Consider the following 57,671-nt stretch of genomic DNA (forward strand, 5'->3'; position numbering starts at 1 on the left):
CCAGTGCGGGAGCGGGCACGCCTGCCAGCGTCAGTTCCCAGGACAGCACCTCGTTGTAACCCGTGAGATGGGTAGAAAACTGTTCCAGCGTTTTTTCATAAACCGTTTCCGCTGCCTGACCGGGTTCCGTCGGGGTGCGGTTCACCACCAGGTTAGTGGTTTCATCCGGCAGGACAAAAACGTGCAGGGATTCATCACGCCACTGCGCAGGAATAGCCAGCGTGCCTTCGTTCATCTGGTACATGTTCACGTGTCCTTGTTCTTGTTGTTCAGTTCAGGTCGATTTGCTGGCCATTGATGACAATGTGAGTGCCCTTGATGTTGATGACCCCGTCTGCACCGATACCAATAAAGCCCTTGTCCGTCGCTATCAGGATGCCCCCCTTCTGCGACTGGATGGCAATGTTGTTTTTCACCTGTAGGCTGTCGTGCGCCTCATCTTGTGCTTCCGTGTCACCAATGACCGTGCTGCGACCGCCGCTGATGGCGATGCCCTGTTGCCCCTGGATTTCGGTGGACTGGTCTTTCACCACCGACACCGCCTGATTACCGCCCACGCTTTCCTCATGGTCAGCCGTGATGGTGGTCTTACGGTTGTTCAGCACTACTGTGTTCATGTCTTTCTGAGCATGGATGAACACTTCTTCCTGCCCGGCCTGGTCTTCAAAGCGCAGTTCGTTGAACCCGGCCCCCTTGTGCGTTGAAGTGCGCAGTGAGGTGCGCGTCTTGTTGGCGGGCAGCGGGTACGGCGACGGATTGGTGGCGTGGAAGGTTCTGCCGGTGACAATCGGCTGGTCCGGGTCACCTTCGAGGAAGCTGACAATCACCTCGTGGCCGATACGCGGGATGGCTATCAGCCCGTACTGACCACCTGCCCAGCCCTGACTGACGCGTACCCAGCAGGAGCTCTGGTCGTCGCTGGCGCCGTAGCGATCCCACGGAAATTGCAGTTTGATGCGGCCGTATTCGTCACAGTAGATTTCTTCCCCCGCCGGGCCGACCACGGTGGCAATCTGCGGGCCATCGACCATCGGTTTGTACGGCAGGTCGGCGCGCCAGGTCGATTTGGCACTGATAACCTCAAAGCTGTTGCTGTAGGTGGTGGGTTCGCCGCCGCTTTCCTCTTCCAGCGCCTGCGGTTGCTGCCCGCTGTGGGTAATGGCAACCAGTTGCCAGCCACTATTCAGCGTCGGGTTAGGATGCTCCGTCAGGGTAAAACTGCTGCCCGGCATCAGCATCGCGGCATTCGATTCGCCAGAGCCGGTCATCGCTCCTGCTCTTAACGCATCCAGCCGGTAGCCGGTAAAGGCCTTGCCGCTTGGGTCCTGTTTGAAGCGGCCGGGGTAGTCGAAGTGCTGATAACTTTCGCGCTGGTGTTCTAGCTCGCTGCCCATCTTGCTGTGCAGCAGACCATAGGTGGGGGTTTTGAAGCTGTAATCCTTGAGCGCGACTTCGGCGGTACTGACGGCCTCGGCATAGCGGAAACGACGTACATAGTCGCCTTCGCTCAGGCCCTGTGTCGCAAGGTTGAAGAACAGTTCCGGGCCTTTGCTGAGTGCGCCTGCATCATCCGCAAAAACGACGCGGTGTTTACTCTCTTCAAACTCATGGAAGAAATACAGCCCTTCCTCTGCCGCCAGTCGGGTGACAAACGCCAAATCGCTTTCCCGATACTGCACGCAGTATTCGCGCGGGGCGTGGTCGTGACGCAGTGCAAAGGCATAATCGGTAATGCCGGACTCTTCCAGCAATGTACCGATAATCGCCTCCGGCTTTTGCGCCTGAAAAATACGGGCGTTGGTACGCAGCCCCAGCCGCCACAGCGCGGGACGTACTTCTGCCTGATAGCGGGTGCGACGAAAGCCGGTGTCGCCCTGGGCAAAGGCGCTGACCATGCCGCTGACCCGGCGCTTCAGTTCGCCTTCGTACCACACCAGCAGCTCACAGGGCTGGTCGAGTACTGCACCAAAGTCGATGCTGGGCAACGGGCTGGCCAGATTCAGCGACAGGGCAAACGGCTGGTTCAGTGCCTCGCTGAGCTGAAAATCCACCACGGCAAAGGTCGAGGCAGGCAGGGCGCCGACCGTTACCGTGAACTGTAATCCTGTACTGTTTGCCACGTTGATTCCCTCGCTTTGAACATCGTGTTGTCTGCACTCAGGTCTGGAGAATCAGACCTCAGGACAGTACACGCAGAAAACCCGGGACAAGCCCGGGTTGAATACAACAGGATTACGCTTCGACCGGCGCACGCCAGTCATCAGAACCGGAAGTGCCGGCAACGGTGTGTTCCCAGTCGATTTTGCGGTAAGCCAGCGACACTTCGATTAACTGGGTGTAGTCCAGTTTGGACGGGTCCTGACAGTGTGGCATCTGGCAGTTGATGTCCACGATGGTGGCGTCGGTCAGCACGGTAGAGAAGAAGTGCTCCTGCTTGCCTTCCACGGAGGTGCGATACCACTTCAGGGTCACAGTGGGCAGCATTTCACCGGTAGACAGCGCGTTATACAGCAGCGGAACGGCTTTGTTCAGCGCCACGGTGAACTTGAACGGTTTATGCACACGCTGGCCGGATGGCTGACCGGACTGCGGGTCGGTTGGTACGGTGACGACGTGTTTGAATTCCTGTACCAGCATTTCATCTTCGTGGCCCTGCACGTAGATGTTGCCGACGGAATCAGAGGTGAACGCCCCTGCGGTGATGTTGCCCTGGGTTTTCCCTTCGATGCTGATATAGCATGGAGTTGGCATAGTAATGCTCCTTGTTGTTGAACGGACTGTGTTGTTAAACGGATTGAATAACTTCACACTCCGTATAGCAATTCCCATGCCAATTTTTATCTAATTGTTTTTACTATGAATTTATTTAACTCAAATTTTTACTAAGCCAAATTTGAGCAAGAAGTTGCGCGGACTTCGCGAATCGTTTGCAAACATTGCGCAAAAAGTGATTTACACCAGAAAGTGAGCAAGAAGTTGCGCAGAATGTGCAGTTATGCTGAAAATTTGAGTTAGGGGCATGAGATGGCCGTCTATTTGAAAGGTATGAGCGATTAATGGAGAGAATATCCTCATAAATTTATCAATATAAAGCAGGGTAATAATCTCTCCAGTCACCAAAGCAGGCGAAGAAAACGTATTTCTCAATCATCGCCCAAAGGGTTGGCTGAGTCTTCAGATGGATGTTAGTCCATACCTGAACCTGTCTGTCGGTTTTATCTGCCAATGATGGCCATTCCCGGAAAGACAGGCCGTCAAGTAACTCGGATCAGCACAGCAGCGTCAGCATTTCCCGAATGCCGGGGTCGTTTTCCCGATCAAATAAACGCTGAAGGCTGTCACTCAATACCTCCAGATGCAGTCGGTCACATTCGCTGATCAGAATCCCGCTCAGCATAGGATACCGGCGAAGATGGCGGGTAGCCTTCGCTGGCAGAATGGCTTTGTTTCCAGCTCCAATGCGTGATACCCCTGATTGCTGCATTAGCCTCGCGGGAATAATCAGATGCGCTTTACGCCGGTCTGGCAGAGACACTGTCGTCAGACTCAACTGATGGAAGGTATGAATCTTTCTCGTGCAGATACCCCGATGGATGGCATGCGTTGTACTGTCATCAAGATGACTCTGGTACTTATCCAGCAATGTAGATAGCGTCGTGTGGTAATCCCCCCCAAAATCGGTAATGGGAAAATTATTCTATATTTATCAATAGATAACTTGTCAAAAAAGTACTGTTGCATCATCGGTGTATCGTCTGCTCTCCCCCACCTATCAGAAGGGGAGTTTATATATATAACTTTTAAAAATAATAAATTTTTGAAAGAAAAGACATTGCGATAGCTTCATATCATTGTTTTTGTTGGTAGTGCCTTCCGAGTGATAATTTTTATACAGACAGTCTAGTCTTTCCCAAAAAACGAACGTCAAAATATTTTTAACTGTGGTTGTCTGTTTTTTGTGATGGCGCATTACAGCCACAAAAATTGGATATTTTGAAGAAATTTACACCCCGATTGTGACCATTTTCTCATAAGCTAAAAAACATAACAGAGATGTGAATTTATAGAATTGTCGCATTTGTTGCTGAATTTATAATTAACTGACCCTATAACTTAACCTAAAAATTAAGTCAGTGAAAACTCCATCAAAGTGAGCGGAAAATGGAAAAGATAGAAAAATTACCTGTGTTAGTAGGACTGGGGCTATGTTTTGGTGTGTTAATGTGGCTAGCACCATACATCGGTATGGTCTCAGTACTACTGCCTGCGAAAGTGGCTGTTCTTGATCCTCAAAATAAAGCTTCAATTATTGCATTAAATGCGTCTATATCAATGGTGATTGCAACACTTTCCAATATTATCATCGGGGCTATGTCTGACTTGACTCGTTCAAGGTTTGGTCGAAGGACGCCATGGATAATTTTAGGGGCAATTGGGTCATTTATATCTATTTTTTGTATTCATTCTTCTACTAGCGTTTCTACACTTATCTTATCATGGGCAATATATCAGGTTTTTCTGAATGCTATTGTTGCTCCACTTATCGCGGTGATTTCGGATGCTGTTACGGATAAATACAGAGGGCGAATTTCTTCTTTTTATGCTGTAGGGATGGGGGCTGGTGGGTATATTGGTCAAATGATAGGAGCTAAATTCCTGATAAATTATGAAGTAGGAATTATAGTCATGGCCTGCATTACACTTGCTTCTGGGTTTGTATCTACATTGCTTATTCGCGAAAAATCTAATGTGCATATTGAAAGAAAAGAATTTTCTAAAGATATGCTAATCAGTAATTTTTCCATCCCTTTAAAAAATTGTCGGGACTACTATTTGGCCCTTTTTGGAAAGATGATGATTATCATTGCTAAATATATTCCTCAGGGGTTTATGCTTTATTTATTTACTGACTTTTTGCTGGTGTCGGATAAATCTGTTATTTCATCCTATATTTTAAAAATGTCGATGATTACGCTTATCTTAAGTATGGCACTTGCCGCAATTTCTGGATATGTGGCAGATAAAATCAAGCGTTTTAAAATACCTGTCGTTATTAGTTGTATTATCGTCGCTATCGGCTTGTTTATTCCTCAATATTTCGCGACACCAGATTCTTTAATTGTATACTCTGTATTCCTTGGCTTGGGAGTTGGAGTGTTTAACTCTGTTGATCAAGCGCTTAACGTAGAAGTTCTTCCGAATAAAGAAACGGCCGCTAAGGATATGGGTATTTTAAATTTATCCAATACTGGTGGGCAAATATTAGGCCCTGTCGCCGCTGCCGCAATAATCAACGCGTTCGGCTATCACTATCTCTTTATGCTGGCGGCTGTGTCAGCATTATTAGGAGGGGCAATAATTTTATTCATTCGCTCTGTGAAATGAATAAAAAACCTGGGTCATATATCAATTATATGACCCAGGGTAAAGTGAAACGATAATATTCTAGGTTATTTAAATTATTTTATAACTTAGATAATCAAAATCCGCATGGCAACCAATACGACTAAGATCACTACAGAATATGCCTATCATGGCTCCGGTAAAAAATCCTCTTCCTCCCACATAGTCATCTGACAATTTCCAGCTATCCAATTTCACATCAACTGATTGCCACGCTATACCATCAAAGGAATAACTATAGTGGTATTGTAGCCCGCTGATCGTTGCCCTAAAGTAGATATAAAGAGTATCGGCAGGTATTCTGATGGGATCATCCCATATATGATATACAGGAGTGTTATGATCAAACTGAACGAGGCGTATGATTTTACCGTGTGTTGAATCATAGCTTACGGAAATTTCGCTAAAGTTTTCTGTATTATAAAAGCAAGTCAGTCCTGCATTTTGCTGAAAATTAGTCGGCTCAAAAGCTAACTTGGTTTCACACTGAAAGTTGTCATGTTGCCACCTTCGTGCAACCAAAGACTGGGTGTGCATGGAAACAAGATAATCTTTTCCGTAAAGTCGGATAAAACTTTGTTGCGCAGTCAGACTGCCAATTTCATCTGAAAAGGGAATGCGTAAAGTCTGGTAATGATGTGACAGTGATTGACACGTAAAGTCATCGAATTGAAGTTCATCGCGTTCCCATTTAGTCTGTGTTAATTTGGGAGCGATAACTTCGACTGAGGGAACTTTCCCGCCTTCAACATAAGGCCATTCGTTTTGCCAGAATATTTTTACTATAGAAGTTTCTCTGCCTAAAGGACAGTATCCCCTGACACCACCAGTCAAAAGTGCAGAGTCTGGGAGGCGCATGGCCCGTGAGGACAGAAAGGCCATATACCATTCATCTTCACCGACCTTGACAAGTGACCCATGTCCGGCTTTTTGAATGGTTGCACGGGGATCACTCCAGGATGAAAGTATCGTTTCATCAGGGTGAAGTTCGTAGGGACCAAAAATATTACCAGATCTTGCTACTGTGACGGCATGCTCGTAACGTGTTCCTCCTTCCGCGGTTATTAAATAATAATTGCCGATATGATAAATATGTGGTGCCTCAGTGTATTTTAGCTCAGTGCCATAAAAAATAGGGATGATTTTTTCAGACATGCGCATTTCATCAATAAGCAATTCTTGAATCACAATAGTATTGAATGGATCTGCATTATTACGCTGTCCTCCAATTCGATAAGAAACGTATTTTTTACCATTTTCATCATGATAAAGGGAAGGATCAAAGCCGCCTACCGCTAGCTTGACTGGTTCACTCCAGGGACCCTCGATATTGTCTGCTGTGATAAGGTAAGTATCATAAATCTTCACCGGTGAAAATACAGATAGTGTATTTGTGTAGACAATCCAAAACTTATTATCATGCCACGTCATATCCGGAGCCCATACTCCCCCCGAGTTAGGGATGCCTTTCATATCAAGCTGAGACTTTCTGGTGGCAGCATGACCTACACATTGCCAGTTGACCAAATCTTTAGAATGGAAAAGTCTGATGCCTGGAAACCACTCAAAAGTCGAGGTGGCGATATAATAGTTATCGTCTTTTCTGCAAATACAGGGATCCGGATGAAAGCCTGGCAATATAGGGTTTAAAATGTTGGGCATATCTTCTCCTTGTTAGTAACACAGTATCTCTATAGTATCAAGCTAATAACCTTACTACCCGTAGAGTAATCCACAATTATGTTTTTTAATATATGATTAATGAAATTTGTTTTTTGAGAGGTAGTGTCTAATTACATATAACAAAAAGAACAAGGGCGAGATGTATGTTTAATATTTTTTTGAAAGAATAGTGTAAATAAATTATATATTCGACGTGCTTCAATTTGAATGCTCTTTGATTGTAGCTTAGCTACCAGAATCGCTTATCGGCCAACTACCAGTCGGTAAGATTCAGGTGGTTTCGTGTACCGACCTAATGAGTTGTAGTGGCACAGTAAATTTAGCCACCTGAATATGGGTGATATTTTTACCTCAACATAAAGCAGGTGACTTCATGAATAAGAAAACTAAGCGTACCTTCTCCCCCGAGTTCAGGCTGGATGTCATCGCGCTTGATGGCAGTAACATTCGAACTCTGAAAGCCGCTGCTGGGGCGGAAAAAACATCCCGATGAATTCGAGGACCATGGGCTGGGTGGCTCTCGCGGCGGCTTTGGCACCAAAATCCATCTGGCGACAGATGGCACAGGATTACCGCTGAGTTTTTGCCTGAAGCCACGCACAAAAGCCGTACTGGCGGATAAAGGGTATTCAGGGAGGGGGCGTTATTATTTGAAAGTAAAAGGAATTAATGCAGTTATTCCTTTTGGATTGAATGAAAAATCCCGTAAGGATGGACGCTGAAAACTGAATTTTCGGTTGTACAAAAAACGCAATGTCGTGGAGCGTTGTTTTGCGAGACTAAAAGAAAATCGCCGTATTGCTACACGCACAGAAAAAACGGCAAGAAACTACATTAGCATGCTAAAACTGGGGGGCAATCAGGTTATTTTTGAAGCAGTTGTTAAGTTAAGGGACACACCCCAATGATCATTATGCAGTGTCAATTTCTATATTGAGGGGATTTATTACGTAGCATCTTGTCTTGAAGGAGTCAGTCAGAGTTTTTTGCTAAAAAATTTGAAGCAGAGAGATAAATTTCATTTGGTTATTCTTTTATTTAAGTATAAGGAGGGATTTTTATAACGCCACTTCTTCCACTCCTCCTTGGTCTCTGAGTCTTTCCACGGCAGTTGACTCGCTTTACGACTAACGTGACAGAACGAGAGCGCTTTAGCATTCCTGGTGCTGCGATTATGCCTCCAGTCGGTGGTTGTTATTGACAAATGAGCCTATTCTGCGTATAAGAATCGCCTTTGAACCAATCCTATGGATGACTTGCATTTATGCGGTTGTCAGCGTAGTATTTGCCACGTTTTCGGACGCGGGGTGGAGCAGCTTGGTAGCTCGTCGGGCTCATAACCCGAAGGTCGTCGGTTCAAATCCGGCCCCCGCAACCACTTACTTCCAGTAAAGTGTTTTTTCAAATACGTTCTTCACTCAATTTCTATCTCTTTTTGCAGTGATTTTTGAAAAAATCCTTCACCGAAAGTTATGCCGTGCTGATTCGCGGTATTAGGGTCCAGTTGCATAAAGCCCCGATTTTTCGGGGTTTTTTGTTATTTGGCAACAAACAACTGGGCTATTAGGCCCTTTTTTTATGTCTTGGGGGTGGACTTGTCCACATTAGAGCAAAAATTAACAGAGATGATTTCAGCGCCCGTGGCCGCATTAGGCTACGAATTAGTTGGGATTGAGTTCATCCGTAGTCGCCAATCGACGCTGCGTATCTATATTGATAGTGAAGATGGGATCACTGTTGATGATTGTGCTGATGTCAGCCACCAGGTTAGCGCGGTATTGGATGTAGAAGACCCAATCACTGTTGCTTATAACCTGGAAGTTTCGTCTCCAGGGCTCGAACGTCCCTTATTCACAGCAGAACACTATCTGCATTTCATCGGTGAAGAGGTGACAGTGGTGCTGCGTATGGCAGTCCAGAATCGCCGTAAATGGTTGGGTGTGATCAACGCTGTTGACGGCGAAATGATCACCATAACAGTGGAAGGCAAAGATGAAGTATTCGCGCTGAGCAACATTCAGAAAGCGAATCTTGTACCCCACTTTTAAAGTTTGGATGAGGCAACTAGGATGAACAAAGAGATTCTGGCTGTTGTTGAAGCAGTTTCCAATGAGAAAGCCCTTCCGCGCGAGAAGATTTTTGAAGCGTTGGAAACCGCACTGGCGACAGCGACCAAGAAAAAATACGAACAGGAAATTGATGTTCGCGTCAGTATCGATCGCAAAACGGGCGATTTTGATACCTTCCGTCGTTGGTTAGTGGTGAATGAAGTCACTCAGCCAACTCGCGAAATTACGCTTGATGCCGCGCAGTTTGAAGATCCTTCTCTCGATGTTGGTGGCTACGTTGAAGATCAAATCGAATCCGTAACCTTTGACCGCATTACGACGCAAACGGCAAAACAAGTTATCGTACAGAAAGTTCGTGAAGCTGAACGTGCGATGGTTGTTGATCAGTTCCGTGAACAAGAAGGCGAGATTATCACCGGTGTCGTGAAGAAGGTGAACCGTGATAACATTTCGCTTGAAGTCAGACCAATGGATGGCTCTAACACCAGTGCGGAAGCCGTCATTGGCCGTGAAGACATGCTACCTCGCGAAAATTTCCGTCCTGGCGACCGTATTCGTGGCGTACTGTACTCTGTTCGTCCAGAAGCTCGCGGTGCTCAATTGTTTGTCAGCCGTTCCCGTCCGGAAATGCTGGTTGAACTCTTCCGCATTGAAGTGCCAGAAATCGGTGAAGAAGTTATCGAGATTAAGGCTGCGGCTCGCGATCCGGGTTCACGTGCGAAGATTGCCGTGAAGACGAATGACAAGCGCATCGATCCCGTTGGTGCTTGTGTTGGTATGCGTGGTGCACGTGTGCAGGCTGTTTCCAGTGAACTGGGCGGCGAGCGGATTGATATCATTCTGTGGGATGACAATCCTGCACAGTTTGTGATCAATGCCATGGCACCTGCTGATGTGGTATCGATCGTCGTTGATGAAGATACCTGCACGATGGATATTGCCGTTGAATCGAGTAATTTGGCTCAGGCGATTGGTCGCAACGGGCAGAATGTCCGTCTGGCTTCCCAACTGTTGAAACAGCATCGTTCAGACGATCGTTGGGAACTGAACGTGATGACAGTGGAAGATCTTCAAGCCAAGCATCAGGCTGAAGCACATGCTGCAATCGACGTTTTTACCAAGCATCTTGATATTGATGAAGAGTTTGCCACTGTGCTGGTTGAAGAGGGTTTCTCTTCACTTGAAGAACTGGCCTACGTGCCAATCAAGGAGCTGTTGGCTATTGAAGGCCTTGATGAAGAAACCGTTGAAGCATTGCGCGAGCGTGCTAAAGCTGCATTAACAACGCTGGCACTGGCGCATGAAGAAAGCCTTGGTGATGGTCAACCTGCTGAAGACTTGCTTAGCTTGCCTGGGCTGTCGCGTGAGTTGGCGTTCAAACTTGCTGCGATCGGTGTTTGTACGCTGGAAGATCTTGCTGAACAGGGTGTCGACGACCTGACAGATATTGAAGAGCTCAATGATGAGCAAGCGGGCGAATTGATTATGGCCGCGCGTAATATCTGTTGGTTTGGCGACGACAACGAATAACGAACTGTAGCAGGAAAGGAACAGCATGACAGATGTAACCGTAAAATCGCTGGCCGCAGAGATTCAAACTCCGGTGGACCGCCTGGTACAGCAGTTTGCTGATGCGGGAATGACCAAGTCTGAATCGGACTCTGTGACCCAGCATGAAAAAGAAACGTTATTAGCGCATCTGAACCGCGACCGCGGTAATGCGCCGAGCAAATTAACGCTGCAACGTAAAACGCGTAGCACGTTAAATGTCCCTAGCACCGGCGGTAAAAGCAAGTCGGTGCAGATCGAAGTCCGCAAGACACGCACTTATGTAAAACGCGATCCGATTGATGCCCAACGGGCTGAAGAGGAAGAGCAGGCACGGCGTGAAGCGGAAGAACAGGCACAACGTGCCGCTGAAGAGCAGGCTAAACGCGAGGCCGATCTGCGCGAAGCTGCTGAGAAAGCGAAGCGTGCTGCCGACGAGCAAGCCAAACGTGAAGCCGCTGAAAAAGCTAAGCGTGATGTAGCGGAAAAAGAAAAAGTGACGAACCAACAAAACGAAAATATGACCAAGCCGGCTCAATCTGAGAAAGCGAAACGTGAAGCGGAAGCTGCCGAACTTAAGCGTAAAGCAGAAGAAACTGCGCGTCTTAAAGTTGAAGAGGAAGCGCGTCGCATTGCTGAAGAAGCTCGCCGCATGGCTGAAGAAAATGCCGGACGTTGGGAAGCGGAAAGCGCTAAACCTGAAGAATCTGCTGATTATCATGTGACAACGTCTCATCATGCGCGTGAAGCGGAAGATGAAAACGACCGTCAGGTTGAAGGTGAGCGCCGTACCCGTACTCGCGCTGCCAAAGTGACCAAGCAGAAGAAAGGTAATCGTCAGTCTGAGTCCAAGGCTGACCGTGAAGAAGCGCGTGCTGTTACCCGTGGCGGTAAAGGTAAGCGTAAGCCAAGTACACTGCAGCAGAGCTTCAATAAGCCTGCTCAGGCGGTTAACCGTGATGTGGTAATCGGTGAAACGGTTACTGTTGCTGAACTGGCTAACAAGATGGCAGTTAAAGGTTCTCAGGTCATCAAAACGATGATGAAACTGGGCGCAATGGCAACCATCAACCAGGTCATCGACCAGGAAACCGCGCAACTGGTTGCGGAAGAGATGGGTCATAAAGTCATCCTGCGTCGTGAGAACGAGCTAGAAGAAGCGGTAATGAGCGACCGTGATATGGGTGTTGCGGCAGAATCCCGCGCGCCGGTCGTGACCATCATGGGTCATGTTGACCACGGTAAAACCTCTCTGCTTGACTATATCCGTTCAACCAAGGTAGCCGCAGGCGAAGCGGGTGGCATTACTCAGCACATCGGTGCTTACCACGTTGAAACCGACAACGGTATGATTACGTTCCTGGATACACCGGGACACGCCGCGTTTACCGCAATGCGTGCTCGTGGTGCTCAGGCTACGGATATCGTGGTACTGGTTGTGGCGGCAGATGATGGCGTGATGCCTCAGACAATCGAAGCTATCCAGCACGCGAAAGCCGCTAAGGTTCCGGTCGTTGTCGCCGTAAACAAAATTGATAAACCTGATGCCGACCCAGATCGTGTGAAAACTGAGCTGTCTCAGTACGGGATTATGCCAGAAGAGTGGGGCGGTGAATCTCAGTTCGTCCACGTATCAGCTAAAGCGGGTACGGGTATCGACGAACTGCTGGATGCGATTCTGTTGCAAGCCGAAGTTCTGGAACTTAAAGCGGTCCGTAGCGGCATGGCAAACGGTGTAGTGATCGAATCCTTCTTGGATAAAGGTCGTGGCCCGGTTGCAACCGTACTGGTTCGTGAAGGTACGTTGAATAAAGGCGACATCGTTCTGTGCGGCTTTGAATATGGCCGAGTTCGTGCGATGCGTGATGAGTTAGGCCGTGAAATTGCGTCAGCGGGTCCTTCTATTCCTGTAGAAATTCTCGGTATGTCCGGTGTGCCTGCCGCAGGTGACGAAGCTACGGTTGTTCGTGACGAAAAGAAAGCGCGTGAAGTTGCCTTGTATCGTCAGGGTAAATTCCGCGAAGTCAAACTGGCTCGTCAGCAGAAATCTAAACTGGAAAACATGTTTGCGAACATGACTGAAGGTGAAGTTTCTGAACTGAACATCGTTCTGAAATCTGACGTACAGGGTTCTTGTGAAGCGATTTCCGATTCACTGCAAAAACTGTCTACTGACGAAGTGAAAGTGAAGATTGTCGGTTCCGGTGTGGGCGGTATCACAGAAACGGACGCCACGCTGGCAGCGGCATCGAATGCGATTATCCTTGGCTTTAACGTGCGTGCAGATGCATCAGCTCGCCGCGTAGTTGAAGCAGAAAGTCTGGATCTGCGTTATTACTCCGTCATCTATGATTTGATTGACGAAGTGAAACAAGCGATGAGCGGTATGCTGGCGCCGGAATACAAGCAAGAGATCATCGGTCTGGCCGAAGTGCGTGACGTCTTTAAATCACCGAAATTTGGCGCTATCGCTGGCTGTATGGTGACGGAAGGTATCGTTAAGCGTCACAACAAAATCCGTGTACTGCGTGACAACGTGGTTATCTATGAAGGCGAACTGGAATCTCTGCGCCGCTTCAAAGATGACGTTAACGAAGTCCGTAACGGCATGGAATGTGGTATCGGCGTGAAGAACTACAACGACGTTCGCCCAGGCGATATGATCGAAGTCTTTGAAACGATTGAGATCAAACGTACGATCGCCTAATTCGTTTCAGCGACGACGTAAGTAATTTGTAAGGGGGGCCTAGTGCCCCCCGATTTTTACTGGAGGATTTATCATGGCAAAAGAATTCAGCCGCACCCAGCGCGTTGCGCAGGAAATGCAAAAAGAAATCGCCATTATCATTCAACGTGAAGTGAAAGATCCGCGTATCGGTATGGCGACCGTCTCCGGTGTAGAAGTGTCTCGCGATCTGGCGTATGCCAAGGTTTTTGTGACCTTCCTGAATGATAATGAGCCAGAGCAAGTTAAAATAGCGGTGAAAGCACTGCAAGATGCGTCTGGCTTCATCCGTATGATGATTGGCAAGGCAATGCGCCTGCGTGTTGTTCCTGAATTGACCTTCTCCTATGACAACTCATTGGTTGAAGGGATGAGAATGTCTAATCTGGTGACCAATGTGGTCCGAAATGATACGGAACGTCGTTCTGTTACGGGCGAAGACCAGGAGGATTAATGAGCCGTCCTCGTCGCCGTGGCCGTGATGTACACGGCGTATTGTTATTAGATAAACCGCAGGGCGTGTCGTCTAATGATGTGCTGCAGAAAGTAAAACGGATTTTCAACGCTAACCGAGCGGGCCATACGGGGGCGTTGGACCCATTAGCAACCGGTATGCTGCCGATTTGTCTTGGGGAAGCGACGAAATTTTCCCAGTATCTGCTGGATTCTGATAAACGCTACCGTGTTATTGCTCGCCTTGGGCAACGGACCGACACCTCTGATGCCGACGGCAACGTGATTGAAGAACGTGCGATTGGTTTTTCTGCTACCGATCTGGAGCAGGCGCTGGAGGGCTTTCGTGGCACCACGCAGCAAGTTCCATCCATGTACTCGGCGCTGAAGTATCAGGGACGTAAGCTATATGAGTATGCGCGTCAGGGGCTGACGGTTCCGCGTGAAGCGCGTGAAATCACCGTTTACGAACTTCAGTTTATTCGCTGGGAAGGTGATGAACTGGAGCTGGAGATTCATTGCTCGAAAGGCACGTACATCCGTACCATTATTGACGATCTGGGTGAAAAGCTAGGCTGTGGCGCACATGTGATTTACCTGCGTCGTTTACAGGTTGCCACGTACCCTACCGAAAGAATGGTGACGCTGGAGCAGCTAGCGGCTTTGGCCGAGCAGGCTCAGACGCAAGAACACGCACTTTCTCTGACTCTCGATCCGCTACTTATGCCGATGGAAAGCCCGGTCATTGATTTCCCTGAAGTGAATTTGCCGTCCGTTGTTGCAGGTTATTTGAAGCTGGGACAAGCGGTTCAGGCAGCGAATGCACCGTTGAACGGTATGGTGAGAATCACCGAGGGCGACACGCACAAATTTATCGGAATGGGTGAAATTGACGACGATGGTCGCGTTGCGCCACGGCGTTTGGTTGTTGAGTTTCCAGTGTAAACCCGCCCGTTGCTGCCTTGCTATCACAGAACGCTGAGGGTAGAATAGCGCGGCTTGACTATTGGGTGGCTGAATTAGAGATCGGCGCCTGTTTTTTTATCTATAATGTTTGGAGTATTACAATGTCTCTAAGTGTTGAAGCTAAAGCTAAAATCGTAGCAGACTTCGGTCGTGGCACTAACGATAGTGGTTCTACTGAAGTTCAGGTTGCTTTGCTGACTGCGCAGATCAACCATCTGCAAGGCCACTTTTCTGAGCACAAAAAAGATCACCACAGCCGTCGTGGTCTGCTGCGTATGGTTTCTCAGCGTCGTAAGCTGCTGGACTACCTGAAGCGTAAAGATGTAGCACGTTACACCAGTCTGATCGAGCGTCTGGGTCTGCGTCGCTAAGTCTTCTGAGTTTCAGTGGGAAGGGGCCTCTTTTGGCCCCTTTCTTCTAGGAAGCATTAGCAAAACAGAGTAGTGTATTGTTGTTAAATATGATCTTTCATTACAGAGGTTCGCGCGGCTAATGAGAGGCTTTATCTGCATAAGCAAGATAAGGGTTGTCATTAGTCGTGAGGATGTAGTGTAAAGGTCGGGAGTTCATTGGTGCGTTTATCTAGAATACGTGTAACGCGCCCCAGCTAAGGATATTATTTTGCTGAATCCGATCGTTCGTAAGTTTCAATATGGTCAGCATACCGTCACGTTAGAGACCGGTATGATGGCACGCCAGGCTACCGCCGCAGTAATGGTAAGCATGGATGACACCGCGGTATTTGTTACCGTTGTCGGCGCTAAAAACGCTAAACCCGGCCAAAGTTTCTTCCCGTTGACGGTTAACTACCAAGAGCGTACCTACGCTGCTGGACGTTTCCCTGGTGGTTTCTTCCGCCGTGAAGGTCGCCCAAGTGAAGGCGAAACGCTAATTTCTCGTCTGATTGACCGTCCGATTCGCCCTCTGTTCCCAGAAGGCTTCCTGAATGAAGTTCAGGTGATTGCGACTGTCGTTTCCGTTAACCCACAGGTTAACCCTGACATCGTTGCCATGATTGGTGCCTCTGCGGCACTGAGCCTGTCCGGTATCCCGTTCAGCGGCCCTATCGGTGCGGCGCGCGTCGGCTACCTGAACGACCAGTATGTCCTGAATCCAACCACAGATGAGCTGAAAGAAAGCCGTTTAGATCTGGTTGTTGCAGGTACGCAAGGCGCGGTTCTGATGGTGGAATCTGAAGCTGAAGTACTCAGTGAAGATCAGATGCTGGGTGCGGTAGTGTTTGGTCATGACCAACAGCAGATCGTGATCGAAAACATTAATTCTCTGGTTGCTGAAGCTGGCAAACCGAAGTGGGAATGGCATGCGCCAGAAGTTAATGTTTCTTTAGAGCAGCGCGTACAGGCTCTGTCTGAAGCACGTTTAGGTGACGCTTACCGCATTACCGAAAAACAAGAGCGCTATGCACAAGTTAATGTCATCAAAGCTGATGTTGTTGCTGCGCTGCAAGCGGAAGATGAAACGCTGAATGCGGGTGAGATCCAGGAAATCCTGGGCAACATTGAAAAAAATGTTGTGCGTAGCCGCGTACTGGCTGGCGAACCGCGTATCGATGGCCGTGAAAAAGACATGATTCGTGGTCTGGATGTACGTACTGGCGTACTGCCGCGTACCCACGGTTCCGCGCTGTTCACCCGTGGTGAAACGCAGGCTCTAGTCACTGCAACATTGGGTACTGAGCGTGACGCGCAGACTATCGATGAACTGACTGGTGAACGTACCGATCGCTTCCTGCTGCACTATAACTTCCCTCCGTACTCTGTCGGTGAAACCGGTATGGTTGGCTCGCCTAAGCGTCGTGAAATTGGTCACGGACGTTTGGCCAAGCGCGGCGTACTGGCAGTTATGCCGAAGGCGAACGAGTTCCCGTACACCGTACGTGTGGTATCTGAAATCACAGAATCTAACGGTTCTTCTTCCATGGCGTCTGTCTGCGGTGCTTCTCTGGCATTGATGGATGCTGGTGTACCGATCAAATCAGCTGTTGCGGGTATCGCGATGGGTCTGGTGAAGGAAGGCGACAACTTTGTTGTTCTGTCCGACATCCTAGGTGACGAAGACCACCTGGGTGATATGGACTTCAAAGTTGCTGGTAGCCGTGAAGGTATCACCGCGCTGCAAATGGATATCAAGATCGAAGGGATTACCCGTGAGATCATGCAGGTTGCTTTGAATCAAGCCAAAGGTGCGCGTTTGCACATTCTGGGTGTGATGGAGCAGGCAATCAGCACGCCGCGTGGCGATATCTCCGAATTCGCACCGCGTATTCATACCATCAAAATCAGCACCGATAAGATCAAAGATGTGATCGGTAAAGGTGGTTCAGTGATCCGTGCTCTGACCGAAGAAACAGGCACGACGATCGAAATCGAAGACGATGGTACAGTGAAGATCGCTTCAACTGACGGCGAAAAAGCAAAACATGCGATTCGTCGTATTGAAGAAATCACTGCCGAGATCGAAGTTGGCCGCGTGTATCAGGGTAAAGTTACCCGTATCGTTGATTTTGGTGCTTTCGTCGCTATTGGCGGCGGTAAAGAAGGCCTGGTGCATATTTCTCAGATCGCCGACAAGCGTGTAGAGAAAGTGACTGACTACCTGCAAATGGGGCAGGAAGTGCCAGTCAAGGTTCTGGAAGTTGATCGTCAGGGCCGCGTGCGCTTGAGCATCAAAGAAGCCAATGCGCCAACTCAGGAAGCGGCAGCCCCGTCTTCTGAGGAATAACGACTGTTAGAAAACAGTCCTATGGCACCTTGCCTGATTATGGCAAGGTGTTGCGTATATCGTAAGGGCATGGATGTCCTTGCGTTGAGCAGTCCGGGACAGGATGTTCATCCAATGTTTGTCTTCGGGAGTGGGAAATGAAGCCTTTCTTGCGCTGGTGTTATGTTGCAACAGCACTCATGCTGGCAGGATGCAGCAACACGGATTGGCGTAAAGACGCAGTATTGGCGATTCCGTTACAGCCGACTTTGCAGCAGGAAGTGATTCTGGCACGCATGGAACAAATCCTTGCAAGCCGGGCATTAACCGATGATGAGCGAGCACAGCTATTATATGAGCGCGGAGTGCTGTATGATAGCCTCGGGTTACGGGCATTGGCGCGGAATGATTTTTCACAAGCGCTGACGATCCGCCCTGATATTCCAGAAGTTTTTAACTATTTGGGTATCTATTTAACGCAGGCAGGCAATTTTGATGCTGCCTATGAAGCGTTTGATTCTGTACTAGAGCTTGATCCAACTTACAATTACGCGCGTTTAAACCGTGGCATCGCTTTGTATTATGGCGGTCGCTATCTGTTAGCGCAGGATGATCTGCTGGCGTTTTATCGAGACGATCCGAATGATCCTTTCCGTTCGTTATGGCTGTATCTTGTGGAGCGAGAAATCAATCCAGAGACGGCCAAAATTGCGTTGAAGAAACGCTATGACGACGCCAAGAAAGGGCCTTGGGGATGGAATATTGTCGAATTCTACCTGGGCAGTATTAGTGAAAAAACACTGATGCAGCGTTTACAGGAAGAAGCTACGGATAACACTTCGCTCGCTGAGCATCTCAGTGAAACTGACTTCTATTTAGGTAAGCACTACCTAAGTCTGGGGGACAAGAACACCGCTTTGGCGCTGTTCAAGCTGACGGTTGCTAACAACGTCCATAACTTTGTTGAGCACCGCTATGCATTGTTGGAATTGGCGCTATTAGGCCAAGAGCAAGACGACCTATCAGGATCGGACCAGCAATAGCTGACGAACACGTAATCAGCCTGAAAAACTTCGGTTATCACCTTCACGGGTGAGGGCTTTTTTGTTCGCTTTTTAATCCAATTTGAGCCGGTTCACACTTTTCAATGAAAATGACTGAAAATTTTCACGACGAGTTATGTAGACTGGCCGCCATGTTTAATGAGGCACGTGTACATGACTGATTTATTTACTTCTTTTTCCGATTTGGGGCTGTCTGCTCCTATTATTAATGCCCTGACCGATCTGGGCTATGAAAAACCATCGCCGATTCAGGCTGAATGTATTCCTCACTTGCTGAACGGTCGTGATGTGCTGGGTATGGCACAGACCGGTAGCGGTAAAACTGCGGCTTTTGCTCTGCCATTACTCAATAATTTAAAACCTGAGTTAAAAGCACCGCAGATGCTGGTGCTGGCTCCAACCCGCGAGTTAGCTGTTCAGGTTGCTGAAGCCTGTAATGATTTTGCCAAGCATATGCACGGCGTTAATGTTGTTGCCCTGTACGGCGGCCAGCGTTATGACGTTCAACTGCGCGCTTTGCGTGGGGGAGCACAGATCGTTGTGGGTACTCCTGGTCGTCTGCTGGACCACCTTAAACGCGGTACGCTGGATCTGTCCAACCTGAGTGGTTTGGTGCTGGATGAAGCGGATGAAATGCTGCGTATGGGCTTCATCGAAGATGTTGAAAACATCATGGCTCAGATCCCTGCTGAACATCAGACTGCGCTGTTCTCTGCAACCATGCCGGAAGCGATTCGCCGCATTACGCGTCGTTTCATGAAAGATCCGCAGGAAGTTCGCATTCAATCAAGCGTGACTACGCGTCCAGACATCAGCCAGAGCTACTGGACGGTGCAGGGTATGCGTAAAAATGAAGCGTTGGTGCGTTTCCTGGAAGCGGAAGATTTTGATGCGGCGATTATTTTCGTTCGTACCAAGAATGCGACGCTGGAAGTGGCCGAAGCCTTGGAGCGTAGCGGTTACAACAGCGCCGCGCTGAATGGTGACATGAATCAGGCGTTGCGTGAGCAAACGTTGGAGCGTCTGAAAGATGGCCGTCTTGATATCCTGATCGCAACCGACGTTGCGGCGCGTGGTCTGGACGTTGAGCGTATCAGCCTGGTAGTGAACTACGATATCCCGATGGATTCCGAGTCTTACGTTCACCGTATTGGCCGTACCGGTCGTGCAGGTCGTGCGGGCCGTGCTCTGCTGTTCGTCGAAAACCGTGAACGTCGCCTGCTGCGCAACGTTGAGCGCACAATGAAGCTGACAATTCCAGAAGTGGAATTGCCAAATGCAGAATTGCTGGGTCAACGCCGTCTGGCTAAATTTGCAGCTAAAGTACAGCAACAGCTGGAAAGCAGCGATCTGGACATGTACCGCGCACTGTTGACGAAACTGCAACCGCAGGAAGAGTTGGACATCGAAACACTGGCTGCCGCGTTGCTGAAAATGGCACAGGGCGAACGTCCTCTGATTCTGCCGCCAGATCCGGCATTTCGCCCTCGTCGTGAATTCCGCGATCGTGATGAGTCTCGTGGTGATTCACGTGGCGATCGTCGCCGCGATCCGCGTGATTCCCGTGAACCGCGTGAAGGTGATCGTCCGCAGCGTCGTGAGCGTCGCGATGCGGGTGAGATGGAGCTGTATCGTATCGAAGTGGGTCGTGATGACGGTGTTGAAGTTCGCCATATTGTTGGTGCTATCGCCAACGAAGGGGATATCAGCAGCCGTTACATCGGTAACATTAAGCTGTTCGGGTCACACTCAACGATCGAACTGCCGAAAGGTATGCCGGGCGATCTGTTATCACATTTCACCCGCACGCGTATTCTGAACAAACCAATGAATATGCAATTGCTGGGTGATGCAGTCGCTCAGCCAGAACGTCGTGGCGGCGGCCGGCCTGGTGGCGAACGTCGTGATGGCGCAGCGCCACGTCGTTCTTTCGGCGGTGGTGAACGCCGTGAAGGTAACGCTAACGGCGGTGAGCGTCGCGAACGTTCTTTCAATCGTGATGCCGCTGCACCGCGTGCTCCACGTCGTCGCCCTGCTGACGCGTAACAATATTACAACAGAAAATAAAGTATCTTTGCAGAGATATGTAGTGTGTTGATTTTTTCTGTTATAAAAAACCCGCTTCGGCGGGTTTTTTCAAAATAAAAAACGATTTCTCTTTAAATTTTCTTTAGTTACTCAGATCTATTACAGATTAATCGTTGCTTAATGACAGTCACTGTACCTACAGGAAGTTAGTCATGAAGGTTTTCATGATCTTTCTGAATAATTAATGATTTTATTTTTTATTAAATTATGAATCGGGAATGAAATAAATGGCTGAGTTATTTAAAGAAAAATCCTTTAGCTGGTACTCTCTCGTTTTATTGTTATTATTTTTATGGTTTTTTTCCTGTGCACTGCAATTGTGGATTGTATTAAGTGGGCACAGTGGCACAACAGGGTTACGTGACTCCTTGATTTACAGTTTTTTTTGGTTGATTCCCTTACTTTCATTCCCTCGCTACACACATAAAATTACTGCGATTTTAGGGGGCGTATTGTGGATACCTTCAGCAATTGCGATTTGTTATTACTCAATCTATAAACAGGAGTTTTCACAAAGTGTTTTGTTCGTTATGTTTGAATCAAATACGACAGAAGCAACAGAGTATTTGAGTCAATATTTCAGCTTTAAAATTATTTTCGTCCTATTTGTCTATACCTCGATTGTTTTTTTTCTATGGAGAAAATTACGCCCTGTTTATGTCACGACAACGGTTAAAATAGTAACATCATTACTGATTTTTTCTGTATTGTTTGCTGTTCCTGCATATAAAAAATTAGTGAATCAGAAAATCTCTCTTGAGAATACGGCAGGTTATATCGCGGGTCGAATGGCGACCACCTCTCCTTGGCAATTCCTATCCAGTTATATTGAGTATCGGCAACAATTATCAAGTATGACGGATATGCTACAGCAGAATGCGGCACTTCCCCCTTTGGAGAATCTGAAAGATATTAATGGTGAGATGCCGCGTACCTTGGTTTTGGTTATTGGTGAGTCAACCACAAGTAGTCGTATGAGTCTTTACGGTTACTCTCGCCCAACAACACCTCGTTTAGATGCATTGCATAAATCTGACCCGAACTTAATTATATTCAACGATGTTGTAACATCTCGCCCTTATACTATTGAAATTTTGCAACAATCCTTGACGTTTGCCGATGAGCAGAAACCTGATTTATATCTGAGCAAGCCATCAATGATGAATATGATGAAACAAGCAGGATATAAAACGTTTTGGATTACCAATCAGCAGACAATGACGAAACGTAATACCATGCTTACGGTATTTTCGCAGCAAACAGACAAGCAGTTTTACTTGAATAATCAACGTACACAAAGCGTAAGACAATATGATGAGGTCATATTACCTCCGTTTGAGGAAGTGCTTGCGGATCCTGCTTCGAAGAAATTTATTGTAGTTCATTTGTTGGGAACACATATGAATTACAAATATCGTTATCCAGATGATTTTGACAAATTTAATGGTCGTGATGGCACGCCAGCAGGCTTGACTGAGCAGGAAGTAGAAATTTATAACCATTATGATAACGCTGAATTATATAATGATTATATTGTCGATAGTCTGATAAAAATATTTGAGAAAAGTAAACCTAATGGTTTTCTGGTTTATTTTTCGGATCATGGTGAAGACGTGTATGAAACGCCCCCTCATAATGTATTAGGGCGTAATGAAGCGGCGCCAACACGTGCAATGTACACGATTCCATTTATTGTCTGGATGTCACCTGAGTGGCGTGAAAATCATACGATTAACTATGCTCAATATGTCAATCGGAAATATACCAATGCGCACCTCATCCACACATGGTCTGATCTAGCAGGACTAAGCTATAACTTTTTTGAGCCAACAAAAAGCTTGGTAAACCCAGATTTTATAGAAACAGAACGCTGGATCGGCAACCCTTATGATAAGAAAGGGCTGCGAACGTTTGATAATCTGCCTATGAGCGTAGACGGAAAATAGACACATGATGGATAGAGAGTACCGGGTGTTTTCCCCGATGCTCTCTGTTGTGTATGCAGGTATCACTCGTGTTACAGCGTCTGTCGTACCTCCATCGCGATTTCAAACGATCGCAGCCGTGCCTGATGGTCAAAGATTTGACCATTAATCATCACTTCATCCGCCTGTGTTTCACGCAAAAGACTCTGTAATCCATGACGTACCGTTGCGCTATCGCCAACAATCGATAGCCGCAGTGCCTGCTCCGCACCAAACTGTTCAACGGGAGATCCAACCGTGTTGATGTTTTCTACCGGAGCGGGCAGAGGGCCCGGTGTGCCACGGCGCAGGTTGATAAACTGTTGCTGCATTGAGGTGAAGAGGAAGCGCGCATCCCGATCGCTATCGGCTGCAACCACATTGACGCAAACCATCGCGTAGGGCTTGGCGTGGGTAGCGGAAGGGACAAAGTTCTCACGGTAGAGGCGGAAGGCTTCCAGCAACATATCGGGTGCGAAATGGGCGGCAAAGGCGAAGGGTAAACCCAGTCTCGCCGCTAACTGTGCGCTGTACAGACTTGATCCCAATAGCCAGATCGGAACGTGTAGACCTTGTCCGGGGACGGCCTGAACAGCCAGGCCCGGTTGCGCATCGGCGAAGTAGCGCTGAAGTTCCTGCACATCTCGTGGGAAATCTTCGATATCGGCATTAAGGTGACGGCGCAGTGCCATCATGGTGCGTTGATCGGTGCCGGGTGCGCGACCTAGTCCCAAATCGATACGGCCTGGATAAAGTGATTCCAGCGTCCCGAACTGTTCGGCGATGACGAGCGGTGAGTGGTTAGGCAGCATTACACCGCCGGAACCAAGACGGATACGTTGTGTACCTGAGGCAAGATAGCCGAGCAGTACCGATGTCGCCGCGCTGGCGATACCGGTCATGCTGTGGTGTTCCGCCAGCCAATAACGGTGATAGCCCCATTTTTCTGTATGTTGCGCCAGCTCCAGCGAGCGATGGAAGGCGTCACGTGCCGTCGCGCCTTGCGGAATCGGTGCAAGGTCGAGGACGGAAAACACAGCAGATTGCGAAGGTGTGGACATAATATGGCTCACTTTGTTTGTTCACTGACTCCACTCGTTTGGTGGATGCTAACGCCGTCAGTCAATGATGAAAGTCAGAGCAGTATGAGGGAATGTCGCAGCACCGCGTAGTTGAAAGGTGCGATTGAGGGAAAAGGGCGGCTGGCCGCCCTGATAGGAAGTGAGTTATTGAACGAGTTCAAGACCGGCGACGCGGCGCCAGTAGCCGTTGCAATCTGCCTGATTTTCCAGCCTTAATGGCGCATTGCCTTGTTCGTTGGCGCGGAATTGATCCAGTATCGCCAGCGTGCTGATATCGTTCGGGGATAGCCGGACGATATCGACCAGATCCTGCATTGATGTCAGCTCGTTGCCGAGATTGTAGCAATAGCCACTTTGTGTCTGGATGCCGTTGAGGACAAACACCTGCTGGTTTTCCTGCGACAGCATTTTCCTGCCTTGCGGATAGCTGAGGCAGCAGGTTTCACATTCATCCTTCGGCCGATCTTCTGAACGGGCGGTAAAACAGCGGGCGGAATAGGCTAACGGTAGATGGCCGTAGCTGAGCACTTCCACTTCGAATTGATGGCGAAAGCCAAGCTCTTCGCATTGGTTCAGCAAGCTTTGCAGCCAGTCACGGGAAAGCTCGACTGGCATACACCAGCGCACCATGCCTTGTTTGTGCAGAACCCGCAGTGTGTACGCGTTGTAGCAGTTGAGCGCGTGTCCGGCGACAAACGGCAGGTTACGTTCGGCGGCGATATTAACCGCGCCCAGATCGTTGGCTTCCAGTAAGAACTCGCCGTTCTCCACATAGCGTTTTAGCTCCGTGAGTTCAGACGGCGCTTGTAACAACGCGAGTGTAGAGATCACCACCTGCTTACCGCTGTTGGCGACCTCGCGGGCAACGTTGAACCAGTCTGCTACCTTCATCAAACGGCGTTTGCTGCACACCGTTTCACCGAGATAAACGATATCGGCGCTGCTGTTCGCCGCAGCCTGATAAAACGCCTCAACATCTTCTTTCGGCCAATAGTAGAGGATATTCCCTAATGCGTATTTCATGTGTTCTCCTGCTACTGCCATTTACGGTGATACGCGCCGAGCGTGGTCTGCGTGCCTTCTGCCACTGCGCCTAACGCATCCATCCAAGCCTGAGTGGGAACGAATGTCTCAGGATTAGCACGGCAGCGATCGATAGCCTGTCGCCACACTTGTGTAATCTGGCTGACGTAGGCTGGGCTGCGTTGGCGGCCCTCTATCTTCACGGAGGCAATATTGGCAGCCATCAATTCAGGCAGAAGCTCTAGCGTGTTCAGGCTGGTTGGCTCTTCCAACGCATGGTAGCGCTGCCCATCGACCAAATAGCGGCCCTTACATAATGTGGGGTAACCCGCGTTTTCATCGTCCTGGTAGCGGTCGATGAGGATATTGTTCAGGCGTGACTCCATGCCGTTTTCCGTCTGTTGCCAGCGTACAAATCGCGCGGGCGAGCAGGCACCTACGGTATTCGGTGATTCACCCGTCAGATAAGAAGAGAGATAGCAGCGGCCTTCCGCCATGATGCACAAGCTACCAAAGGCAAATACTTCGAGCGGCACCGGGCTGGTGCGGGCGATTTGCTTCACCTGGTGAATAGACAGCACGCGCGGCAGCACGATGCGTGCGACATCGAAATGGCGATGATAGAAACGGATCGCTTCGGTGTTTGTCGCGGAAGCCTGAACTGACACATGACGCTCGATGTTGGGATAGCGCTCGGCGGCATATTCCAACATGGCGAGATCGGCGAGGATCAACACATCGGCACCGATCTGCGCGGCCATATCCACGGCGCGCTGCCAGCGTTGATAGCCATCTGGGTGAGCAAACGTATTGATGGCGATGTGCAGTTTACGCCGATGGCGATGCACGTACTCGCGCGCTTCCTGTAGTTTCTTATCGGTAAAGTTCAGGCCGGCAAAATGACGTGCGTTGGTGTCATCTTTCAGTCCGATATAGACCGCATCTGCGCCATTATCGATGGCAGCTTTCAGTGCGGGCAGGTTACCAGCGGGGCAAAGCAATTCCATACACAATCCTTCATTAATCCTTTCTGCCGTAGCGGGTCAGAACGATCAATGATGTTCTGACTGATGATCGCTTTATGACGGGCATTCTGCCTACCTCCCTTGCGGGACGCCGTAAGCGATTTTTTATCAGTCGATGAATGTTGTTAACGATTGGGAATCTTAATTAACCAGTCAGGTAAGGACTTTGATTTAAGGCAGTTTATGGTGCTAATCGTCGCGCAAGGACAAAATCTGTTGGGCATAATCAGATAACCGACTAAATTATTGACATAGACCTCTGCCGCTTGCGGTGGATGTGGCAAAATGTTTGCAGATTATCTGAACAGTCAGATTGCTTTAAGAGGAGTACGCCAGTGTTGGAAAAACTACGAGCGCAGATTGTGCGTCAGGGGCCGAGCTTATTAGGTAAGCCACTCAAGTTCACCCCCTTTGCGCTACAGCGTCAGGTTTTGGAACAGATGTTGGGCTGGCAGTTCCGTCAGGCGCTGGAAGAGGGCGATCTGGCATTTCTCGAAAGCCGCTGGCTGAAAATTGAGGTGCGTGACGTTGGCTTGCAGTGGTTTATGACGCTGCGCGAGGGTCGTCTGGTGGTAAGCCACACTGAGACGCCGGATGTTAGTTTTAGTGCGGACGCGAACGATCTGATTTTGATCGCCGCGCGTAAAGAAGATCCTGATACGCTTTTTTTCCAGCGCCGTCTGCGCATTGAGGGTGACACCGAATTAGGGTTGTATGTGAAGAACCTGATGGACGCCATTGAACTGGAGTCTATGCCTGCGCCGCTGCGCATTGGTCTGCTGCAATTGGCGAACTTTGTTGAAGCTGGCTTACAGGAGGGCGTGGTGCAACCAGCGAATCACACGCCAGTATCATGCTAGTTCGGGTGGAAATTCCCGTTGATGCCGCAGGGATCGGCAACTTATTGCGCCGCGCTTTTCCAACGGGTGCGGAAGCGGATCTGGTTCACCAACTGCGTGAGGATGGTTTATTGACGCTCGGCGTTGTGGCGACCGACGATGAAGGTGGCGTGGTGGGCTACGCGGCATTCAGCCCGGTGCTGATCGACGGTGAGGATCGGCAGTGGGTGGCGCTTGCGCCGTTGGCAGTAGACGAAAGCCTGCGCCGACAAGGCGTGGGGGAGAAGCTGGTCTACGAAGGACTGGATGCGTTGAATGAATTTAGCTATACCGCCGTCGTTGTGCTGGGTGAGCCTGCTTACTATTCCCGTTTTGGTTTCGTTCCGGCTACAGAGCACCAACTGCATTGTCGCTGGCCGGACAGTGAATTGACTTTTCAGGTCTACCCATTGGCGGACAATCAGGTTGCTGGCGAAGATTCGTCTGAAGGCGAAAGCGGATTTGAACCGGCGATCGGTCTGGTTGAGTATGCTGAGCCGTTTAACCGCTTTCTCTAGCCGATAGCGTATCAATACAAATCGTTTGAGGCTGGTCCTGTACCAGCCTTTCTTTTTGGCTTTTGCTTAACTGCTTAATGCGGTATTCCAGCTTGAGTGCATTGGAGCGATCCCCCGCCAGACAGTGAAACACCAGCGTTAATTCTCCTTTTCCCCGCAGCGCTTTCGCCCCTTTTCCCGTTTGATGTTGATTCAGGCGGCGGCTGACATCCGTCGTGATACCCGTGTACAGCGCCCCGTTAACCGTGCGCAACATGTACAGATACCAGTGAGGATCGTTGGAATATTCCATCATCGTGCTGGATTCGGGGACGATATTAATCACGATAGTCGCCCTGCATGTAAGAGTGCAATAGTCATATGTTTATCATAATGAGCGATGCAGAGAAAAGTAAGCACAGGGGCACGTATTGATAGTGGAATCTCCCAGGTAGAATGCGATAACACACTATGATTAACTCAGAGGGGCCGATAGGATTGATTACTTTATGTGATTAAAATCACATATAATAACTGTCTATTGCATTTCTCTTACATCAAGTGTGAATGAATGCACAAAATAATCAGGCACAGCGTGTTCAAATATCTGATGTGTTCACGTGTCTACATCGTTTCTTCCAGTATTGTTCTTTCGGTGTTGAAGTCATCACAGGATGAATGGTAGAGGAAGGCTGATTGCGGTGAGAAGGATCTCAGTGCCGTTACAGGTAGTATCTCCTGAGCGCCATCTTCAAGGAACCAAGTCCGCTCGCCAAACGTGCTGGTTTACGCCAGTTAATGTTCAGGGCCAGCTAGACTGGCTGACGAGTTGGGGAGTTATATGATCAAGCTGACCATAGCTGCGCAATGTGCGCTGGCGCTAATGGGGTTAACCACGTTTTATTGCCTCTGGCGAAAAAGATCCTACGTGAGTAAGACACCCCGCCATCTATCTGCAACTGGCGGGCGATATCATGGGCGCTGAAGTCGGCCCGTCTGCTGGCAACGCTTGAGCACGCAACTTCTGCTCAACAGCGCTGCGACTCATCACGCGCACGCGGCGCACTATTTTATTCGTGAAAATATTTCATTCATGACAGCATTTTGTTTATGACTGCATAGGTTCACCACAGCAAATGCGCTTGCAGCGACAGGCTGCTGAGCCATATCAGAATTCATCAGGAGTACAGACCTTGTTTCTGATTCAGGAAATAATTCGTAAGAAGCGTGACGGAAAAGCGCTAAGCGAAGAAGAGATCCGCTTCTTTATTAACGGTATTCGTGACAATACCGTCTCTGAAGGCCAGATTGCGGCGCTGGCAATGACCATTTATTTTCACGACATGTCGATGGATGAGCGCGTGGCGCTGACGTTGGCGATGCGTGATTCCGGCACGGTGTTGGACTGGAAAAGCCTGAATCTGAACGGCCCGCTGGTGGACAAACACTCTACCGGTGGTGTGGGGGATGTCACCTCGCTGATGCTGGGGCCGATGGTCGCTGCTTGCGGGGGCTATGTCCCGATGATCTCCGGGCGTGGACTAGGGCATACCGGCGGCACGTTGGATAAGTTAGAGGCGATACCGGGACTGGATATTTTCCCGAACGATGAAGATTTTCGCCGCATTATCCAGCAGGTGGGTGTCGCGATCATTGGGCAGACTTCATCGCTGGCTCCGGCGGATAAACGCTTTTACGCCACGCGTGATATTACCGCAACGGTTGATTCGATCCCGCTGATCACCGCGTCGATTCTGGCGAAGAAATTGGCGGAAGGGCTGGACGCGTTAGTGATGGACGTCAAAGTCGGTTCTGGGGCATTTATGCCGACTTATGAACTGTCCGAACAGCTGGCGCAGGCGATTGTCGGCGTGGCGAATAATGCGGGATGCCGCACCAGCGCCTTGCTGACTGACATGAATCAGGTGCTGGCCTCCAGCGCCGGGAATGCGCTGGAAGTGCGAGAAGCCGTGCGTTTCCTGACGGGAGAGCGCCGCAATCCACGCCTGTATGATGTTACTATGGCGCTATGTGGCGAGATGCTGCTAGCGGGCGGGCTGGCAAGCTCGGCGGACGATGCGCATTCACGTTTGCAGGCCGTGTTGGATAACGGCAAAGCCGCCGACGTCTTTGGCCGCATGGTTGCCGCACAGCGTGGTCCGAGCGATTTTGTCGAACACTACGATCGTTACTTGCCAGTGGCAACGTTAAGTAAACCAGTGTTCGCAGCGCGTGAAGGCATTGTGACCGCGATGGATACCCGGGCGTTGGGAATGGCCGTCGTGTCGCTGGGCGGCGGACGCCGTCAGGCTACCGATACGATCGATTACAGTGTCGGTCTGGATAGCATGATTAGCTTGGGTGAGCGCGTTGATACGCATCGCCCGCTGGCGGTGATCCACGCCAATACGGAAGCGCAGTGGCAGCAGGCGGCGAATGACGTTCGCGCTGCGATCCAACTGGGTGATACGGCACCAGAAAAGACCCCGATGGTCTATCGTCGGGTGAGCGCAGAAGCGTGATCGCACAGGGCCGGTTACTGGTTGTCTTGAATTGATTTTCCCCTGCCTGTCGGCAGGGCGTTAGCGCATCGCTGCGCAGGAGAAAAAGAATGAAACGTGCATATATTATGGTGCTTGACTCGTTTGGCATCGGCAGCAGTGCTGATGCAGAACGTTTTGGCGATGTGGGTTCGGATACGCTGGGCCATATCGCTCAGGCGTGTGCCGCAGGGGCTGCGGATAAAGGGCGCAGCGGCGTGCTGCATTTGCCGAACCTGAGCCGTCTGGGGCTGGGTAAAGCCGCGGAGGCCTCAACGGGAACGTTCCCGGCAGGGCTAGATGAAAATGCAGATATCATTGGTGCTTACGCGCACGCCAGCGAAATTTCCTCGGGTAAAGATACGCCGTCTGGCCACTGGGAAATTGCCGGTGTGCCTGTCTTGTTCGACTGGGGCTATTTTAAAGATGAAGAAAACAGTTTTCCTCAGGAGTTGCTGGATAAACTGGTGAAGCGCGCCAATCTGCCGGGCTATCTGGGCAACTGTCACTCTTCTGGTACGGTGATTCTGGATCAGTTGGCTGAAGAACACATGAAAACCGGCAAGCCTATTTTCTACACCTCTGCGGATTCGGTGTTCCAGATTGCCTGCCATGAAGAAACGTTCGGCCTGGATAAACTGTACGAGCTGTGTGAGATTGCCCGCGAAGAGCTGACCGAAGGAAATTACAACATCGGGCGCGTGATCGCGCGTCCGTTTATCGGCGATAAACCCGGCAACTTTGAGCGTACTGGCAACCGTCACGATCTGGCCGTTGAGCCGCCAGCACCGACCATCCTGAAAAAAATGGTGGATGAAAAGGGCGGCGAAGTGGTTTCCGTCGGCAAGATTGCGGATATCTATGCGCAGGTCGGTATCACTAAGAAAGTGAAGGCTACCGGCATCGATGCGTTGTTCGACGCCACGCTGAAAGAGATGGATAGCGCGGGTGACAACACCATCGTATTTACCAACTTTGTTGATTTCGACTCTGCCTACGGCCACCGCCGCGATATTCCGGGCTACGCTGCCGCGCTGGAGCTATTTGACCGCCGCCTGCCAGAAATGCTGTCCCGCGTGACGGGTGACGACATCCTGATTCTGACGGCTGACCACGGCTGTGATCCTAGCTGGCACGGCACCGATCACACCCGCGAAAACGTACCGGTGTTGATCTATGGGCCTAACGTGAAGCCGGGGTCATACGGCCACCGTGAAACCTTCGCCGATATTGGGCAGACGGTCGCGGCCTACTTTGGCCTGTCGCCTATGGACTACGGCAAATCGATACTGTAAAACACACCGTTTTTTACGTGAAACTTGATTAATTAAGGAATAAACGCATGGCTACGCCACATATTAATGCAGAAATGGGTGATTTCGCGGACGTTGTACTGATGCCGGGCGATCCGCTGCGTGCTAAGTACATTGCAGAAACCTTTCTGGATGATGCCCGCGAAGTGAACAACGTGCGTGGCATGTTAGGGTTCACGGGGACTTACAAAGGCCGCAAAATTTCGGTCATGGGGCACGGTATGGGTATCCCATCCTGCTCAATCTATGCGAAAGAACTGATCACCGAATTCGGCGTGAAGAAGATCATCCGTGTGGGTTCCTGCGGGGCGGTACGTGAAGATGTCAAACTGCGCGATGTGGTGATCGGCATGGGCGCCTGTACGGATTCTAAAGTGAACCGACTGCGTTTCAAAGATCACGACTATGCGGCGATTGCCGATTTCGACATGGTACGCAATGCCGTTGATGCCGCCAAAGCACGCGATGTTTCCGTGCGTGTCGGTAACCTCTTCTCCGCCGATCTGTTCTACACGCCAGATCCACAGATGTTCGACGTAATGGAAAAATACGGCATTCTGGGTGTGGAAATGGAAGCGGCCGGTATCTACGGCGTTGCGGCAGAATTCGGTGCGAAAGCGCTGGCAATCTGTACCGTTTCTGACCACATTCGTACCGGTGCACAAACTACGTCAGAAGAGCGTCAAAACACGTTCAATGAGATGATCGAAATCGCGCTGGAGTCCGTTCTGCTGGGCGATAACGAGTAACATCACACGAGCCCGGACATCCGCTCCGGGCTGTATTTTCTCTATTTCCTCTGCGCATTTTCCTGTAATACACCTGGGGCAAACACCATACTGATAATAGATCCGTTCCACGGGGGCTTTATTACTTCTCAACTGATAGAACGGTAATCCGTGCCGTGCTATTAAAGCTGATCCTGTTTATGGCACCCCACGTGTTCACATCCACTTCAACTATCCAGTTTGAAGAATTCCACACTTATGGCTGTTTTCACCGCCTTGGGCACTGTTGTTCAGCCATTAGCGGCGTTTCTCACCTCTGAATCCCTTCATTAGTTATCAAGCTATGTTTATGACTTGTTTTGTACACAAGTCAGGTCATAATTAACAATCCAAATAATAATCATTATCGTTTTACTTTGGTGAGAAGATGAAAAAAGCAATATCAACAAGGCATATGGCAGAGATGCCCGTGAAGCTAGCCGTGTTAGTCGGTACTCTGTGCGGCGGCATGGCCATGCCGCTGTTGGCGGAAGAGTTGCCAACAGCGTCTCAGAGCACTGAAACAGACAAAGAAACCCGGAGCGATACCATTACCGTTGTTGCGAAACCGGGCAATACCTTCCGTGCAGGTGGTGACGATCTAGTGCCCGCTTATCTGGATGGGCAAATTGCAAACGGCGGACGTGTTGGGTTTTTGGGTCAACAGAATGCGCGTGATGTGCCGTTTAATGTGATCAGCTACACCGATAAGATGATCCTTTCCCAGCAGGCAGAAACGCTGGCTGATGTCGTTAAGAATGATGCGTCGATTCAGACTTTGAAAGGATTCGGTAATTTCATGGAGACGTACCGAATTCGTGGTTTTACGCTGGATGGCGATGATATTACCTTTGGTGGATTGTATGGCGTGATGCCACGCCAAATGGTCTCGACCAACATGGTTGAACGCGTAGAGGTTTTCAAAGGGGCAAATGGTTTTGTTAACGGCGTCTCGGGTGGTGGAACCGGTAGCGGTGTCGGTGGGTCCATTAACGTTGAACCAAAACATGCCACCGATGACCCGCTCACGCGTCTGACCGTTGATTATGAATCAAAGAACAAAATTGGCGGCGGGCTGGATGTTGGGCGTCGTTTTGGCGACAACAATGAGTTTGGCGTGCGTGTCAACGTGTTGCATCGGGAAGGTGAAAACGCGATCCATGATCAAAAAGACCGCATGTCGATGGCCTCTGTCGGCCTTGATTATCGTGGTGATCGCTTCCGCACCTCATTGGATGCAGGCTACCAGCACCAGACCGTACACGGTGGGCGAATTGGGGTTGGCATTGGCAGCGCCACTGTGGTTCCCGACGTTCCAAGTGCTACGTTGAATTATAGCCCCAGTTGGGTATCTTCCGATTTGAAAACCACATTTGGTATGTGGCGTAGTGAATACGATATCGCGGATAACTGGACGCTGTATTCCGGTATCGGTAGCAGTCGAGCGGATGAATCAGGGAATTATGGGTCACCTAAACTTACTGATGATAATGGTAATGCCAAGATATCACGTATGGGGACGCCGTTTGTTCGCGACACGTTTTCTGGTTTGTTAGGTGTACGTGGACAGTTTGATACGGGATTTGTCACACATAAAGTTAATCTGGGGTATTCGGGCGTATACGCAAAGAGCCGTTCGGCCTGGGATAAGGGGTCAGTAATCGGTGACACCAATATCTATCATCCAGGCTATATCGGTTATCCATCGACATTGCCCGGCGCTGGCGATATGAATGATCCAAAGGTACGTAATCGAGTCAGAAGCAGCGGGCTTGCGCTGTCTGACACGTTGTCCGCGTTGGAGGACAAAATCGCGCTGACCGTGGGCCTACGTCGTCAGGAAATCATGGTACGCAATTATAGCTATGAAGGGGTTGAAGAACGAGACGGCGCTTTTAATCGTACTAAAGTGACGCCAGCCTATGGTCTTGTCGTGAAGCCGTGGGAGAATGTTTCTCTGTATGCCAACCATATTGAAGCGCTGTCTCCAGGCAAGTCGGCACCAAATAACTTTGATAGTGTACCAGTGGTGAATGGAGGCAATGTCACTGGGATCTATGTTGCCAAACAAAACGAAGTCGGGGTGAAATTTGATTATGAACGAGTTGGCGGATCGTTAGCACTGTTTGAAATTCAGCGCCCCTACGAGATGGTCGATCGTTCGACAATGACCTACGGTCTTTACGGCGAGCGCCGCCACCGTGGGATGGAACTGAATGTATTCGGTGAGCCTGTATTTGGCCTGCGGCTGAATGGTAGCGCAACCTGGATCGCCGCCCAGCAAACTAAAACGCAGGACGGCAAAAATGACGGCAAAGACGTTATCGGCGTACCACGTTATCAACTGACGTTTGGTACCGAATATGATATCACACAGGTGGAAGGATTAACGTTAGCGGGCACGGTGATTCGTTCTGGTTCGCAATATGCTAATGCAGAGAATACTCTGAAGCTGAAACCGTGGACGCGTCTGGATCTGGGAGTGCGTTATAGCATGCCGATGAATGACCACACGATGGTATGGCGTGCTAACGTAGAGAACGTGACGAACGAGAAATACTGGTCGTCGGTAAATGATACGGGGGCTTATTTGTATCAGGGGGACCCACGTTCATTGAAGCTGTCGATGTCGATTGATTTCTAACGTAATGATTTGATTTCAGTATACGATTGATGTCGCCCCCACTTCGTCATGGGGGCGACATTTTTTATAGTGGTGTCTTTCGCCGTTACTTAATCGCCTGAGCAGGAACCTGCGCGGCGCTGTTAAAGCTAATCTCGTTGATGGCACTCCACTTGTTCACATCGGTGCCAAATGTATCCAGTTTGAAGAATTTGGCTTTCACGGCAGGGAAGGTGAATTTCTCACCGTCCTTGGCGTTGCTGGAGGTGACCAGATTGTCAGCCAATTTTTTCCAGGTTTTACCGTCGGTGGAGTAGGACACGGAGAACTTCAGTTTGCGTTCGTCTGCTTTGAAAGGAACCAGGACAAAGTTCTCAACGGATTGTTCTTTATCCAGTTCTAACTGAACCCAGCTCTCACCATTTGCCGCCCAGCGCGTTTTTACGTCTCCATCGGCAATGTTGGCAGGCTTGTGGCCCTTGTCTGAATCATAAGCGGAGGCTGTCACCGCCGTTACTTGTACCGCGTAAGCGGAAAGAGAGAATAAGCCGCACAGGAGCGTCGTAGCCAGAGTGTATTTTTTCATATTATTCCTCGGAGATAACGGATAAACCATGGCATGCCTGCAAACCAGAAACATGAAATGGAACCTTATTGTGATAAAAGAGAAACTAGGTTTTATTTATTGCGATCACGTTGCGAGGATTTTTCTGTCGGAAAAAAATGTAGAGCGGGATGGGGCTCACATTGTGGCACCCGACTTGTTGTGGGTGCCACAGGAAAAAGCGTTAACCGAGCGGCAGCGCCATAAGAATGGCGTCTTCCCGGCCTTGTGCCGTAGGGTAATAATCCCGGCGTACGGAGACTTCGTTAAATCCCAGACTTTCATAAAGCGCGATGGCTCGCGCGTTTGACTCGCGCACTTCCAGCCACAGCGTCAGAATTCCGCGCCGTTCCATTTCGTCGATCAGATGTTCCAATAGCTGACGACCCAACCCCTGACGCTGGTGGTCGGGGTGCACCGCGATATTGAACAACGTCGCTTCATCCAGCACGACCTGTGTGATGGCGTAAGCGGCAAGCTGCCCGCCATGCTCCAGTTTGATGTTGAAATAACGCTCACCTTGATTGCTGACAAACGTCTTTTCCGACCAGGGAAAGGCGTGGCTGACTTGTTCAATTTTAAAGGCTTGTGCCAGATCGGCTGGCGTCAGAGAAGATATCGTGTTCATGTTCACAGATCTGTTGCCACAGCGCCCGTTTGGCGTCGGCATTTTGATAAAGTTCGGAAAGCAGAGGGCTGGAAAGCTGGATGCCCTGTAGCGCAATGGGTTCCGCGATGCCCAACCGCCAACTGTGGCAGTATGCGTTGGCGGGCAGCATCTCGATTTGCTGCGGCGTCAGGCGATAGGCTTGCGCGGGAGTGAGCGCCAGACTGTGCAAAACGTCTGCCAGCAGCGGTTCATCATCCGCTAGTGGCTCGGCGGAGACAATCACCAGACGCACCTGTTCGGGCAGACTGACGGCGATTTCGCCTTGCAGCACCGTCGGGCGACGCAGCGTCCACTGCGTAATCCCCAGTTGCTGTAGCAGCCTGTCACGTCTTGATTCCATGCGTTGTCCTGTCTGGTGGGCGAGAAAATAAGTCGTGCCTATGCTAACAAACCCCGTCAGGCTGCGCCAATGTCGGCGCGGTTATTTCCTCTTCGCTCTGCAACTTCGGGGACGAAGCGTATATAATCCCCCGTTCAATGATTAAGGAGCCGTAGCCTGATGTCCGCATTAACCCCCGCCAGTGAAGTCATACTGCGCCATAGTGACGAATTTCTTTCACGCCGAGTTCTGTTTGCCGGTGATTTGCAGGATACCCTGCCCGCGCAATTTGAGGCGGCGTCGGTACGTGTCCATTGCAACCAATATCACCACTGGCAACAGATGGCAAAGCCACTTGGGGATAACGCTCAATATGGTCTGGTCGCGGATGCTGGGCTGGTGGCGGATAGCGATACGCTGATTTATTACTGGCCGAAGAGCAAACAGGAAGCGGAATTCCAACTGCGTAATCTGTTGTCCTTGTTGCCCGTCGGCGCGGAAATCTTCGTGGTTGGGGAAAACCGCAGCGGCGTGCGCAGTGCTGAAACCGTGCTGTCTGATTTCGTTGAGCTGGCAAAAATCGACAGCGCACGTCGCTGCGGGCTTTACCACGGTCGGATTGATAAGCAGGCCAGCTTCACGCTGGATGAGTGGTGGGACGAGTATGTGACGGACGGCGTGACCGTTAAAACGCTTCCGGGCGTCTTCAGTCGTGATGATCTTGACCCAGGTAGCCGACTGCTGTTGTCTACGTTTGAGCCGTACATGAAAGGTAAGGTGCTGGATATTGCCTGCGGGGCTGGCGTGCTGGCATCGGTGTTGGCGAAGCAATCGCCGAAAATCCGCCTGACGCTGAGCGATGTCAGTGCAGCCGCTGTCGAATCCAGCAAGGCCACACTGGCGGCGAATGCATTAGAAGGCAGCGTGATTGCGAGTAATGTTTACTCAGACATCGATGGCCGCTTCGATATGATTGTCTCTAATCCGCCGTTCCATGATGGCTTACAGACCAGTCTGCAAGCCGCGGAAATGCTGATTCGTGGTGCGGTAACCCATCTACCGATTGGCGGACAGCTACGCATCGTCGCTAACGCTTTCCTGCCTTATCCGGCGCTGTTAGACGCCGCCTTTGGCAGCCATGAAGTGCTGGCGCAGACCGGACGCTTCAAGGTGTATCAGGCCACCGTGGGTCGTCCGCCGCGCGCAGGAAGCAAAGGCCGTCGTCGGTAACTCTTATTACTGATACTGCCTTTACTGATATTTCTTCTATTGATTCAGTACTGCCATACTTTCCTTGCCGTAGCGTTCTCCTGCTGCGGCATCGGGTGGGAAAATAGCATCAATGGCGGCCAGTTCCTCTTTCGTCAGTGTGACATCCAGCGCCGCGACGTTTTCTTCCAGATAGCGGCGGCGCTTAGTGCCCGGAATCGGCACGATATGTTCGCCCTGCGCCAGTACCCACGCCAGCTGTGATGGCGTGACTTGTTTTTCCTGTGCTAGTTGGTTGATTTTCTCTACCAGTTGCAGATTTTTGCCGAAATTTTCTTCAGAGAAACGTGGATTGGTGCGACGGAAATCGTCAGCGGCCAGATCGTCCAGGCTGCGAATCGCGCCAGTCAGAAAACCGCGTCCAAGTGGGCTATAAGGCACAAACCCGATACCCAGACGTTCGCAGATGGGCAGGATCTCGGTTTCCATATCGCGCGTCCACAGTGAGTATTCGCTCTGTAACGCTGTAATAGGGTGCACGCGGTGCGCACGTTCCAGCGTGGCGGCGGAGGCTTCACTCAGGCCGATGTAGCGAATTTTTCCTTCTTGCACCAGTTCGGCCAGCGTGCCGACCGTCTCTTCAATCGGAACCGTCGGGTCGATACGGTGCTGATAGTAAAGATCGATAACGTCCGTACCGAGGCGCGTCAGACTGCCTTCTACCGAGCGGCGGATATAATCCGGTTTACCACAGATGCCACGGGCATGGGGATTCGCCGGGTCGCGTATGATACCGAATTTGGTCGCCAGAAAGACCTGCTCACGCTTGCCTTTTATCGCTTTGCCGAGCAGTTGTTCATTGGTGTGGGGACCATACATGTCGGCGGTATCCAACAGGGTAACGCCCAGCTCCAGTGCGCGATGCAGAGTGGCAATGGATTCTTTTTCATCCTGCGCGGTGGAGTAGAAATCACTCATTCCCATGCAGCCTAACCCAATAGCCGAAACCTGTGGGCCGTTTGCGCCTAATTTGCGTTGTTGCATTGTCATCTTCCTCATCTTGTTGGCAGTGAGAGTAGTCTGGTTGTTTATCCAGAAAAGATAAATACCGTTTTTTATGCAACACTATTCAAAAATAACCAACAATGGTGGCGGCGATGGATCACATTCAGGCGATGCGGGTTTTTGTGCGGATTGTCGAACTGGGCAGCTTCAGCCGTGCAGCGGAACGGCTGGCGCTGCCGCGTGCGACGGTGAGCAACACCATCAAACAGCTTGAAGCACGACTGGGGGTGCGCTTACTGCAACGCACGACCCGTCAGGTGCAGATCACCGATGAAGGACGCGTTTATTATGAACGTTGTCTGCAATTGTTGATGGAAATTGAAGAAATCGACACGCTGTTCACGCAGCAAAAGCAGCAGCCGGTAGGTAAAGTGCGGGTGGATATGCCGCATTCGCTGGCGCGGGAAATCGTCGTTCCGGCGCTGGGAGAGTTCTATGCGCGTTACCCGCAGGTGACGCTGATGCTGAGCGCCAATGATACGGCGATTAACGTGCTGCGTGAAGGCGTCGACTGTGTGCTGCGTGCCTGGCAGACGGATGACGAGACGCTGGCGACCCGCCATTTGCCGTCCATGCCGCAGATTACCTGTGCGTCGGCCGACTATCTGGCGCGCTACGGCGTGCCGCGTTCGCTTGATGAGCTAGCGGGGCATCACATGGTCGGCTATTTTTCTCTGCGCACCGAATACCGTTATCCGTTGGAGTTTATGTCTGGCGGTGAATGCATTACGCGTATGTTGCCCAGTTTGTTGCAGGTTAACGGCACCGCTGCCTATATTGCCGGTGCGCGTGCCGGATTGGGGATTATTCAGGCACCGCGTCGCGGTTTGCGACCATTTCTGGAAAGCGGGGAACTGGTCGAGATCCTGTCGGAAATACCGCCGCCTGCAATGCCGCTTTACGTGATGTATGCGCCCGGCCGCTTTCTGGCACCGAGGATTCGCGTGTTTATAGAATGGCTTGATGAACTCTTTACGCACCACGCTGCGGCGAGATGATGATTTTTACAGCAAACCCCGTATTCCAGAGGAAATAATCATTGACGTGAACGCGAAAACCTCTAGAATTCGCCTCCGTAGTGATATTGCGTAAAGCCGTGTTGCGAAGGTGGCGGAATTGGTAGACGCGCTAGCTTCAGGTGTTAGTGTTCTTACGGACGTGAGGGTTCAAGTCCCTCTCTTCGCACCAACATCACTACAACGGTTCTGGTTTGTCGAACCGAAGCAGTAAATCAGTGTTGAATGACAGCGTTATTACATGACAAAGTTGCGAAGGTGGCGGAATTGGTAGACGCGCTAGCTTCAGGTGTTAGTGTTCTTACGGACGTGAGGGTTCAAGTCCCTCTCTTCGCACCATGTCGTGATATTGCATAAGACAGATTTATTGTATAAGACAAACAGTGTTCTCAGTGCGAAGGTGGCGGAATTGGTAGACGCGCTAGCTTCAGGTGTTAGTGTCCTTACGGACGTGAGGGTTCAAGTCCCTCTCTTCGCACCACCGAACGCCTCAGTATCTTCCTGATGTTCTTCCCTGTTTATCTTCTATTTATTCCTTCTCTAGCTATTTATTCCCTCTCTAGCTATAGCGCTTTTCTCCGTCTATGTACCATTCATCGTTTTTATAGCGTCGTTAGATTAAACATAACCAACAGCGCCGCCAAACCGCCCGCCAGCACAATACAGGATGGCAGCAGCAAGTAGTGACGCAAACGTTGATGAAATAGCATGGCAAGCGTCGCCAGCAGGGCGATGGCGATAATCACTTTTAGATGCGTCAGATTCAGGTTGAGTAGCGCCAATAGCGGCATGATGGCGCAAGGCAACAGCACGCCCCAGGCGCTAGACAGATGTTTCCCCATACACCAACTCACGCCCCATAGCCCGCAGGCTGTGATCATTGCTGTCAGCATTTTGCCATCCGGTAAAGGTGATAATGATAACCAATATCATATAAGAATTTATATCAATTACTAGTTTTTTGACGGGGTGATGGCCGTAATTTTCACCATAGCCGCATTAATCGGGATGCGGGTTGTTCAGATGCTGGCGAATCAGGTGGATCAGATTCACGATCGCGGCCGATCGTTCATGTTTACGCCAAATAGCCGCAATTTGTGTGTGGACTTCGGGCATGCCGATATCATGATAGGTCACATTATCGGCCTTAACACAGGCGAGTGACTCTGGGACAAGCGTAATGCCGAAGCCCGCAGCGACCATCCCGATGGTAGCCATCAACTGTGGTGCAAAGGGACTGGGTCTAGGGCCATAGCCTGACAGGTAACAGGTACGAATAATCATATCGTGCAGCCCTGGACACACCTCGCGTGGGAAAATAATCAACGGTTCCTGACGCAGTTCGCTCAGCGAAATCTGCGCTTTGTGGCTAAGCGTATGCCCTGCGGGTAACACCAATTTCATCGGCTCTTCAGCCAAAATTTCCCCGTTAATATCATCACTGAGGTCGCAGGGTAAGCGCAGAAAGGCGATATCGATATGGCGTTCTTGCAGCGCGGTGATGAGCGTGGCCGGATTTTCTTCTTTCGGTAGTGGTTGAACGTGCGGATGTTGCTGACAGTAGCGGTGTAATAGCGCCAGTACGGTCGGGTGAAACATGGCCGACGGCGAGAAACCTATGTTCAGGCTCCCTTTCTCACCTCGCGCAATACTCCTTGTCCGTGCGATCGCCGAATCGGTGAGTTGGAGAATTCGGCATGCATCCTCATACAATGCGTGTCCCGCCTCTGTCATTTCTACGCCGCGCGTCAGTCGTTTGAACAGCGGTGTGCCTAGCTCCTGTTCGAATTTCTTGATCTGCTGGCTGAGGGGCGGCTGTGACATCCCCAGATTTTCTGCCGCCCGTGTGAAATGTCGCGCTTGCGCAACGGCGACAAAATAGCGCAGATAACGTAGTTCCATTCACGTAACTCCATATGTTTCCGATCTTGAAATGACCTTCATTGCATATTGGAATTTTGTTCTCTCTCGCGTCAATCTTTATCTAAAGATTAGTAATATTTAAGTAATGGATGCAGTGAGAAGGAATGTATGAAAACGAGTATCAGTGAACAATCCTGTGAGGAAGCCTTTGCCAGCTATGCCTATGATTTTAGACGGCAGCATGCAGACAGCGTTATTTATCAGACTTCATTAATGAGTGGGCTAATAAATGGCGTATACGAAGGTAGCCGAACGATGGCTGAACTACTGGAGCATGGTGACTTTGGATTAGGAACATTTAATAGTTTGGATGGGGAACTGGTTGCATTAAATAGTCAGATTTTCCAGTTGTTATCTGATGGCAGCGCACGGGCGGCGAAGCCTGAGCAGAAAACGCCATTCGCGGTCATGACGTTCTTTCGCCCGACGGAAACGATCCGTTTTGATCGCTGGATCTCGCGTGAAGGCGTGCATCGCCAGATCGATGAGATCGTGGGAACGGACAATCTGTTCTGTGCCTTGCGGATTGATGGGAATTTTCGCTGCGTTGAAACGCGCACCGTCCCTCGACAGTGCCGACCTTATAAACCGATGCAGGAAGCGATTGAAGGGCAACCAACATTTCATTTTGAACACCGTAGCGGCAGCGTTATTGGTTTTCGTAGTCCAGCTTACACTCAGGGAATTAATGTCGCGGGTTACCACGAACATTTCATTACTGACGATCGCCAGGGAGGTGGCCATATTCTGAATTATGACGTCGAACACGGCACGCTGATATTTGGTGTGATTGCCAAACTGATCATCGATCTGCCTCAGGATCGGGAATTTCTCAATGCCGATCTGTCCTCAGAAAACCTCAATAGCGTCATCCAGTCAGTAGAGAGTTAGTCATTTCATCGGAGTTATGTCATGGAAAAGTCCACCGAACAGCAAAGCTGGAGTTGCGGAGCCGCGCTGATTGTAAAACACCTGGAAGCGCAGGGCGTGAAGCATATTTTTGGTATTCCCGGCGCAAAAATCGATCGTGTGTTTGATGAGCTGGAAGACTCGACGATCCAAACGATCCCAGTTCGGCATGAGGCGAACGGCGCGTTTATGGCGGCAGCGATAGGACGTCTCACGGGGAAAGCGGGGGTGACGCTGGTGACATCCGGCCCCGGCTGTTCAAATTTAGTCACTGGGCTGGCAACGGCGACCGCAGAGGGGGACGCGGTTGTGGCGCTGGGTGGGGCGGTGAAACGGGCGGATAAGCTTAAGTTGACGCACCAGAGTCTGGATACCGTCAGTCTGTTTCAGCCCGTCAGTAAATTCAGTGCGGAAATCACCGCACCTTCCGCTATATCGGAAGTGTTGGCGAATGCTTTCAGGTCTGCGGAAAGTGGTCGTCCGGGGGCGGCGTTTGTCAGCCTGCCGCAGGATATCGTTAATGAACCGGTTATTAGCCCGGTGCTGGCCTGTCCGATTTTGCCGCTGTTAAACGGCGCGCCGCATCGCGACATCACTGAAGCGGCTAAACGGCTGCGGCAGGCTAAAAATCCGGTGTTGCTGCTCGGATTAATGGCCAGCCAGCAGGAAAATGCGCAGGCACTACGCCGTTTTCTGCGCCACAGCCAGTTGCCGGTGACCAGTACGTATCAGGCTGCGGGAGTCATCGATCAGCAACAATTCAATCATTTTGCCGGGCGTATTGGGTTATTTAACAATCAGGCAGGTGACAAGCTGCTACAGCAGGCGGATGTAATCGTCACTGTAGGTTACAGCCCGATTGAGTATGATCCATCGTTGTGGAATAGCGGCAAAGCGACGCTGATCCACATCGATGTGCTACAAGCGGAGATCGACAGTGCTTACCGGCCTGATATCGAGCTGATCGGGAATATCGCGATGACGGTGGACGCGCTGAATGCGTGTATCAGTGAATCGTTTATCTTGTCTGCTGATACACAGTCCGTATTGCAGGATCGGCAGCGTCAGCGGCACGATCTCAGCACTCGCGCCATCAACATGGCGGGGTTTGCGATTCACCCTCTGCGGTTGGTGCGCGCGATGCAGGATATCGTGAATGAGGATGTCACGTTGTGTGTCGATATGGGGAGTTTCCATATCTGGCTGGCGCGTTACCTGTATAGCTTCCGGGCACGACAGATTCTGATGACTAACGGTCAGCAGACCATGGGCGTAGCGTTGCCGTGGGCAATCGCCGCATCGCTGGTACAACCCGGCAAAAAAGTGGTGTCTGTTTCTGGCGACGGCGGGTTTATGCAATCCAGCATGGAGCTGGAAACGGCGGTGCGTCTGAAAAGCAATCTCCTGCATATCATCTGGGTGGATAACGGCTACAACATGGTGGAAATCCAACAGTTGCATAAATACCATCGTCCGGCGGGCGTAGCGTTTGGGCCGATTGATTTCAAAGCCTATGCGGAAGCCTTTGGCGCAAAAGGGTTTGCGGTGGAATCGGCTGATGAACTGGTCAGCAAACTCCGTCAGGCAATGGACGTTGACGGCCCAGCGGTGATTGCCATCCCGGTTGATTATTCCGATAACCATTGGCTGATGGAGAACCTGAATATCAGTGTGCTGATTTAGTGTGTATAAATGCTGTGCCCGCCTACTAATGATAGCGGGCACAAAATAGAGCCTTGTTGTCATGCGCAAATAAAAATTTGTAACCCCTTAATAAATAGACTGATACAGCGCTTTAATGTCGTTGATGTTCGTATCGCGTGGGTTACCGCCAGTGCAGACATCGTCAAAGGCGGCCTGCGCCAGCGCGGGAATGTCCTCTTCTCTCACCCCAACATCGCGCAGTCTCGGTGGAATATCCACATCGTGAGACAGTTGCCGAACCGCGTGAATCGCCGCTTCCCGCGCCTGAGCAATCGGCATGTCTGCCGCACCTTTTACCCCCATCGCAACGGCGATATCCCGGAATTTTTCACCCGTGTAATCGGCGTTGTAGGCCATGATATGCGGCAGCAGGATCGCGTTAGCGACGCCGTGTGGCGTGTTGTAGAACGCACCGAGCGGATGCGCCATGCCGTGAACCAGCCCAAGCCCAACGTTCGAGAATCCCATACCGGCAATGTATTGTCCCAGCGCCATCTCTTCCACGCTTTTCGGCTTCCCGGCGACGGAATCGCGCAGTGAACGGCTGATTATTTCAATGGCCTTCAGGTGCAGCGTATCGGTCAGTTCCCAGGCAGCTTTGGTGGTGAAACCTTCAATGGCGTGCGTCAGGGCGTCAATCCCCGTGGCGGCTTTCAGCGAGGCAGGCATGCTCATCATCATATCGGGATCGACGATGGCGACAATCGGAATGTCATGCGGATCGACACACACGAATTTGCGGCGTTTTTCTTCGTCTGTGATGACGTAGTTAATGGTGACTTCTGCGGCTGTGCCGGAGGTGGTCGGGATCGCGATAATCGGCACGGCGGGGCGTCGGGTGGCGGCAACGCCTTCGAGGCTGCGAACATCGGTGAATTCAGGGTTATTGATAATAATCCCGATGGCTTTACAGGTGTCCTGCGGTGAGCCGCCGCCAATCGCGATCAGGTAATCCGCCTGCGATGACTTGAAACGTTCGACGCCCCTTTCCACCACGGAGATGGTGGGATTGGGAATCACCTCATCGTAAATATCGTAGGGCAACCCTGCCGTATCCAGCTTTTCCGTCACCTTGGCAACGACGCCAAATTTCACCAAGTCTTTGTCCGTCACCAACAGGGCTTTCTTGAACCCCCGCCGCTTCACTTCATCGACAATCTGAGCGACAGCGCCCGCGCCAAAATAGGATGTTTCATTAAGAATCATTCTGTTAGCCATTATTTCTCTCCTCATAACGTTTGATTTTGATAAAGCGAAAAATACATACCGCACAATTCCCTGTTATTAGTATGGATAAAATGTGCTATGAGTGCCTTCTGTTTGCTGCCATGTACACCTTGTACGCTGGCACTAAGGTAAAGACGCCTGAGAAGTGGCTCACAGAATCGTGATGATGGCAGCATAACGGCGGGAGTAAGGCTGGGGTTCGCTGTTGGGTTTTGATTGAAAAAATCTAATTTAAGCCTGTTTTTATCATTACATTATCTAATCTGAATGGATTTTTTATTTAGGTGGCATTACCTTAGTTATCCAGTTTTAATGCCATTAATCTGTTTTATCTGCGCAATTAAATAATTTACGTGCTTAATTTAATCAATTATTAAGCATATTACGCTGCTTTATTTTTTGTGAGTGGTCCGGCTTTCTTCGCTTTATATATAATTTATCTTATGGCTAAGGGTGTGGTTTAACCTGTGCTTCGGTGGTAAGTTCAGTCAGAAGATATCGTTTGCGCAGTGTGTTTTATCACCTGAACGCCATGCGCTGAAGAGGGATGAGGAATGGCAAAGCAGACCCCGTTGTACCAACAACATCTGGCCGATGGTGCCAAAATGGTGGACTTTCATGGTTGGATGATGCCACTGCACTACGGCTCCCAACTGGACGAACACCACATTGTGCGTCGGGACGCTGGCATTTTTGATGTCTCCCACATGACCATCGTCGATTTGCACGGTGCGAGAACGCGTGAATTCCTGCGTTATCTGCTGGCGAATGATGTCGCCAAACTCACACAACCGGGCAAAGCGCTGTATACCGGCATGCTGAATGCTTCCGGTGGTGTGATCGATGATCTGATCGTTTATTTTCTCACAGAAAACGATTTCCGACTGGTGGTGAACTCCGCAACGCGTGGAAAAGATCTCGCCTGGATCGGGCAGCATGCCGCACCGTTCGGGGTTGAAATCCGCGAGCGCGACGATCTGGCGCTGGTTGCGGTGCAAGGTCCGCAGGCGCAGGAAAAAGTTCAAGAAATCCTGAAGGCAAAAGGCCTGAGTGATACCGACGTGGCAGCGGTTGCCAGCATGAAGCCGTTTTTTGGCAAGCAGGCGGGCGACTTCTTCGTCGCCACGACGGGTTATACGGGTGAAGCGGGTTATGAAATCGCGCTGCCGAATGAGCAGGTGGTCGATTTCTGGCAACAACTGCTGGCGGTTGGTGTGAAGCCATGTGGGCTGGGCGCACGCGATACGTTGCGGCTGGAAGCGGGGATGAACCTGTACGGTCAGGATATGGATGAGGGCATTTCGCCGCTGGCGGCCAATATGGGCTGGACAATCGCCTGGCAGCCGGAGGATCGTGAGTTTATCGGGCGTGAGGCATTAACGCATCAGCGTGAAAAAGGCACCGAGCAACTGGTTGGTTTGGTGCTGACGGAAAAAGGCGTATTGCGCAATGATTTACCTGTGCGCTTTACTGATAGTGATGGCGTGGTGTGCGAAGGGGTGATCACCAGCGGATCGTTCTCGCCGACGCTTGGCGTCAGTATCGCGCTGGCGCGTGTTCCGCTGGGGATTGGTGAACAGGCGATAGTGCAGATTCGTAACCGCGAACTGCCTGTCCATGTGACCAAACCCGGTTTTGTCCGTGCCGGAAAAGCCATCGTTCAGTATTAATAGCCGCTTGCCTGTAAAGATAAGCGCATAGGATTAATGACTTTAGGAAAGGGGATGCAATGAGCAACGTACCAACAGAATTAAAATACACCACGTCGCACGAATGGGTGCTGCATGAGGGCGGCGGTATCTACAGCGTGGGCATTACCGAGCACGCGCAGGAGCTCCTGGGTGACATGGTGTTTATCGATTTACCGGAAGTGGGTACGGTCGTCGCCGCAGGCGATGATTGCGCGGTGGCGGAGTCGGTAAAAGCCGCGTCGGATATTTATGCGCCCATCAGCGGTGAGATCGTAGAAGTTAACGAGGATTTGGAAGGTTCCCCTGAGCTGGTCAACAGCGCACCTTATACCGACGGCTGGCTGTTCCGCATCAGAATTTCTGATGAGTCTGATTTGGATGAATTGCTTGATGCCGAAGGCTATCAGGCATCACTAGAAGAAGACGAGTAGTTATCGCGCCCTAGCCTCTATGCTGGGGCGTGTTGTTTTATGCGCCCGCGTCATATTTTGGCGCGGCAGCTATCACGATTGATGCAGGCACGATTGATGCAGGAAATTACTGTAATGACCCAGACACTCAGTCAACTCGAATATGACGGCGCGTTTATCGAGCGCCATATCGGCCCCTCCGTCAGCCAGCAGCAGCACATGCTGTCGGTGGTGGGGGCGACGTCGCTGGAAGCACTGATCCGCCAGATTGTCCCGGCGGACATTCAACTGCCTAGCCCGCCAGCGGTGGGGGAAGCCGTGACCGAGCATGAGGCGTTAGCTGAGTTGAAGGTCATTGCAGGACGCAATCAACGTTATAAAAGCTACATCGGCATGGGCTATAGCGCGGTGCTGATGCCGCCAGTGATTTTACGTAACGTGCTGGAAAACCCAGGCTGGTACACCGCCTATACGCCGTACCAGCCCGAAGTCTCTCAGGGACGGCTGGAAGCGCTACTGAATTTCCAGCAGGTTACACAGGATCTAACCGGATTGGATCTGGCCTCCGCGTCGCTGCTGGATGAAGCCACTGCCGCAGCGGAAGCGATGGCGATGGCAAAACGTATCAGTAAACTCAAACAGGCCGAACGTTTCTTTGTTGCCGACGATGTGCATCCGCAAACGCTGGATGTGGTGCGTACTCGTGCGGAAACCTTCGGTTTTGAAATTGTTGTCGGTAAGGCGGAAGATGCGCTGAAAGACGATGCGGTGTTTGGCGTGTTGTTGCAACAGGCAGGGACGACGGGCGAACTGCACGATTACAGCGACCTGATGGCGGCACTGAAAGCACGTAAGGTCGTCACCTGCGTGGCGTCGGATATCATGGCGCTGGTACTGCTGACCGCGCCGGGCAAGCAGGGGGCGGATATTGTCTTCGGTTCTGCACAGCGCTTTGGCGTGCCGATGGGCTACGGCGGGCCACACGCGGCGTTCTTCGCCTGTCGTGATGAACATAAACGTGCCATGCCGGGCCGTATCATCGGCGTGTCGCGCGATGCGGCAGGCAACACCGCGCTGCGTATGGCGATGCAGACGCGTGAACAGCATATTCGTCGCGAGAAGGCGAACTCCAATATTTGTACTTCGCAGGTGTTGCTGGCCAACATTGCGGGGATGTATGCGGTATTCCACGGGCCGGAAGGGCTCAAACGTATTGCAGGGCGCATCCATCGTCTGACCGATATTCTGGCGGCAGGATTAACGCAGGGCGGGTTGCTGCTGCGCCATCGCAGCTGGTTTGACACGCTGACCATTGAGGTTACGGATAAGGACGCGGTACTGAGCCGGGCATTAAGTTTTGGCATCAACCTCAGAGGCGATTTAGCAAGTGCTGTGGGCATCACGCTGGATGAAGCAACCACGCGTGAAGATGTGCTGGCGCTGTTCGCCGTGCTGTTAGGTGACGATCATGGGCTGGATATTGACGCGCTTGATGCGGCCGTTGCTCAGCAGGCTGCGACGATCCCGCCTGCTCTGTTGCGCCACGATGCGATCCTGTCGCATCCGGTTTTCAATCGCTATCACAGCGAAACTGAAATGATGCGCTACTTGCACCGTCTGGCGCGTAAGGATCTGGCGCTCAATCAGGCGATGATCCCGCTCGGTTCCTGCACCATGAAGCTCAACGCGGCAGCGGAAATGCTGCCGATTACCTGGCCGGAATTTGCCGAACTGCATCCATTCTGCCCGCTGGAACAGGCACTGGGCTATCGCCAGATGATCGAACAGCTCTCCGGCTGGCTGGTACAACTGACGGGCTATGATGAGATTTGCATGCAGCCCAATTCGGGCGCACAGGGCGAGTATGCGGGGCTACTGGCGATCCGTCGCTATCATGAAAGCCGCAATGAAGCTGGCCGTAATCTCTGTCTGATTCCTAGCTCCGCCCACGGTACTAATCCCGCATCGGCGCAGATGGCGGGGATGGACGTGGTGGTGGTCGCCTGTGACAAGCAGGGCAATATCGATCTGCACGATCTGCGTGAGAAATCGCAGGCGGCGGGCGAACAGCTTTCCTGCATTATGGTGACCTATCCATCCACCCACGGCGTCTATGAAGAGACGATCCGCGAAGTGTGCCAGATCGTGCATCAATACGGCGGTCAGGTGTATCTGGATGGCGCGAACATGAATGCACAGGTTGGCATTACCACGCCGGGTTACATTGGCGCTGATGTATCGCACCTGAACCTGCATAAAACCTTTTGTATTCCGCACGGCGGTGGCGGACCGGGCATGGGGCCGATTGGCGTGAAAGCACATCTGGCACCGTTTGTGCCGGGGCATCAGGTGGTAAAAATCGAGGGTGTACTGACGGAGCAGGGCGCAGTCTCTGCGGCACCGTTCGGCAGCGCTTCTATTCTGCCGATTAGCTGGATGTACATTCGCATGATGGGAGCGGAAGGGCTGAAACAGGCTAGCCAGATGGCGATCCTGAATGCTAACTACATCGCGACGCGCTTGCAGCAGGCCTATCCGGTGCTCTACACCGGCCGTGACGGTCGCGTGGCGCACGAGTGCATTCTGGATATCCGTCCACTTAAGGAAAGCACGGGGATTAGCGAGATGGATATCGCCAAACGTCTGATCGACTACGGTTTCCATGCGCCGACCATGTCGTTCCCGGTCGCGGGTACGTTGATGGTGGAGCCAACGGAATCGGAAAGTCAGGTAGAGATCGATCGTTTTATCGATGCGATGCTGGCGATCCGTGCCGAAATCAATCGCGTTGCGCAGGGCGAATGGCCGCTGGACGACAACCCGCTGGTGAACGCGCCGCATACGCAGGCGGAGCTGGTGGCCGATTGGACACATCCGTACAGCCGTGAGCTGGCGGTATTCCCGGTTGGCAGCGAACACAAATATTGGCCGAGCGTGAAGCGTCTGGACGATGTCTACGGCGATCGTAACCTATTCTGTTCGTGTGTACCGATGAGCGACTATGCGTAGTTAATCACGCTGGGCGTTGAATCAGCGGTGTGGTTATTCATTATCTTTTCCAGCCTCCTCTACTCAGGGGAGGCTTAATTGACTGATTTTAATTCTTCCTTTCCATTACTAGCCTCTAATAACCTGCTGCGCTGAGGCACATCGACTTTAGTCATCATCAGCCAATGTCTTACCATGTGTTCTCATCCAGTCTGCCAGTGAATCCAGCGTTGGTTGGAGCGATTTGCCCAACGGGGTGATCTGGTACTCCACGCGCGGCGGCACTTCGGCATACACCTTGCGCTTCACCAGTTTGCGCTGCTCGAACAGGCGCAGTTGTCGTGTCAGTTCCTTCTGAGTGATGGGGGCGATAGCGCGTTGTAATGCACTGAAACGCACGGGCTCGCCGATCACTATCAGGCGGTACAGTATGGGAATCGCCCATTTTCCCGCGATGAGGTTGACGAAATTCACCATTGGGCACGGTTCTGCAATGTCAGATGGTGAGGAAGGGGACGTGTTTGCTACTGGGCCGTGAACAGACATAAGGTTCCAATACCCTCTTTAGTATCCAATTGGTGCCTACTTACAAAAGTATACTATTGATGAAATACTGCCGTTTTTCAAGCAACACGACAGGACACATCATGATGAAACGACTGCAAGATAAGTTTGCTTTGATCACCGGGGGCACCAGCGGTATTGGGATAGAAACCGCACGTCAGTTTCTGGCCGAAGGGGCGACGGTCGCCATCACTGGACGCGATGAGAAAACGTTGGCACGTGCGCAGGCTGAGTTGGGCCATTCCACGCTGGCGATCCGTTGCGACGCTGGAGATATCCGTGCCCAGCACGATCTGGCACAGACGCTGACGCAGCACTGGCCGCGTCTGGACGTGCTGTATGCCAATGCTGGCGATGTCACCCATCGTCCGCTGGAAAGTTGGGACGAGTCAGCCTGGGATCGGCTTATGGCGACTAACCTTAAGGGGCCATTCTTTCTGGTTCAGGCACTGCTGCCGCTGCTGAACAACCCGGCATCGGTGATTTTGTGTGGATCAACCAGCGCCCATATCGGCCTACCGCAAAGCAGCGCCTACGCCGCGAGTAAAGCAGGATTACTCTCACTGGTGCGCACGCTATCGGCGGAACTGGTGACGCGCGGCATTCGGGTTAACGGCTTGAGTCCGGGTCCGACTGAAACCCCTGCACTGGATAAATTAGGTCTTTCTCCCGAACAGCAATCCGCCATGCAGGAGCAAATTCGACAACTGGTGCCGATTGGCCGTATGGGAACCCCTTGGGAACTGGCGAAAGCGGCGGTTTTTCTCGCTTCTGACGAGTCCCGCTTTGTGGTTGGAACGGAACTGTTGGTCGACGGTGGTGTGGCTAATCTGTAGAAGCATGCATTGTTCTTTCAACGTATGCGGACTGAATGAGCCGTCGGCACTGATGACGAACGAGTAGTACCATCATGCTGTTTTCAACTGCGCTGGCAGAATTCATTCTGGGCCTGCGAAATCATTCGCAGGCATATTTTCCCTATCCGAAAACAAACTGTCATTAAACTGACGCCCCAGTGACACGCTAGCGTTCTAGGGTAAGGCCTCTGTATTTCACACTGAGCGACCCTTGAGTTATGCGTGCAAAATGTTTTCCCTATCTTGTGCTGTTGCCGACGCTGGTTTTTTTGCTTGCCTTCACTTATTTCCCTCTGCTGCGTTCGGTCATCGACAGCCTGTATGACACGCGGCTGAATGCCGACACTCCGCTGTTCGTCGGTATGGATAACTTTGTGCGTCTGGTGCAGGACACGGTGTTCTGGCAAGCCTTGCTGAACAACGTGCTGTATATCCTGATGACGGTCGTACCCGGTGTGCTGCTGGCACTGTTACTGGCGGTGCTGCTGTGGGAAAACACGCGCGTTAACCGCTGGCTGCGTACCGCTTTCTTCTTTCCGATGATTATTCCGCTGGTGAGTGCCGCGACGCTGTGGTTGTTCATTTTTATGCCGGGGCTGGGGCTGCTGGATTACTACCTGGCTAAAGTGTTCGGTCCGATGAACAACAACTACCTCGGCATGAGCGACAGCGCGCTGGTGGCGGTGAGCGTTATCGGCATCTGGAAATTCGCGGGATACTACATGCTTTTTTTTCTCGCGGGTCTGCAAGCCGTTTCTGCTTCCGCACGCGAGGCGGCGCTGATGGAAGGGGCTTCCCGGCGTCAGGTGTTTTTCTACGTCACACTGCCGCTGCTGCGCCCAACCATCGCTTTTGTGGTCACCATCGCTTTTATCTACGCCATTACCCAGATCGACCATGTTGCTGTGATGACGCGCGGCGGGCCGAATAATGCGACGACCGTGCTGCTCTATTACATCCAGGATCTGGCCAATGACACGCACGATCTGGGTAAAGCCTCTGCGGCCACTTTCCTGACGCTGGCGATGCTGTTCGCCTTTTCCATTATGAATCTGAAAGTGCTGGAGAAAGGGGCGCATTATGAGCGTTGATCACCCGCATGTTGAGAACTTAAACGTTAACGTTCGGCATGTTGCAAATCGCAGCATTGCCAACCGCCATCCGCTGCGCATCACAACACGCTTCACGCTGCCGCTGCTGCTGATTTGCGCCGCGTTACTGTGGATCAGTCCGTTTATTTGGATGCTGTCTTCCTCTGTCAGTGCCCGTAGCTTTGGCGTGGATATGGCCTCGCTGTTGCCGCGTCTCCCATTGACATTCGATAACTTCCGCGATGCGTGGGACAGTGCCGACTGGTTACGGCTTTACACCAATACGCTTTTCTTTGCGGTTGGCACCTTTCTGGTACAACTGGTGACGATCACCACGGCGGGCTACATCTTTGCCTATCACGAGTTCCGCGGCAAAACGCTGCTGTTCTACCTGCTGCTGATTCAAATGATGATCATGCCCGTCGTCATGATGGTACCGAACATGATGACGCTCAAACAGCTCGGTCTGCTCAATACCCTGACCGGCGTGATGATGCCGTATTTCGCCTCGGCGTTTGGCGTGTTCCTGATGCGTCAGGCGTTTCTCAATATTGCGAAAGAGATCGAAGAAGCCGCCTTGATGGAAGGTTGCCGTTGGTGGCAGGTGGTGTTTCACGTCCTGATTCCGATGACCTGGCCGTCGATCCTGGCCTTCGCTACGGTCAGCATTACCTATCACTGGAATGAATACCTCTGGCCGCTGATGGTGCTCAACGACCCGGACAAACAGGTGCTGACCATCGGGTTGGTATCGTTCGCGATGGGTGCAGAGTCCGGCGGGCAGTGGGGATTGATCTGCGCGGGCACGCTACTGGTGTGCCTGCCGCTGATGGTGGCCTTTGTCGTATTCCAGAAGCAGTTCCTGAGCAGCTTCGGTTTCTCGGGCATTAAGTGAATCGCTGATAAGGCCATACGGGTTACTTAAGCCCGTTGTTAGGGGAAACACAGGGGGAGGTTCCCGCGGGGAGGGCTCACCCCTGTGATCGCCCCGTGTATCTCGATGCTTAAGCGCTCGGCATTAGGCTATGCGGGTGACTTAATTCTATTTATCAGGAGCGATACGCTCCATGTATCTCGCTCCTTAAACAATCGGCGTTCGCCAACGGGCGAAATAACGGTAAAGGTGGTGGTTATGTTGCTGGCACAAATTTCCGATCTGCATTTTCGCAGTGAGGGACGCAAGCTTTATGAATTTATTGATATTAACGGGGAAAATGCGGAAGTCATCAACCAGTTAAACGCGCTGCGTGAGCGGCCAGATGCCGTCGTGATTAGCGGTGATATCGTTAACTGCGGGCGTCCACAGGAGTATCAGGTAGCACAGCGCGTGTTACAGATGTTGGATTACCCGTTGTACGTGATCCCAGGTAATCATGATGACAAGCAGCATTTTCTCAATGCGATGCGCCCGCTGTGTCCGCAACTGGGTGATGACCCGGAAAATATCCGCTATGCGGTGGATGATTTTCCGATGCGCCTGTTGTTCATCGACACCAGTCTGACAGGGCAATCAAAAGGTTGGTTGACGCCGTCCACGCTGGGCTGGTTGGAGCAGCAATTGCAGGATCACTCGACGCGTGAAACGGCGATCTTCATGCACCACCCGCCGCTGCCGCTGGGGTCGGCACAGATGGATCGTATCGCCTGCGAAAACGGACATGAACTGTTGATGCTGATCGAACGTTTCCCGCAACTCACGCGCGTATTTTGCGGGCATACGCATCGTCTGATCATGACGCAGTATCGGCAGGCGATTATTGCCACCGTACCGGGAACCGTCCATCAGGTTCCGTATTTTTACGAAGACGATGCGCTGTACTACAACCTGGAGCCTGCCAGCGTGGTGATGCATCGCTATGTGCCGGTGACCGGACTGGTGAGCTATTGCCAGTCGATTGCGTCTTACCCCGGCCCTTATCTCTATGACCCTCGAATCAGTTGCCCGGTGGATGCGTAATGGCCGTGATTCAGCTACGTAATATCAGTAAACACTTTGAGCACACGCAGGCGCTGGCATCGCTATCCTTGGATATCGCCGATGGCGAATTTCTGGTACTGGTTGGGCCGTCCGGCTGCGGCAAGAGTACGCTGCTGCGTATGCTGGCTGGTCTGGAAGACGTGAGTGACGGACAGATCCTGCTGGGTGAGGATGACATCACGACATGGAGCCCAAAGCAGCGCAATTTCTCGATGATCTTCCAGAACTATGCACTGTTTCCACACCTGACTGTCGAGCAGAACATCACTTTTGGGATGCGGATGCGCGGTGAGCCGAAAGCGGACTATCCACAGCGGGTGCAGCGTGTTGCCAGTCTGCTTCAGCTTGATCCACTACTCAAACGCAAACCGGGAAAACTGTCCGGCGGTCAGCGTCAACGCGTGGCGATGGCGCGGGCGATCGTGCGCGATCCACATTTGTTTCTGATGGATGAACCGCTGTCGAATCTGGATGCTCGCCTGCGTAGCGACGTGCGGGACGGCATTATGGATCTGCATCGTCAGTTGAAAACGACCACGGTTTACGTCACGCACGATCAGATCGAGGCGATGACGATGGCGGATAGGATCGCCGTGCTGGATCGCGGCGTGCTGCAACAGGTCGGTACACCGGAACAGCTGTACTCTCATCCGGCTAACGTCTTTGTTGCCGGATTTATCGGCACGCCCGCGATGAACATGCTAACGCTGCCCTGTACCGACGGCCATGCGCTTCTACAGGCATTGCCCGTGGCGCTGCCCGCCAGCGAAGAAGCACGGTCATTAACCAGCGTGCTGCTGGGGATTCGCCCTGAGCATATTACCGAACACGCCGCGTCAGACGGCGAGTGGTCATTGCCGGGAACGGTGAAGCAGCGGGAGCTGTTTGGCGCAGAGTATCTGCTTCATGTGGAAACGCCGCTGGGCAATATCCGCTACCGTCGGCCAAATCGCGATGGCGTGCCGGATATCGGTGCGCCTGTTGATCTTCATTTTTCACCGCAGGATTGTCATTGGTTTTCCGGGCAAACCGCCCGTAATTTATCCCAGGAGAAAAGAAATGCGTAAGCCTCGTATGATGGCGCTGGCGGTAGCCTTGCTGATGTCTGGCTCGGCGCTGGCAAAAGAAAATATCGATTTCATGTTCCCCGCGCCGGTGGATGGCAAGCTGACGATGGAAATGACGCGCATCATCAAAGAGTACAACCAATCGCAGGATCAGGTTGAGGTGCGTGGGATCTTCACCGGCAATTACGATACGACAAAAGTAAAAGCGGAAGCCGCTGCCAAAGCGGGCGATCCGCCAGCACTGGTGATTATGTCGGCCAACTTCACCGCCGATCTGGTCATCAAAGATGAAATCCTGCCGATGGACGAGCTGTTCAAATACGGCAATGAAAAAGCCACGCCTTTCCTGACGAAAAACTTCTGGCCTGCGCTGCATCAGAACGCGCAGGTGATGGGGGTGACCTATGCGATCCCGTTCCACAACTCGACGCCGATCCTCTATTACAACGAAGACATGCTGAAGAAGGCGGGTTTTAACGAACCGCCAAAAAACTGGGATGAGGTAGCAGCGGTCGCGAAGAAACTGACCGATCCGGCGAAAGGGCAATGGGGCATCATGATCCCGTCCACGAACGATGACTACGGCGGCTGGATGCTGTCTGCGCTGACGCGTGCCAACGGCGGAGCGTATTATAATGCCGATTATCCGGGTGAAGTGTATTACAACACCGCATCGACCAAAGGCGCGCTCCAGTTTTGGCGCGATCTGGTATACCGCGATAAAGCAATGCCCGCTGGTGTGCTGAATTCCAAGCAAATCAGCGCCGCGTTTTTCTCCGGCAAGCTGGGTATGGCGATGCTGAGCACGGGGGCGCTGGGCTTTATGCGTGAAAACACCAAAGATTTCCAGCTTGGCGTGGCGATGATGCCGGAAAAAGAGCGTCGTGGTGTGACCATCGGCGGGGCGAGTCTGGTGAGCTTCAAAGGGATTTCCGAGGAGCAGAAGAAAGCGGCCTGGCAGTTTATGAACTATCTGGTCAGCCCGGAAGTCAGCGGAAGCTGGAGCCGTTTTACCGGCTACTTTGCACCGCGTATGGCGGCCTACGATCTGCCGGAAATGAAAGACTATCTGGCGAAAGATCCGCGTGCAGCCATTGCCTTGTCGCAGTTGCAATATGCTCATCCGTGGTATGCCACCTATGAAACGGTCGCGGTACGCAAAGCGATGGAAAATCAACTGGCGGCGCTGCTAAACGATCCGGCGAAAAAGGTCGATGATGCCGCTGCCGCTGCACAAAAAGAAGCGGACGGCATCATGGAGCCTTATGTAGATAAAACCGCGTTAAGAGACGTTAAATAACAGCATCTCCCCCCGTTGATATTGACTCAACGGGGTGAGATCGCGTTAATGCGCAGCCTGAGAACGCATACTTGCCGTGTTGGATGACGATGGCAGCGCAAAGGTGGAGATCACAGTAAAGGTGAGCGCGATACTGCCGCCACCGACAAACCCAGGTTATTTGCGATTGTTTTTAAAGACCCCACTCTCTCCTGACGCGAATGCCCGGCGACGGGCGTTTATCGGGAAAACCGAATTATAGCAACCAGCCCTTGGCTTTGGCGTCTTCCAGATGCTGCTTCAGGTAGTGCCACAATTCTGGGTTAATCGTGGCGATGAATTCGGCGCGGTCGAGAACCTGTTCCAGACGGATGCCGTTCTCTACCCAGCTTTGGCCACCGTTGTACAGATTCATCAGCATCGGCATGACGCGATCGAGCACCAGAGCGAACTGGGCGCTGGGGGTTTCATTGGCTTCGTATTCTTCCCACAGATCGTGGAATTGCTGACGCTGTGGCTCTGGCAACAGGCCGAAAATACGGGCCGCGGCAGCGACTTCTTGATCGTGAATCGCAAGACGTGCGGAAAGATCGTAAACGATCACATCGCCTGCATCGATTTCGACGATATCGTGAATCAGCGCCATTTGGATTACGCGCTGAATATCC

49 protein-coding genes, 4 tRNA genes and 1 pseudogene (2 of these 54 only partly in view) are annotated in these 57,671 nt (G+C 51.3%); 36 read left to right on the plus strand and 18 right to left on the minus strand.

Annotated features, from left to right (window positions below):
- The 4 genes from AACH44_RS03120 to AACH44_RS03135 form a co-directional block, all read right to left on the minus strand.
- Window positions 1-244 carry the 5' portion of a DUF1795 domain-containing protein gene (locus AACH44_RS03120; RefSeq protein WP_261850220.1) on the minus strand. It extends 200 nt beyond the left edge of the window, so only the first 244 of its 444 coding nucleotides appear in the window; it begins with the start codon at window positions 242-244; its stop codon lies off the left edge, out of view.
- A 25-nt stretch (window positions 245-269) separates the two neighbouring features.
- Window positions 270-2,120, minus strand: a complete 1,851-nt coding sequence (locus AACH44_RS03125) for a type VI secretion system tip protein VgrG (protein ID WP_338659486.1) — start codon at window positions 2,118-2,120, stop codon at window positions 270-272.
- A gap of 112 nt (window positions 2,121-2,232) precedes the next feature.
- Window positions 2,233-2,751: an Hcp family type VI secretion system effector gene (locus AACH44_RS03130; protein WP_338659294.1), complete on the minus strand. Its 519-nt coding sequence runs from the start codon at window positions 2,749-2,751 to the stop codon at window positions 2,233-2,235.
- 517 nt (window positions 2,752-3,268) lie between these two features.
- Window positions 3,269-3,643: a hypothetical protein gene (locus tag AACH44_RS03135; RefSeq protein ID WP_261847119.1), complete on the minus strand. Its 375-nt coding sequence runs from the start codon at window positions 3,641-3,643 to the stop codon at window positions 3,269-3,271.
- A gap of 518 nt (window positions 3,644-4,161) precedes the next feature.
- Between AACH44_RS03135 and AACH44_RS03140 the strand changes: the two genes are divergently transcribed.
- Window positions 4,162-5,385 carry an MFS transporter gene (locus AACH44_RS03140; protein ID WP_261847120.1) on the plus strand — a complete coding sequence of 408 codons (1,224 nt, stop codon included), beginning with the start codon at window positions 4,162-4,164 and terminating at the stop codon, window positions 5,383-5,385.
- Window positions 5,386-5,454: 69 nt separating this feature from the next.
- Here the strand turns inward: AACH44_RS03140 and AACH44_RS03145 are convergent, their stop codons facing one another.
- Window positions 5,455-7,065, minus strand: coding sequence for a glycoside hydrolase family 43 protein (locus tag AACH44_RS03145; RefSeq protein WP_338659503.1), 1,611 nt, complete (start codon window positions 7,063-7,065; stop codon window positions 5,455-5,457).
- Between the two features lie 448 nt (window positions 7,066-7,513).
- Between AACH44_RS03145 and AACH44_RS03150 the strand changes: the two are divergent.
- From AACH44_RS03150 to cptA, 13 genes and pseudogenes are all read left to right on the plus strand, one after another.
- Window positions 7,514-7,977, plus strand: a pseudogene (locus AACH44_RS03150) (transposase); the annotation flags it as partial.
- Window positions 7,978-8,387: 410 nt separating this feature from the next.
- Window positions 8,388-8,464, plus strand: a tRNA-Met gene (locus AACH44_RS03155).
- A gap of 217 nt (window positions 8,465-8,681) precedes the next feature.
- A complete protein-coding gene (gene rimP / locus AACH44_RS03160; RefSeq protein ID WP_025919808.1) occupies window positions 8,682-9,134 on the plus strand; it encodes a ribosome maturation factor RimP in 453 nt (150 codons plus the stop codon).
- 21 nt (window positions 9,135-9,155) lie between these two features.
- Window positions 9,156-10,685, plus strand: coding sequence for a transcription termination factor NusA (nusA, locus tag AACH44_RS03165; protein WP_107170104.1), 1,530 nt, complete (start codon window positions 9,156-9,158; stop codon window positions 10,683-10,685).
- A gap of 25 nt (window positions 10,686-10,710) precedes the next feature.
- Window positions 10,711-13,410 (plus strand): translation initiation factor IF-2, encoded by a 2,700-nt coding sequence (gene infB / locus AACH44_RS03170; RefSeq protein WP_261847122.1) that lies wholly within the window; start codon window positions 10,711-10,713, stop codon window positions 13,408-13,410.
- A gap of 73 nt (window positions 13,411-13,483) precedes the next feature.
- Complete coding sequence (gene rbfA / locus AACH44_RS03175; protein ID WP_005971529.1) at window positions 13,484-13,882, plus strand: 30S ribosome-binding factor RbfA; 399 nt, start codon at window positions 13,484-13,486, stop codon at window positions 13,880-13,882.
- Complete coding sequence (truB, locus tag AACH44_RS03180; RefSeq protein ID WP_261847123.1) at window positions 13,882-14,826, plus strand: tRNA pseudouridine(55) synthase TruB; 945 nt, start codon at window positions 13,882-13,884, stop codon at window positions 14,824-14,826. Before rbfA ends, truB begins: the two co-directional genes overlap by 1 nt.
- A 122-nt stretch (window positions 14,827-14,948) precedes the next feature.
- Window positions 14,949-15,218 (plus strand): 30S ribosomal protein S15, encoded by a 270-nt coding sequence (gene rpsO, locus AACH44_RS03185; protein WP_010279698.1) that lies wholly within the window; start codon window positions 14,949-14,951, stop codon window positions 15,216-15,218.
- A 250-nt stretch (window positions 15,219-15,468) separates the two neighbouring features.
- On the plus strand, window positions 15,469-17,589 hold the full coding sequence (pnp, locus tag AACH44_RS03190; protein ID WP_261847124.1) for a polyribonucleotide nucleotidyltransferase: 2,121 nt from the start codon (window positions 15,469-15,471) through the stop codon (window positions 17,587-17,589).
- Window positions 17,590-17,726: 137 nt separating this feature from the next.
- The gene (gene nlpI / locus AACH44_RS03195) at window positions 17,727-18,611 is read left to right on the plus strand and encodes a lipoprotein NlpI (RefSeq protein ID WP_107170100.1); all 885 of its coding nucleotides are present in this window, start codon (window positions 17,727-17,729) and stop codon (window positions 18,609-18,611) included.
- Window positions 18,612-18,721: 110 nt separating this feature from the next.
- Window positions 18,722-18,793 carry a protein YrbN gene (gene yrbN / locus AACH44_RS21165; RefSeq protein WP_223193433.1) on the plus strand — a complete coding sequence of 24 codons (72 nt, stop codon included), beginning with the start codon at window positions 18,722-18,724 and terminating at the stop codon, window positions 18,791-18,793.
- Window positions 18,786-20,678 carry a DEAD/DEAH family ATP-dependent RNA helicase gene (locus AACH44_RS03200; protein WP_261847125.1) on the plus strand — a complete coding sequence of 631 codons (1,893 nt, stop codon included), beginning with the start codon at window positions 18,786-18,788 and terminating at the stop codon, window positions 20,676-20,678. The genes yrbN and AACH44_RS03200 overlap by 8 nt, the downstream gene beginning before the upstream one ends.
- A gap of 269 nt (window positions 20,679-20,947) precedes the next feature.
- The gene (gene cptA / locus AACH44_RS03205) at window positions 20,948-22,666 is read left to right on the plus strand and encodes a phosphoethanolamine transferase CptA (RefSeq protein WP_261847126.1); all 1,719 of its coding nucleotides are present in this window, start codon (window positions 20,948-20,950) and stop codon (window positions 22,664-22,666) included.
- Between the two features lie 71 nt (window positions 22,667-22,737).
- On the opposite strand, the gene AACH44_RS03210 is transcribed toward cptA, so the two are convergent.
- The 3 genes from AACH44_RS03210 to ubiU all read right to left on the minus strand — a co-directional run bounded on the left by AACH44_RS03210 (window position 22,738) and on the right by ubiU (window position 25,796).
- Window positions 22,738-23,745 carry a luciferase-like monooxygenase gene (locus AACH44_RS03210; protein WP_261847127.1) on the minus strand — a complete coding sequence of 336 codons (1,008 nt, stop codon included), beginning with the start codon at window positions 23,743-23,745 and terminating at the stop codon, window positions 22,738-22,740.
- 165 nt (window positions 23,746-23,910) lie between these two features.
- Window positions 23,911-24,789 (minus strand): U32 family peptidase, encoded by an 879-nt coding sequence (locus tag AACH44_RS03215; RefSeq protein WP_261847128.1) that lies wholly within the window; start codon window positions 24,787-24,789, stop codon window positions 23,911-23,913.
- 11 nt (window positions 24,790-24,800) lie between these two features.
- On the minus strand, window positions 24,801-25,796 hold the full coding sequence (gene ubiU / locus AACH44_RS03220) for a ubiquinone anaerobic biosynthesis protein UbiU (protein WP_109225304.1): 996 nt from the start codon (window positions 25,794-25,796) through the stop codon (window positions 24,801-24,803).
- Window positions 25,797-26,149: 353 nt separating this feature from the next.
- Here ubiU and ubiT point away from each other — a divergent pair, with 353 nt between their 5' ends.
- Window positions 26,150-26,674: a ubiquinone anaerobic biosynthesis accessory factor UbiT gene (ubiT, locus tag AACH44_RS03225; RefSeq protein ID WP_261847129.1), complete on the plus strand. Its 525-nt coding sequence runs from the start codon at window positions 26,150-26,152 to the stop codon at window positions 26,672-26,674.
- Window positions 26,668-27,210, plus strand: a complete 543-nt coding sequence (locus AACH44_RS03230; protein ID WP_261847130.1) for a GNAT family N-acetyltransferase — start codon at window positions 26,668-26,670, stop codon at window positions 27,208-27,210. Before ubiT ends, AACH44_RS03230 begins: the two co-directional genes overlap by 7 nt.
- On the opposite strand, the gene AACH44_RS03235 is transcribed toward AACH44_RS03230, so the two are convergent.
- A complete protein-coding gene (locus AACH44_RS03235; protein ID WP_425606644.1) occupies window positions 27,194-27,502 on the minus strand; it encodes a GIY-YIG nuclease family protein in 309 nt (102 codons plus the stop codon). The two genes, AACH44_RS03230 and AACH44_RS03235, sit on opposite strands and share 17 nt — an antisense overlap.
- Window positions 27,503-28,382: 880 nt before the next feature.
- Here AACH44_RS03235 and deoA point away from each other — a divergent pair.
- The 4 genes from deoA (at window position 28,383) to AACH44_RS03255 (ending at window position 34,453) form a co-directional block, all read left to right on the plus strand.
- On the plus strand, window positions 28,383-29,711 hold the full coding sequence (deoA, locus tag AACH44_RS03240) for a thymidine phosphorylase (RefSeq protein WP_261847131.1): 1,329 nt from the start codon (window positions 28,383-28,385) through the stop codon (window positions 29,709-29,711).
- Between the two features lie 89 nt (window positions 29,712-29,800).
- Window positions 29,801-31,024: a phosphopentomutase gene (gene deoB, locus AACH44_RS03245; protein WP_261847132.1), complete on the plus strand. Its 1,224-nt coding sequence runs from the start codon at window positions 29,801-29,803 to the stop codon at window positions 31,022-31,024.
- Between the two features lie 47 nt (window positions 31,025-31,071).
- Window positions 31,072-31,791, plus strand: a complete 720-nt coding sequence (gene deoD, locus AACH44_RS03250; RefSeq protein ID WP_261847133.1) for a purine-nucleoside phosphorylase — start codon at window positions 31,072-31,074, stop codon at window positions 31,789-31,791.
- 406 nt (window positions 31,792-32,197) lie between these two features.
- Window positions 32,198-34,453 (plus strand): TonB-dependent receptor, encoded by a 2,256-nt coding sequence (locus AACH44_RS03255; RefSeq protein WP_261847134.1) that lies wholly within the window; start codon window positions 32,198-32,200, stop codon window positions 34,451-34,453.
- Window positions 34,454-34,538: 85 nt separating this feature from the next.
- On the opposite strand, the gene AACH44_RS03260 is transcribed toward AACH44_RS03255, so the two are convergent.
- The 3 genes from AACH44_RS03260 to AACH44_RS03270 form a co-directional block, all read right to left on the minus strand.
- Complete coding sequence (locus tag AACH44_RS03260) at window positions 34,539-35,018, minus strand: discoidin domain-containing protein (RefSeq protein ID WP_137740982.1); 480 nt, start codon at window positions 35,016-35,018, stop codon at window positions 34,539-34,541.
- A gap of 202 nt (window positions 35,019-35,220) precedes the next feature.
- Window positions 35,221-35,664 (minus strand): ribosomal protein S18-alanine N-acetyltransferase, encoded by a 444-nt coding sequence (gene rimI / locus AACH44_RS03265; RefSeq protein WP_039539811.1) that lies wholly within the window; start codon window positions 35,662-35,664, stop codon window positions 35,221-35,223.
- Window positions 35,615-36,046 (minus strand): DNA polymerase III subunit psi, encoded by a 432-nt coding sequence (locus tag AACH44_RS03270; protein WP_261847135.1) that lies wholly within the window; start codon window positions 36,044-36,046, stop codon window positions 35,615-35,617. The genes rimI and AACH44_RS03270 overlap by 50 nt, the downstream gene beginning before the upstream one ends.
- 159 nt (window positions 36,047-36,205) lie before the next feature.
- On the opposite strand from AACH44_RS03270, the gene rsmC reads away from it, so the two are divergent.
- The gene (gene rsmC / locus AACH44_RS03275) at window positions 36,206-37,255 is read left to right on the plus strand and encodes a 16S rRNA (guanine(1207)-N(2))-methyltransferase RsmC (RefSeq protein ID WP_261847136.1); all 1,050 of its coding nucleotides are present in this window, start codon (window positions 36,206-36,208) and stop codon (window positions 37,253-37,255) included.
- A 36-nt stretch (window positions 37,256-37,291) separates the two neighbouring features.
- Here the strand turns inward: rsmC and AACH44_RS03280 are convergent, their stop codons facing one another.
- Window positions 37,292-38,278: an aldo/keto reductase gene (locus AACH44_RS03280; RefSeq protein WP_338659504.1), complete on the minus strand. Its 987-nt coding sequence runs from the start codon at window positions 38,276-38,278 to the stop codon at window positions 37,292-37,294.
- A gap of 113 nt (window positions 38,279-38,391) precedes the next feature.
- Between AACH44_RS03280 and AACH44_RS03285 the strand changes: the two genes are divergently transcribed.
- The 4 genes from AACH44_RS03285 to AACH44_RS03300 all read left to right on the plus strand — a co-directional run bounded on the left by AACH44_RS03285 (window position 38,392) and on the right by AACH44_RS03300 (window position 39,796).
- Window positions 38,392-39,297 (plus strand): LysR family transcriptional regulator, encoded by a 906-nt coding sequence (locus AACH44_RS03285; protein WP_338659505.1) that lies wholly within the window; start codon window positions 38,392-38,394, stop codon window positions 39,295-39,297.
- A gap of 103 nt (window positions 39,298-39,400) precedes the next feature.
- Window positions 39,401-39,487 (plus strand) — tRNA-Leu (locus AACH44_RS03290).
- An 80-nt stretch (window positions 39,488-39,567) separates the two neighbouring features.
- Window positions 39,568-39,654, plus strand: a tRNA-Leu gene (locus AACH44_RS03295).
- Window positions 39,655-39,709: 55 nt separating this feature from the next.
- Window positions 39,710-39,796 (plus strand) — tRNA-Leu (locus tag AACH44_RS03300).
- Window positions 39,797-39,917: 121 nt separating this feature from the next.
- Here AACH44_RS03300 and AACH44_RS03305 read toward each other — a convergent pair.
- On the minus strand, window positions 39,918-40,208 hold the full coding sequence (locus AACH44_RS03305) for a DUF1435 domain-containing protein (RefSeq protein WP_261847139.1): 291 nt from the start codon (window positions 40,206-40,208) through the stop codon (window positions 39,918-39,920).
- 106 nt (window positions 40,209-40,314) lie between these two features.
- Entirely contained in the window at window positions 40,315-41,217 is a 903-nt protein-coding gene (locus AACH44_RS03310; protein WP_261847140.1) for a LysR family transcriptional regulator, read from the minus strand.
- Between the two features lie 129 nt (window positions 41,218-41,346).
- Here AACH44_RS03310 and budA point away from each other — a divergent pair, with 129 nt between their 5' ends.
- Both budA and alsS read left to right on the plus strand, forming a co-directional pair.
- Window positions 41,347-42,129: an acetolactate decarboxylase gene (budA, locus tag AACH44_RS03315; protein ID WP_261847141.1), complete on the plus strand. Its 783-nt coding sequence runs from the start codon at window positions 41,347-41,349 to the stop codon at window positions 42,127-42,129.
- Window positions 42,130-42,150: 21 nt separating this feature from the next.
- Complete coding sequence (alsS, locus tag AACH44_RS03320; protein ID WP_261847142.1) at window positions 42,151-43,830, plus strand: acetolactate synthase AlsS; 1,680 nt, start codon at window positions 42,151-42,153, stop codon at window positions 43,828-43,830.
- Window positions 43,831-43,917: 87 nt separating this feature from the next.
- Here alsS and fucO read toward each other — a convergent pair whose 3' ends face one another.
- Complete coding sequence (gene fucO, locus AACH44_RS03325) at window positions 43,918-45,069, minus strand: lactaldehyde reductase (RefSeq protein ID WP_261847143.1); 1,152 nt, start codon at window positions 45,067-45,069, stop codon at window positions 43,918-43,920.
- Window positions 45,070-45,632: 563 nt separating this feature from the next.
- Between fucO and gcvT the strand changes: the two genes are divergently transcribed.
- From gcvT to gcvP, 3 genes are all read left to right on the plus strand, one after another.
- On the plus strand, window positions 45,633-46,748 hold the full coding sequence (gcvT, locus tag AACH44_RS03330) for a glycine cleavage system aminomethyltransferase GcvT (RefSeq protein ID WP_261847144.1): 1,116 nt from the start codon (window positions 45,633-45,635) through the stop codon (window positions 46,746-46,748).
- 59 nt (window positions 46,749-46,807) lie between these two features.
- Entirely contained in the window at window positions 46,808-47,200 is a 393-nt protein-coding gene (gcvH, locus tag AACH44_RS03335; protein WP_261847145.1) for a glycine cleavage system protein GcvH, read from the plus strand.
- Between the two features lie 114 nt (window positions 47,201-47,314).
- The gene (gene gcvP / locus AACH44_RS03340; RefSeq protein WP_261847146.1) at window positions 47,315-50,188 is read left to right on the plus strand and encodes an aminomethyl-transferring glycine dehydrogenase; all 2,874 of its coding nucleotides are present in this window, start codon (window positions 47,315-47,317) and stop codon (window positions 50,186-50,188) included.
- 147 nt (window positions 50,189-50,335) lie between these two features.
- On the opposite strand, the gene AACH44_RS03345 is transcribed toward gcvP, so the two are convergent.
- A complete protein-coding gene (locus AACH44_RS03345; protein WP_261847147.1) occupies window positions 50,336-50,713 on the minus strand; it encodes a winged helix-turn-helix transcriptional regulator in 378 nt (125 codons plus the stop codon).
- 104 nt (window positions 50,714-50,817) lie between these two features.
- Here AACH44_RS03345 and AACH44_RS03350 point away from each other — a divergent pair, with 104 nt between their 5' ends.
- From AACH44_RS03350 to AACH44_RS03375, 6 genes are all read left to right on the plus strand, one after another.
- The gene (locus AACH44_RS03350; protein WP_261847320.1) at window positions 50,818-51,567 is read left to right on the plus strand and encodes an SDR family oxidoreductase; all 750 of its coding nucleotides are present in this window, start codon (window positions 50,818-50,820) and stop codon (window positions 51,565-51,567) included.
- 239 nt (window positions 51,568-51,806) lie between these two features.
- Window positions 51,807-52,679 carry a carbohydrate ABC transporter permease gene (locus AACH44_RS03355; protein WP_261847148.1) on the plus strand — a complete coding sequence of 291 codons (873 nt, stop codon included), beginning with the start codon at window positions 51,807-51,809 and terminating at the stop codon, window positions 52,677-52,679.
- Window positions 52,669-53,574, plus strand: a complete 906-nt coding sequence (locus tag AACH44_RS03360) for a carbohydrate ABC transporter permease (RefSeq protein ID WP_261847149.1) — start codon at window positions 52,669-52,671, stop codon at window positions 53,572-53,574. Before AACH44_RS03355 ends, AACH44_RS03360 begins: the two co-directional genes overlap by 11 nt.
- A 237-nt stretch (window positions 53,575-53,811) precedes the next feature.
- Window positions 53,812-54,636: a phosphodiesterase gene (locus AACH44_RS03365; protein WP_261847150.1), complete on the plus strand. Its 825-nt coding sequence runs from the start codon at window positions 53,812-53,814 to the stop codon at window positions 54,634-54,636.
- Window positions 54,636-55,724 (plus strand): ABC transporter ATP-binding protein, encoded by a 1,089-nt coding sequence (locus AACH44_RS03370; protein WP_261847151.1) that lies wholly within the window; start codon window positions 54,636-54,638, stop codon window positions 55,722-55,724. The genes AACH44_RS03365 and AACH44_RS03370 overlap by 1 nt, the downstream gene beginning before the upstream one ends.
- Window positions 55,717-57,024, plus strand: coding sequence for an ABC transporter substrate-binding protein (locus tag AACH44_RS03375; RefSeq protein ID WP_261847152.1), 1,308 nt, complete (start codon window positions 55,717-55,719; stop codon window positions 57,022-57,024). Before AACH44_RS03370 ends, AACH44_RS03375 begins: the two co-directional genes overlap by 8 nt.
- Window positions 57,025-57,259: 235 nt before the next feature.
- On the opposite strand, the gene AACH44_RS03380 is transcribed toward AACH44_RS03375, so the two are convergent.
- Window positions 57,260-57,671, minus strand: the 3' portion of a protein-coding gene (locus AACH44_RS03380; RefSeq protein WP_261847153.1) for an HD domain-containing protein. Its footprint extends 197 nt past the window's final position; 412 of the gene's 609 nt are visible here — the last part of the coding sequence; the start codon falls outside the window, past its right edge; its stop codon occupies window positions 57,260-57,262.

Source organism: Pectobacterium araliae (assembly GCF_037076465.1).
Taxonomy (GTDB): Bacteria; Pseudomonadota; Gammaproteobacteria; order Enterobacterales; family Enterobacteriaceae; genus Pectobacterium; species Pectobacterium araliae.

Excerpts from the sequence above, each read along its gene's own strand:
- AACH44_RS03130 (WP_338659294.1), bottom strand. The coding sequence starts at position 2,751 with ATGCCAACTCCATGCTATATCAGCATCGAAGGGAAAACCCAGGGCAAC.
- AACH44_RS03140 (WP_261847120.1), top strand. The coding sequence starts at position 4,162 with ATGGAAAAGATAGAAAAATTACCTGTGTTAGTAGGACTGGGGCTATGT.
- AACH44_RS03145 (WP_338659503.1), bottom strand. The coding sequence starts at position 7,065 with ATGCCCAACATTTTAAACCCTATATTGCCAGGCTTTCATCCGGATCCC.
- nusA (WP_107170104.1), top strand. The coding sequence starts at position 9,156 with ATGAACAAAGAGATTCTGGCTGTTGTTGAAGCAGTTTCCAATGAGAAA.
- infB (WP_261847122.1), top strand. The coding sequence starts at position 10,711 with ATGACAGATGTAACCGTAAAATCGCTGGCCGCAGAGATTCAAACTCCG.
- rbfA (WP_005971529.1), top strand. The coding sequence starts at position 13,484 with ATGGCAAAAGAATTCAGCCGCACCCAGCGCGTTGCGCAGGAAATGCAA.
- truB (WP_261847123.1), top strand. The coding sequence starts at position 13,882 with ATGAGCCGTCCTCGTCGCCGTGGCCGTGATGTACACGGCGTATTGTTA.
- rpsO (WP_010279698.1), top strand. The coding sequence starts at position 14,949 with ATGTCTCTAAGTGTTGAAGCTAAAGCTAAAATCGTAGCAGACTTCGGT.
- nlpI (WP_107170100.1), top strand. The coding sequence starts at position 17,727 with ATGAAGCCTTTCTTGCGCTGGTGTTATGTTGCAACAGCACTCATGCTG.
- AACH44_RS03200 (WP_261847125.1), top strand. The coding sequence starts at position 18,786 with ATGACTGATTTATTTACTTCTTTTTCCGATTTGGGGCTGTCTGCTCCT.
- cptA (WP_261847126.1), top strand. The coding sequence starts at position 20,948 with ATGGCTGAGTTATTTAAAGAAAAATCCTTTAGCTGGTACTCTCTCGTT.
- AACH44_RS03210 (WP_261847127.1), bottom strand. The coding sequence starts at position 23,745 with ATGTCCACACCTTCGCAATCTGCTGTGTTTTCCGTCCTCGACCTTGCA.
- AACH44_RS03215 (WP_261847128.1), bottom strand. The coding sequence starts at position 24,789 with ATGAAATACGCATTAGGGAATATCCTCTACTATTGGCCGAAAGAAGAT.
- ubiU (WP_109225304.1), bottom strand. The coding sequence starts at position 25,796 with ATGGAATTGCTTTGCCCCGCTGGTAACCTGCCCGCACTGAAAGCTGCC.
- AACH44_RS03230 (WP_261847130.1), top strand. The coding sequence starts at position 26,668 with ATGCTAGTTCGGGTGGAAATTCCCGTTGATGCCGCAGGGATCGGCAAC.
- AACH44_RS03235 (WP_425606644.1), bottom strand. The coding sequence starts at position 27,502 with ATGGAATATTCCAACGATCCTCACTGGTATCTGTACATGTTGCGCACG.
- deoB (WP_261847132.1), top strand. The coding sequence starts at position 29,801 with ATGAAACGTGCATATATTATGGTGCTTGACTCGTTTGGCATCGGCAGC.
- deoD (WP_261847133.1), top strand. The coding sequence starts at position 31,072 with ATGGCTACGCCACATATTAATGCAGAAATGGGTGATTTCGCGGACGTT.
- AACH44_RS03255 (WP_261847134.1), top strand. The coding sequence starts at position 32,198 with ATGAAAAAAGCAATATCAACAAGGCATATGGCAGAGATGCCCGTGAAG.
- AACH44_RS03260 (WP_137740982.1), bottom strand. The coding sequence starts at position 35,018 with ATGAAAAAATACACTCTGGCTACGACGCTCCTGTGCGGCTTATTCTCT.
- rimI (WP_039539811.1), bottom strand. The coding sequence starts at position 35,664 with ATGAACACGATATCTTCTCTGACGCCAGCCGATCTGGCACAAGCCTTT.
- AACH44_RS03270 (WP_261847135.1), bottom strand. The coding sequence starts at position 36,046 with ATGGAATCAAGACGTGACAGGCTGCTACAGCAACTGGGGATTACGCAG.
- rsmC (WP_261847136.1), top strand. The coding sequence starts at position 36,206 with ATGTCCGCATTAACCCCCGCCAGTGAAGTCATACTGCGCCATAGTGAC.
- AACH44_RS03280 (WP_338659504.1), bottom strand. The coding sequence starts at position 38,278 with ATGCAACAACGCAAATTAGGCGCAAACGGCCCACAGGTTTCGGCTATT.
- AACH44_RS03285 (WP_338659505.1), top strand. The coding sequence starts at position 38,392 with ATGGATCACATTCAGGCGATGCGGGTTTTTGTGCGGATTGTCGAACTG.
- AACH44_RS03305 (WP_261847139.1), bottom strand. The coding sequence starts at position 40,208 with ATGCTGACAGCAATGATCACAGCCTGCGGGCTATGGGGCGTGAGTTGG.
- AACH44_RS03310 (WP_261847140.1), bottom strand. The coding sequence starts at position 41,217 with ATGGAACTACGTTATCTGCGCTATTTTGTCGCCGTTGCGCAAGCGCGA.
- budA (WP_261847141.1), top strand. The coding sequence starts at position 41,347 with ATGAAAACGAGTATCAGTGAACAATCCTGTGAGGAAGCCTTTGCCAGC.
- alsS (WP_261847142.1), top strand. The coding sequence starts at position 42,151 with ATGGAAAAGTCCACCGAACAGCAAAGCTGGAGTTGCGGAGCCGCGCTG.
- fucO (WP_261847143.1), bottom strand. The coding sequence starts at position 45,069 with ATGGCTAACAGAATGATTCTTAATGAAACATCCTATTTTGGCGCGGGC.
- gcvT (WP_261847144.1), top strand. The coding sequence starts at position 45,633 with ATGGCAAAGCAGACCCCGTTGTACCAACAACATCTGGCCGATGGTGCC.
- gcvH (WP_261847145.1), top strand. The coding sequence starts at position 46,808 with ATGAGCAACGTACCAACAGAATTAAAATACACCACGTCGCACGAATGG.
- gcvP (WP_261847146.1), top strand. The coding sequence starts at position 47,315 with ATGACCCAGACACTCAGTCAACTCGAATATGACGGCGCGTTTATCGAG.
- AACH44_RS03345 (WP_261847147.1), bottom strand. The coding sequence starts at position 50,713 with ATGTCTGTTCACGGCCCAGTAGCAAACACGTCCCCTTCCTCACCATCT.
- AACH44_RS03350 (WP_261847320.1), top strand. The coding sequence starts at position 50,818 with ATGAAACGACTGCAAGATAAGTTTGCTTTGATCACCGGGGGCACCAGC.
- AACH44_RS03355 (WP_261847148.1), top strand. The coding sequence starts at position 51,807 with ATGCGTGCAAAATGTTTTCCCTATCTTGTGCTGTTGCCGACGCTGGTT.
- AACH44_RS03360 (WP_261847149.1), top strand. The coding sequence starts at position 52,669 with ATGAGCGTTGATCACCCGCATGTTGAGAACTTAAACGTTAACGTTCGG.
- AACH44_RS03365 (WP_261847150.1), top strand. The coding sequence starts at position 53,812 with ATGTTGCTGGCACAAATTTCCGATCTGCATTTTCGCAGTGAGGGACGC.
- AACH44_RS03370 (WP_261847151.1), top strand. The coding sequence starts at position 54,636 with ATGGCCGTGATTCAGCTACGTAATATCAGTAAACACTTTGAGCACACG.
- AACH44_RS03375 (WP_261847152.1), top strand. The coding sequence starts at position 55,717 with ATGCGTAAGCCTCGTATGATGGCGCTGGCGGTAGCCTTGCTGATGTCT.